The following is a 47,619-nucleotide window of genomic DNA, read 5'->3' on the forward strand; positions in this document are numbered from 1 at the left end:
TCGATGCCGGTGGTGTCGCAGTCCATCATCAGGCCGATGGTGCCGGTGGGGGCGAGCAGGCTGGCCTGGGCGTTGCGGTAGCCGTTCTTCTCGCCGACCTTCAGGCACTCCGACCACTGGCGCGACGCCTCGGCGTGGATCTTCGCGTCCATGGTGCCGACCGTGCGCAGGTTGTCGTTGGCCGCGGCGTGCTTGCGCATGACCCGCTTGTGCGGCTCGGCGTTGCGGGCGTAACCGTCGTACGCCCCGACCACCCCGGCCAGCTCGGCGCTGCGCCGGTAGGACACACCGGTCATCAGCGACGTGATCGCCCCGGCCACCGCGCGGCCGCCGTCGGAGTCGTAGGCGTGGCCCGTGGCCATGAGCAGCGCGCCCAGGTTGGCGTAGCCGATGCCGAGCTGGCGGTAGGCCCGCGTGGTCTCGCCGATGCGCTCGGTCGGGAAGTCGGCGAAGGTGATCGAGATGTCCATCGCGGTGATGATCAGCTCGGTCAGCTTGACGAAGTCGGCGACGTTGAAGGTGTTGTCGTCCTTCAGGAACTTCAGCAGGTTGATGCTGGCCAGGTTGCACGAGGAGTTGTCCAGGTGCACGTACTCGGAGCACGGGTTGCTGGCGGTGATCCGGCCGGTCTCCGGCGTGGTGTGCCAGTCGTTGATCGTGTCGTCGTACTGCACGCCCGGGTCGGCGCACTCCCAGGCGGCCTTGGCCATCTTGCGGAACAGGTCCTTGGCGTCGACCTTCTCGATGACCTCGCCGGTCAGGCGGGCCCGCAGGCCGAACTCGTCGCCCTTCTCCACGGCGCGCATGAACTCGTCGGAGACGCGCACCGAGTTGTTGGCGTTCTGGTACTGGACGGACACGATGTCCTTGCCGCCCAGGTCCATGTCGAAACCGGCGTCACGCAGGGCGCGGACCTTGTCCTCCTCGCGCGCCTTGGTCTCGATGAACTCCTCGATGTCGGGGTGGTCGACGTCGAGCACGACCATCTTGGCCGCCCGGCGCGTCGCGCCGCCCGACTTGATCGTGCCCGCGGAGGCGTCCGCGCCGCGCATGAAGCTGACCGGCCCGCTGGCCGTGCCGCCGCTGGAGAGCAGTTCCTTGGACGAACGGATGCGGGACAGGTTGACGCCCGACCCCGAACCGCCCTTGAAGATCACGCCCTCTTCCTTGTACCACTCCAGGATCGACTCCATCTGGTCGTCCACGGAGAGGATGAAACACGCGCTGACCTGCTGCGGCGACGCGGTGCCCACGTTGAACCAGACCGGCGAGTTGAACGCGAAGACCTGGTGGACCAGCGCGTGCTTGAGCTCGTGGTCGAAGATCTCGGCGTCCTCGTCGCTGGCGAAGTAGCCGTGCTCGACGCCCGTCCGGGTGTAGACGCCGACCACCCGGTCGACGAGCTGCTTCAGGCTCCACTCGCGCTGCGGCGTGCCCACGGCGCCGCGGAAGTACTTGGTCGTCACGATGTTGGCCGCGTTCACCGACCAGAACTCGGGGAACTCGACACCCCGCTGCTCGAAGTTGATCGAGCCGTCGCGCCAGTTCGTCATCACGACGTCACGGCGCTCCCACTGGACCTCGTCATACGGGTGCACGCCGGGCTTCGTGAAGATCCGCTTCATCCTCAGCCCCTTACGCGGCCGCTTACCCCCGCGCGCCACTGAACCGCTGGCCGTGTCCGTCATGACTCCCCCTTCTCCGCCTTCAACTGTGAGATCTCGGCCTCGAAGTCCGCCAGGCTCTCGAAACCGCGATAAACCGATGCGAATCGCAGGTAGGCCACCTCGTCCAGCTCCCGGAGCGGGCCGAGGATCGCCAGGCCCACCTCGTTCGACGGCAGCTCGGCCGCGCCCTTGGCCCGGATGGCCTCCTCTACCCGCTGCCCGAGCTGCGCCAGCGAGTCCTCACTGACCGGCCTGCCCTGACAGGCCCGCCGCACGCCCGCGACGACCTTGTCCCGCGAGAACGGCTCCGTCACCCCGCTACGCTTGCTCACCATCAGCAGGACGGTCTCCTGCGTGGTGAACCTGCGCCCGCACTCTGGACAGGTGCGGCGGCGCCTGATGGCCGCGCCGTCGTCCGTGGACCGGCTGTCGATGACCCTGGTGTCAGGGTGGCGACAGAACGGACAGTGCACGGCTTCGCCTCCTCGACCCGCCCGGCCCACCACACGCGTAAAACCCTCGCCGCGGTACGCTCGCGCACGCCCCACGGCTCGCCATGGTGCGGTCACGGAAACACAAGGTGTGGTGAACCGACATCGGTGTAACTACTAGATGTTGTGGTCCAACCGTAGAAGCGCGCGACCATGAACGCAAGTTGAGCAACACCGTGGAGCTGAAGTCGCTGATCAGCCCCTCAGTCACAAGAGCCTCGGGCGTGTCGCCCCGGTCGGCGCCCCGCACGCCTCACCGGGCCGGCCCCATGTCACCCGACGGCGACCAGCCCAAACAGGCCCCACAAAGGTACCGGAGCCCACAGCCTCCCCCCACCTCCCACCACCCCCGAAGCCCCCTCCACTACCCCCACAAATCGCACCGGAACCCCCACCCCCAACATTCGCTTGGGCCTCCCCCCCTTCCGCTGACCCGTCCGGCTCCCGGCCCCACTCCGTTCGGAGTCCCACCCCCGAAGCCCCGCCCCCTTCCCGGAGGGTCCCGCTTTCCTGAGCCCAACCCGTTGGGGGGTACTGGACGGGCCCCTTCCTCCGCCGCCCCCGCCCCTAGAGCCCCCGTGAGGCTGTGCCGCATCCAAGGGGCCCGCCTCCACGGGGCCACTTCCCTGACCCCACTCCCGAGCCCCCACGGGCTCTACTTCCTTGCACCCACCCCTTCTCCGCCACCCCCAGCGGACCGCCTCTTGCACCCGCCCCAGGAATCCCACTGCATTGAACGCAACCCGGCTCCCACCCCAGGGGCCCGCCTCCTTGCACCCGACCTGATGCGCCGCACCTAGAGGTCCCGCCGCCTTGAACCCGCCCCGGCCCCGCCCCCGAGAGTTCCGCCGCCATGGACCCGACCGGGTTCCCGCCCCAAGGGCCCGCTTCCTTGAACCCGGCCCGGGACCGCCGCATCCAGGGTCCTGCCTCTTTACCTGACCCGGCCGCCGGCTCCTTGAGCCCGGTCCGCTTCCCGCTCCTGGCCCCATTCCTCTGGACCCGTTCCCTTGAGGCCAGGCCACCTGCCACTTTTCGCTTCCCTGGGCCAGGCCAGCTGTGCCCGCGTCTTGGAGGAGGGCCATCAGCCTGGGGTCCATCCTCGGGGCGCCCGTTGGGGCCGTCCGCCGGGGGCTCTACCCGCTGCGCCCGGCGTCCGCGAACCCCGCAGTGTGTTCCCTCAGCCGGCCTTCGCCCATGGCAACGTCCGGCCAGGCATCTCAGCACCCACAGCCACGTGACCAGGCACCCCCAAGCCCGCACTGGAACCTCCGGGCACCCCGGCGCCCACAGCCGCATGGCCGGCCGCCCGCGTCCCGAGCCAGAAACCGCCCAGGGAGAGCAACACCATCGCCACCACCAGCACGATCCGCCCTCGCCGGGTCAGCCGCACCGGAGGAGCCGGAGCCTTGACGCCGGCGCCGCCCCCAGAAACCACCCCGGCACCCCGCCCCCGCCGCCGCAACGGACGACGATTCCGCACAAGCCCCGCCCCCTCACCGGCCGGAGCACTTTCCGCCCCCACAACACGTCCCAACATCTCCCGCCCCCCGCGAGCCTCGCCGTCACCAGAACCCCCGTTCCTCCGCGCCCCCTGACGCCGCGAGCCCCCCGGCCCGCTCATCACCTGCCCCCGCTCCCGTCCTGCGACCTCCCCCGAGCGCCGCCCCCGCGCCATGAACCGCTCCGCCGTCCGCCCCGGGCGCCGCCCCTGCCTGACCGGCCGCTCGACGGACTCTCCCGAGCTCAGCCCCGGCTCGCCCAGCCGCTCCACCAACCGTCCCGAGCGCCGCCCCTGCTTGCTCGACCGCTGGGCGGTCTCCTCCCGGCGTAGTCCCTGCTCGTCCAACCGCTCGCCCCTCTTCCGGCGTCGCCCCTGTGTTTCGGGTTGCTCGGTCGACTCGCCGGAGCGCCGCCTTCGCGCCTCGGGCCGGCCGGTGGACTCACCCGAGCGCCGCCTGCGAAGGTCAGGTCGGTCCGCGGCCTCCCCTGGACGCCGCCGTTCCCAGGGGCGGTCGGCTCGGGCTTCCGCCTGGCGCTCCTGCTGCCCTTCCTGGAGGATCGCCGAGTTCCGGCCCGCCTTTCGCGCCGCACGGCCCCCTCGTCCCCGCCTTCCCGGCGACTCCGCCGGACCTGGCCTTCCCCGCCGCTCCGCCTCGCCCAGGCTTTCTCGCCCCTCCGCCTCACCCTCCGGACGGTGTCCGCCCGCCTCGGGTGGCCGTCGGTGACGGGTGCCGGGCTCGGGCGGGCGGGCGCGGGGTTCGGTCACGTCCGTGCCGGGCGCGCCTTGCATAACCTCGGCTCGGCGGCGGGCGGTGGGCGTGTCGTCCGCGAGGGGCTGCCCACCGCTCTCCTGAGGCGGCGTCCGGTCGGCGTCCGTATCCGCGTCGGAACGCGGGGAGGGGACCAGCCACAGCCGGGGGCGGTCCGAGCCGCGGGCGGCTCCCCCGGAGCCGCCGGCGCGGCGCTGCCGAGTGTTCGAATCGGGAGCCGGTCGTTTTCCCGGATTTTCATGGCGGTCAGAGTCTGTACGCGGGCCGTCTCCCCGTCGGCCCCCGCCCCGGGTGGCGTCGGCGATGAGGGTGAGCCGATTGGCATCTTCGCTGGTCGGGTTGGTGTTCGGGGTCGTTCGCACGATTGACCTCCCGCCGTCTGGCCCGAGGAAACGGCCAAAATAAGATCAGCAAATCGAACACGGTGTCGATCGAACTCCCGTACGATGTTGTACACCACGCTGGCGACAATTTCGAGGAAGACTCGAACAATTGTTTGAAGATGATCTTCAACAGCGATACGGTCGCTGTGTGCGACATCAAGACCACGGACCGGGAGGTTCGCCGGTGAGGCGGGCCGCCGCCAGGCGAGGAGGAAGAGCATGAGCGAGCGGGAAGACGCTAACGGGGTCACAGACCTCGCGGTGCGCCGGCGCGACTCCCTGGGCCTGACACCCAGGCAGCGCAAGATCCTCGAAGTGATCCGCGATTCGGTGCAGCAGCGCGGCTACCCGCCCTCGATGCGCGAGATCGGCGAGGCCGTGCAGCTGACGAGCACGTCCAGCGTGTCGCACCAGTTGACCGCCCTGCAGCGCAAGGGATACCTGCGGCGCGACCCGCACCGGCCGCGCGCCCTGGAAGTGCGCCTGCCCGGCGAGCCCGTGCTGTGGGTCGACCCCGACGCCACCGACGACGAGGCTCCGGTGAGCCGGCCGACCGCCGCCTACGTCCCGCTCGTGGGCCGCATCGCCGCCGGTGGCCCGATCCTGGCCGAGGAGAGCGTGGAAGACGTCTTCGCCCTGCCCAAGCAGCTCGTCGGCGAGGGCACGCTCTTCCTGCTCCAGGTCGCGGGTGACTCGATGATCGAGGCCGCCATCGCCGACGGCGACTGGGTGGTCGTCCGTCAGCAGCCGGTCGCCGAGAGCGGTGACATCGTGGCCGCCATGATCGAGGGCGAGGCCACGGTCAAGACGTTCAAGCGCAAGGACGGACACGTGTGGCTGGTGCCTCACAACCCGAACTACGAGCCCATCCCCGGTGACGAGGCCAGCGTTCTGGGCAAGGTGGTGGCCGTCCTCCGCCGCCTCTAGTCCTCCGCCGGCCGGCCGCCCTCCCTGAGAGGCTGCGGTCGCCGTTCGATTTCTCGCGATCCGGCCTCCCTCGCACGGGGGCTGCGGTCGCTGGCGCCATGTGGCGATTCCTCGCAAGTCGCACGCACCGAACGCCGCCCTCCAACGTCGAGGCCCTTCCATCCCGGCCTCGCGTGGGGGGCGGCATCGGATCGCCTTTCCCCCGGGACGTTCCTCAGGGCCCCGGACCAGCGGCCCGGGCCGATGATCGTCCAGGGCGGCGGCCCCGAGACCCGGCCCCGCTCCTCAAGACGACGGGCGCCTCCACAGCGCCCGCCATCCGCAGGCGCCGGCAGCACGCCCACGCCCCCGCTCCGCCGCACCGCAAACTCCTAGACTGTGCCCGTGACCGACATGAATGCCCCAAAAGAGACCCCCGCCTCCAAAGAGATGAAGGACCTCAAAGAGACGCATGACGGTCTCAAATGGGCAATCACCGCCCCCGGTGTCATCCCCGCCTGGATCGCCGACATGGACCTGTCCACCGCCCCCGAGGTGATCGAGGCCCTGACCCGCCGCGCCGCCGGCGATCTCGGCTACCCGACCTGGCTGGACAAGCCGCAGGGCGGCCCCCTGGCCGAGGCGTTCGCCGAGCGCATGGCAGCCCGTCACGGCTGGCCGGCCGACCCGTCGCACGTCCACACGTTCAGCGACATCAACCAGGCCCTCCAGGTGCTGCTGCACCTCTGGACCAGGCCCGGGGACGGCGTCGCGCTGCACACCCCCGCCTACCACCCGTTCCTGACGACCCTCGGCGTGATGGAACGTCCGCTCGTCCCCATCCAGCTCGAACCGGACGGCGACGCGTGGCGGTTCGAGGTGCCCGACCTGTCCGGCTGCCGGGTGCTCCTGCTGGTCAACCCGCAGAACCCGACAGGCCGCGTGTTCACCCGCGCCGAGCTGGAAGGGCTGGCCGAGCACGTCGAACGCCACGACCTGCTGGTGCTGGCCGACGAGATCCACGCCGACCTCACCTACGAGCCCCACCGGCACATCCCCTTCGCCACGATCCTCCCCGAGCGCACGGTCACCCTCACCTCGGCGACGAAGGCGTTCAACCTGGGCGGCATCCGCTGCTCGGTCGCCCACATCGGGCACGCCGGGGTGCGCGCGGCCCTGGCGGCGCAGCCGCCGTTCCTCTTCGGGTCGACCCACGTGTTCGGGGTGGAGGCCACGGTGGCGGCCTGGCGGCACGGCGACGCCTGGCTGGACCGCACCCGGGCGCTGCTCGACCGCAACCGCCGGCTGATCGCCGAACGGCTGCCGGACCGGTTCGGGTACCGGCTGCCCCAGGCCACCTACCTGGCCTGGCTGCACACCGGGCGGCCGGGCATGGCCGAGGTCATCGAGCGGGAGGCCAGGGTGCGGCTCAACGACGGCGCGTCGTTCGGGCCGGGCGGCGCGGACTACGTACGGCTGAACTTCGCGACGACCGAACCGGTGCTCTCGGAGATCCTCACCAGGCTGAGCTGAGAGAACCGGTGCTCTCGGAGATCCTCATCAGGCTGAGCTGAGGGGCGGCCCCGGCGGGCCGCCCCTCAGGACGGTCAGGCCAGCGGCGGCAGGTCCGGCGCGGTGGCGGCCGGGCGCTCCTCCAAGGCGGCGAGCGCCAGCTCGACCGCCTTCGCCAGCTGCGGGTCGCGGCCCGCCACCCGGTCCTGCGGCGTGATCACGACCTCGACGTCGGGATCGACGCCGTGGTTCTCAACACCCCAGCCCGGCCCCTCCAGCCAGAACGCGTACCGCGGCTGGGTCACCACGGTCCCGTCGACCAGGGAGTAGCGCGAGTCGATGCCGATGACGCCGCCCCAGGTCCTGGTGCCGACCAGCGGGCCGAGGGCGCGGTTCTTGATCCCGGCGCTGACGATGTCTCCGTCGGACCCGGCGAACTCGTCGGCGACGGCCACGATGGGCCCGCGGGGCGAGTCCTCGGGGTAGCGCATCGGCTCGTAGCCGCGGGCCCGCGCCCAGCCGGTGACCTTGCGCGACAGCTTCTCCAGCACCAGCTCCGACAGGTGCCCGCCGCCGTTCTCACGCACGTCCACGACCAGCCCGTCGAAGGCCATCTCGGTACGCAGGTCGCGGTGGAACTGCGCCCACCCCGACGCCACCATGTCCGGGACGTGCAGGTAACCGAGCCGCCCGCCGGACGACTCGCGGACGAAGGCCCGCCGGCTCTCCACCCAGTCGTGGTAGCGCAGCTGGCTGTCGTCGGCGAGCGGGGTGACGACGACCCGGCGCGGCGAGCCGCCGGCCGCGGGCCGCACGGTCAGCTCCACGGGCTGGTCGGCGGTGCCGGACAGCAGCGCGAGCGGGCCGCGTACCGGATCGACCGGACGCCCGCCCACCGCCACGATCGCGTCGCCGGGACGGATCGCGACGCCGGGCGCGAGCAGCGGCGAGCGGGCCGCGTGGTCGGAGGTCTCGCCCGGCAGGATGCGCTCGACCCGCCAGGTCCCGTCCTCGTCCTTGGCCAGGTCGGCGCCGAGCAGGCCCTGGCGGCGGCGCGGATCGGTGACGCCGTCGTGGCCCCTGGCGTAGGCGTGCGAGGTGCCCAGCTCGCCCTGCACCTCCCACAGCAGGTCGATCAGCTCGGAGTGGCAGCCGAGGCGGTCGACCAGCGGCTCGTACCGGTCGAGCGTGGCCTGCCAGTCGACGCCGCCCATGTCCTCGCGCCAGAAGTGGTCGCGCATGAGCCGTCCGGCCTCGCGGTAGCCTTGGCGCCACTCGGCGACCGGGTCGATCTGGACGGTGATCCGGTCGAGGTCGATCGTGACGACCTCGTCGCCCTCGCCGGCCGCCCGCGTCTGCAGGCCGTTCTTGCCGTTGGTGACGAGCCTGGTGCCGTCGCCGCTGACCTCGAAGGCCCGCACCTCCTTGCCCAGCTCGGCCTTGGCGCGCTTCTTGAGGTCGTAACGTTCGAGCACGATCTCGGTCACCGGCTCGGTGCCGTCGCCGAGCTGGCCAGCCAGGGGGTGGCGGAGCCAGAGCAGCGCGTCCTTGGCGGTCCTGAGGTTGCCGTAGCGGCCCGCCGGCACGGGTACGGGCACCACGCGGGAGGCCAGCGCCTCCGGGTCCACCTCGGTACGCGGCGGCGCGTCGTCCTTCTTGTCGTCCTTGCCGGGCTTGTCGTCCTCGCCGTTGAACCCGCGCCCCTGCAACGAGGGGTCGAACGGCGACGGCGTGGCGGCCTGCAGCGGCACGATGTACGGCCGGCAGCCCGCCGGGAACGACAGGTCGAACACGTGCGCGTCGTACACCGGGTCGAACGTGCGCACCGACAGGAAGGCCAGGTGCTTGCCGTCCTTGGTGAACACCGGGTCGTAGTCGGAGAAGCGCAGCGGCGTCACGTCGATCACGGACGTGCCGTCCACGCGGCCCATCTTGATCTGCGACAGCGGCTCGTGGTCGGGGTGCACCCAGGCCAGCCAGCCGGAGTCCGGCGAGAAGGTGACCCCGCTGATGTCGCCCTGCGTGGTGCGGTCGAGCTCGCGCAGGTCGCCCGACTCCAGGTCCACGACGAGCAGCCGCCCGTCGTGCGTGGCCACGGCCGCGTGCTTGCCGTCGGGCGCGGCGGTCAGTTCGAGCACCCTGCCGAGCTGCCCGCCGGCCAGGCTCCTGATCTCGCCACCGGGGGTGCCGATCTCCAGGCCGTCCTCGCCGCCGGCGTCGGAGACCCACACGGCCCGTCCGTCGGCGCCGAGGGCGCGCGGCAGGCGGACCCGCACGCCGGGTTCCACCCTGAGCGCGCCCGCGGGTCCGTCGCGGTGGGTCACCCAGTGCGCGGTGCCGCGGATCTCGACCGCGCTGGCCCGTCCGGTCGTGTCCGGGGAGAAGCCGCCGACGCGCGTGGGCGCGGGCCGCCGGGCCCGTCCCGGCCGCGGGCCGCCGAGCTTCACCTCCAGCTTGTACGGCTCGGCGTCGAGGCTCTCCAGCAGCCACAGGTCACCCGCGTGGCTGTAGATCACCCGCTGACCGTCGCTGGTGGCGTGCCGGGCGTAGAACTCGTCGTGGCTGGTGTGCCGGCGCACGTCGGACCCGTCGGGAAGGGCCGAGTAGAGGTTCCCCACGCCGTCCGCGTCGGACAGGTAGACGATCCGGTCACCGACCCAGTTCACCGCCCAGTACTGGGCGGGGCTGTCGGCGAACAGCCTGGCGAACTCCCCGTCGCCGTCGGCGTCGACCCAGATCTTGGCCGCCGTGCCGCCCCGGTAGCGCTTCCACTGGGACGGCTCGCGCCAGACCGGCGACACCGTGGCCACCTTCGCGCCGCTGACGGCCGCCTCGCCGACCCAGCCGTACGGCAGCCGCTCGGCCGGTCCTCCGTCGAGCGGGACGGCGTACGCCCACAGCCGGGTACGTGACGCCTCCCCGGTGGAGCTGACCGCGAGCACGGCTCCGTCCGCGGTCCAGCCGCGGACGCCGGTCATGGCGTTGCCCCAGTGCGTCAGCCGGGTGCCTTCGGCGCCGTCGAGCTCGGCCGCGAACACCTCGGGAGCGCCCTCCTTGCCGCTCGTCCACGCGATGCGCGAGCCGTCGGGCGAGAACCGCGGGGAGGAGACCGGCACGCGGTCGGCGGTGAAGCGCCAGGCCCGGCCGCCGGCGACGGGAGCGAGCCAGACATCGTCGTCGGCGACGAAGGTGACCAGGTCACCGGACAGATGTGGATATCTCAGGTATGCGCCATATGTCACAGCTAGACACTAATGCGAGACACCAAACGAGCTAAAGATTTTCTCTCACAGCAGGGTCCACCCTCCGCGAACAGCCAAGACCGTCCGATGCCCCGGATGTGCGGTGAACGGCAGGGAAGGAGCCAATCGCCACAAATCACACACTGTGAGGAATCATGAGATGTTTCGTCCGCCCGCACCAGCTTCCGGGCCGCCTGGCCGCCGCTGCCATCATCCTCAACTCCGGCATCGGCAAGACCAAGGCCGACGAGCAGACGGCGGCCGGCCTGCACGGCATGGCCGCGGGCACGTACCCGTTCCTGCGCGGCCTGGACCCGGTGGCCTTCACCCGGCTGCTGTCGAAGGGCGAGCTCGCCCTCGGGGCCGCGCTCGTCCTGCCGTTCGTGCCGTCGCTGCTGGCCGGCGCGGGGTTGACCGCGTTCGCGGCGGGGCTGCTCGGGCTCTACGTCAGGACGCCGGGCATGCGCGAGGAGGGCAGCCTGCGCCCGACCCAGCAAGGCATCGGCCTGTCGAAGGACCTCTGGCTGCTGGCCATCGGCCTGGGGCTGGTGATCGAAGAGCTGCGCGGTGACGATTGATCTCCGGACGCCCGACCCTAATCCGGACAAACCTGGGTAGCCGGAGCACATGGTACAAATCGGCTACACCTTGATGTCCGAGCAGACCCCGGCCCGCGAACTCGTGGACTACGCCGCCACCGCCGAGCGCGTCGGCTTCGACTACGCGGTCATCTCCGACCACTACTTCCCGTGGATCGAGGAGATGGGCCACTCGCCGTACTGCTGGTCGGTGCTGGGCGCGGCGGCGCAGGTCACCGAGCGCCTGCCGCTCATGACGTACGTGACCTGCCCCATCATGCGTTACCACCCGGCCGTGGTGGCCCAGAAGGCGGCCACGATGGGGGTGCTGAGCGAGGGCAGGTTCACCCTGGGCCTGGGCGCCGGCGAGAACCTCAACGAGCACGTCGTCGGCGAGGGCTGGCCGCCGGTGGACACCAGGCACCGGATGTTCGCCGAGGCCGTGCAGATCATCAAGGAGCTGTTCAGCGGCGAGTACGTCACCTACCAGGGCGAGTTCTTCGACGTCGACTCCGCCAAGCTCTACGACCTGCCGGAGGAGCAGGTGCCCATCGGCATCGCCGCCTCCGGCGGCCGGTCGGCCGAGCTCGCCGCGGAGCTGGGCGACGTGCTGGTCATCAACGACCCGATGCCCGAGGTGGTGCAGCAGTTCCACGCGGCGGGCGGCCAGGGCAGGCCGGTCTACGGCCAGCTTCCCATCGCCTACGACACCGACCCCGAGGCCGCCAAGGAGCGGGCCCACCGGCTGTGGCGCTGGTCGGGCGTCGGCGGCTGGAAGGTCATGGCCGAGCTGCCCGGCCCGGTGAACTTCGCCGCCGCGGCCGGCTCGGTACGCCCCGAGGACGTCGCCGAGAGCGTGCCCTGCGGCGACGACGTGGACGCGGTCGTGCAGGGCGTCAAGAAGTTCGCCGACGCCGGGTACACGCACGTGGCGCTCGTGCAGATCGGGCACGACCAGCAGGAGCCGTTCTTCGACTGGGCGGAGAAGGAGCTCCTGCCGGCCCTGCGCCGGCTCTAGACGCCTACGGGACGATGTTGACCAGCTTGGGCGCGCGCACGATCACCTTGCGCGGCGCGCCCTGGAGGTAGGCGGCCACCTTGTCGGAGGCCAGGGCCAGGGCCCGCAGCTCGTCCTCGGAGATGTCGGGGGCGACCTCCAGCCGGTCGCGCACCTTGCCCGCCACCTGCACCACGCACGTGACCGACTCCTGCACCAGCAGCGCGGGGTCGGCGACCGGCCAGCCGGCGAAGGCGACCGGACCGGTGCGGCCCAGGCGCTCCCAGCCCTCCTCGGCGACGTAGGGCGCCACCAGCGACAGCATGACCGCCAGCGACTCGGCGGCCTCGCGCACCGCCGGGTCGGCCGCGCCGGGACCGGAGTCGATGGCCTTGCGGGCGGCCGAGGTCAGCTCCATCATGCGGGCCACCGCTACGTTGAAGCGCTGCGACTCGACCAGCTTGGTGACCTCGTCGATCGTGCGGTGGGTGACCTTGCGCAGCTCGGCGTCGCCGCCCTCGAACGGCACGCCGGGCTCGGCGGTCGGCTCCGACATCACGCGCAGCACGCGGGCCAGGAACTTCTGCGAGGCGGCCGGGGAGACGTCGGCCCAGTCGATGTCGTCCTCCGGCGGACCGGCGAAGATCATCGTCAGGCGTACGGCGTCGACGCCGTACGCGTCGATCTGCTGGCCCAGGTCGATGCCGTTGCCCAGGGACTTCGACATCGCCTTGCCGCCGTTGATCACCTGCCCCTGGTTCAGCATGCGCAGGAACGGCTCGGTGAAGTTCACCATGCCCATGTCGTGCAGGACCTTGGTGAAGAAGCGCGAGTACAGCAGGTGGAGCACGGCGTGCTCGATGCCGCCGACGTACTGGTCGATCGGGCCCCACTTGCGCACCTGCTCGGGGTCGAACGCCCCGTCGGTGTAGCCGGGCGAGGTGTAACGCAGGAAGTACCAGGACGAGTCGACGAACGTGTCCATCGTGTCGGTGTCGCGCTTGGCCGGGCCGCCGCACTTGGGGCACTCGACGTTGACCCACTCGGTGGCGCTGGCCAGCGGGGAGACGCCCTTGGGCGCCAGCGCCTCGCCACGCAGGTCGGGCAGCGTGACGGGCAGCTGCTCGTCGGGGACGGGCACCTCGCCGCAGTCGGCGCAGTGGATGATCGGGATCGGCGTGCCCCAGAAGCGCTGACGGGACAGCAGCCAGTCGCGCAGCCGGAAGTTGACCGCGCCGGTGCCCCGGCCCTCGGCCTCCAGGATCTCGATGATCTTGGCGATGGCCTCGGCCTTGACCAGCCCGTCGAGGGGGCCGGAGTTGACCAGCGTGCCCTCGCCGGGCGTGGCCTCGCCGGTCTCGCCGGGGTCGGCCAGGCCGGTGTGGACGACGACCTTGACCGGCAGCTCGAACTTCCTGGCGAAGTCGAGGTCGCGCTGGTCGTGGGCGGGCACGGCCATGATCGCGCCGTGGCCGTAGTCGGACAGCACGTAGTCGGCGGCCCAGACCGGGATGCGCTCGCCGCTCACCGGGTTGACCGCGTGGCGGCCCAGGAAGACGCCGGTCTTCTCCTTGTCGGTGGACAGGCGCTCGATGTCGCTCAGCTTGGCGACCTCGGCGCGGTAGGCCTCGAAGGCCGGGCGCTGCTCGTCGGTGACGATCTCGTCGGCCAGCGCGGCGTCGACCGCGACCACGAAGAACGTGGCGCCGTACAGGGTGTCGGGGCGCGTGGTGTAGACGTGGACCGGCTCGTCGCGGCCCTCGATCTCGAACAGCACGTCGGCGCCCTCGGAGCGGCCGATCCAGTTGCGCTGCATGGTCAGCAGCCGCTCGGGCCAGCCGTCGAGCTGCTCCATGTCGTCCAGCAGGCGCTGGGCGTAGTCAGTGATCTTGAAGTACCACTGCGTCAGCTCGCGGCGGATGACGTCGGCGCCGCAGCGCTCGCACTTTCCGTCGACGACCTGCTCGTTGGCCAGCACCGTCTGGTCGTTGGGGCACCAGTTGACCAGGCCGCCCTTGCGGTAGGCCAGGCCGCGCTCGAAGAAGCGGTTGAACAGCCACTGGTTCCAGCGGTAGTACTCGGGGTCGCTGGTGTGCAGGCGGCGCGACCAGTCGAAGGAGATGCCGTAGCGCCGGAAGGAGTTGGCCTGCGTCTCGATGTTGGCGTAGGTCCACTCGGCGGGGTGGGCGTTGCGCTTGATCGCGGCGTTCTCGGCGGGCAGGCCGAAGGAGTCCCAGCCGATCGGGTGCAGGACGTTGTAGCCCTGTTGCATCCAGTAGCGCGCGACGACGTCGCCGATGGCGAACACCTCGCCGTGGCCCATGTGGAGGTCGCCCGACGGGTAGGGGAACATGTCGAGCATGTAGCGCCGCTCCCGGGTGTCGGCCGCGTCCTCGCTCGCCCGGTAGGGCTCCTGTTCCTCCCATCGCTGCTGCCACTTGGCCTGCAGCGCCTGCGGGTCGTACTCACTCACGGCTACTGTCCTTCTGGCTTGACTCGGACCCATAAGAAAACCCCTCGTGCACGACGAGGGGTAGCCGCGACGGCGAGACCTCTCAGGGCCGTCGCGGCCCGCTAAGAAGCAGGGTCGCGGAACGCATGTGTCAAGCCTAGCGCACGTCTTCGACGGAATGCAGATACTCCGGCGACCGGCGCAGGCACAATAGACCCTTCAGGTCCAGCGAGACCTGATGGTGATGTATCCGTTGTGACCTCATATGTCCCTTTAGAATACTGTCGTCGCGTGGTGTACCCAGCTGAGCCAGATCGACCGGAGGGCGACCTGCCGCTGCAGGATCCGCCAACCGATCCGCACGGCTTCGCTCGTTTCGCTGCGAAACCAGCCGTATCTCCTGGAAAATCCCATGAGATCATGCCTGGTACGTCAAATCCGGATATAGCGGCACATCCGGACACAACCTCGGGAGGGCCGGCAGCAATGTCAACGGAGAATTCCGCGAGCTCCGGGGCGTCGCACCTGCCACCGTCCTGGCCGGAGGTCCGCAACGACGTGCCTTCCTCCTGGCCGTCCGGCGGGCAGGAGTCCTCCGGCGTGCCGATGTCGTGGCCGGAGGCCGCCCCGGCCCAGCCGTCCTGGCCCGAGGCCCCGCAGGCGCCCTCCTGGCCCGAGCCGCCGCGCCCCGACGCCTCCTGGCCCGACGTCCCGCGCAACGACTCACCGCGCAACGATCTCCCGCGCAACGATCTCCCGCGCAACGACTCTTCACGCAAAGACGGCCGCGCGCAGCAGCGGGGCGGCGACGCGTCGTGGCCGGAGCCGGCGCGGCCGTCCTGGCCCGACCCGCCCCGGCAGGAGCAGGGCTGGCCCGAGACCCCCCGCCAGGAGGTCCCCGTCTCCTGGCCGGAGCAGCAGCAGCAGCCGGTCCAGCCGCAGGACCCGGTGCCCGCCTGGTCGCAGCCGCCGACGCCGTCCCCCGGCGCGTGGTCCAACCTGTCCACGCCGGCGCCCTGGCCCAACAGCCCCGCCCCCGCCCCGTCGGCGTCCGCCGCCGAACCGCTGGACCGCACGGTCACGATGGGCCGCGCGCCCGGCCCGCTCGACGCCCCCGTCCAGCCCGCGCCGTCGCCGCTCGACGGGCCCGGCGCGCCGTCCGCCGTCCCGGCCGACGAGCACACCGTCATGTACGGCGGCCGGCAGGCCGACACCATGGTGGGCGACCCCTCGATGCCCCCGGGCCCGCTCGCGGCGGCCCACGTCGGCGCGCCCCCGGCCGGACCGGGCATGCCCGGCGACGGCCACCCCGACCAGCCGCGCCCCGGCTCGAACCTGAACCGCGACCCCTCCGACCCCGACCGCCGGTTCGTGACGGCCGGCCAGATCAGCGGCTCGCGCACCCCGCCCCCCGACCGTCAGCAGGAGCTCTGGAACAACGTCTTCGGCGACGAGTACCAGGGCGGCGACCACGACTCCCTGGACGACGAGCAGGGCAAGCCCATCTGGATCTACGCGCTCGGCGGCTCGGTCGTGATCGCCCTGGTCGCGGCGCTGCTGTGGGCCTTCCTCGCGGGCCCGTTGGCCGGCGAGGACACCCCGGAGGGCAAGACCGCCTCCTCCCCCGCGGCCTCGGCGGGCCCGACGAAGTCGGGCACGGGCAAGCGCTCCACCACGATCCCCGCCCTGCCCAAGTACCCGGGCAAGGCGTCCCCGGTGACCGGCCGGGTCGAGGACGCGGCGGCCGGCGTCTCCCTGCCCCGCCTGGGCGGCAGCTGGCAGCTCGACCAGCGGGCCACGGTCAAGTCCACGTTCGGCTACGACACCCGCCAGTACACGGAGGTCGCGCCCGACAAGTACGCCCAGGTCATGTCGGGCCCGCTGCCGGCGAACCTGTCCTCCCTGTACCAGGAGGACGACCTGGAGCCGGTCATCAGGCGCATGGTGCTGCAGGCGCGCAAGGACTTCTACCCCGACGGCAACAAGGTCAGGAAGATCGCGCAGCAGCCGATCAAGGTGGGCACCTCCACCGGCCGGCTCATCGCGTACGCCATGACCGCCGGCACGGAGAAGGCCACGATCGTCACGATGGCGGTCAACACCGGCGGCAGCGCGCCCGCCATCGTGTTCGTGTCGATCCCGGACGAGGGCAAGCAGCTGCTTCCGGACATCCGTACCGTGATGAACCAGCTCAAGCTGACCGCGCAGTCCTGAGCCCCGGGCGCCGCCGCGCCCGGCTCAGAACGTGCACTCCATGTGCTTGATCCCGTTGATGAACGAGGAGTGCAGGCGGTCGGGCCTGCCGCCCTCGATCTGCGGCACCCGGCGCAGCAGCTCGCGGAACATCACCGTGATCTCCCGCCGGGCCAGGTGGGCGCCGAGGCAGAAGTGCGGCCCCGGCCCGCCGAAACCGACGTGCGGGTTGGGGTGGCGGGTGATGTCGAAGCGGTACGGGTCGTCGAACACCCGCTCGTCCCGGTTCGCCGCCCAGTAGAACAGCACCACCTTCTCGCCGGCGCGGTAGAGGTGGCCGTTCATCTCGTGGTCGCGGGTGACCTTGCGGCGCATGAAGTTCACCGGCGAGGCCAGCCGGACGATCTCCTCCACGGCCCCGGGTGCGCGGCCCTCGACGTCCTGCAGCCACAGGGCGCGCTGGTCGGGGTTCTTGGTGAGCAGGCGCAGGCCGTAGGAGATGGCATTCCTGGTCGTCTCGTTGCCCGCGACCACCAGCAGGATGAAGAACGACCCCAGCTCCTGCATCGTCAGCCGCTCGCCGTCGATGTTGGCGTTGACCAGCGAGGACGTCAGGTCGTTGGTGGGGTTGGCGGTGCGGTGGGCGGCGAGGTCCTGGACGAGCTGCTGCAGCTCCATGCCGGCGGTGAGCAGGCGGGTGGCGAGCTGGTCGAGGTCGCCGCCGGTGTACTCGGGGTCGAAGCCGCCGAGGATGATGTTCGAGCGGTCGAAGACGAACCGGTAGTCGCGCTCGGGGATGCCCATCATGTCGCAGATGATCTTCAGCGGAAGGCGGGCGGCCACGTCGGTGACGAAGTCGCCGCCGGGGCCGGCGGCCACCAGGTCGTCGACGATGCGCACGGCGGCGGCGTCGACGTCCGACTCGAACTGTTTGATCATCTTGGGGGTGAACGCGCGGGAGACGATCCTGCGCAGCCGCGCGTGCCGGGGGTCGTCCATGTTGATCATGGAGCCGAAGTACTCGGTGAACTCGGCGGGCATGTCGGGGATGTTCGTCGCGCCGCCGTCGCCGGAGCAGAAGACCTCGGGGTTGCGGCTCGCCTCCAGGATGTCGGCGTGCCTGGCCAGCGCGTAGTAGCCGGGCCCCTTGGGCGCGACGGCCATCTCCATCTCCTCGAAGAAGGCCGGCGTCTCGCGGGCGCGCAACCGGTCGAACGCCGCCTCGCGCTCGCTCATGGGTCTGGCCCAGAAGTTCCGGTCCGAAAGGTCGAAGTCCAGGACGGTCATAGGGCCATCATTCGGAAAGCGACCACTTACGTCAATGGGTTCGACGTACACCGTACGTGGCTGCCGGAAAAACCGGTGGCTCGCGGGGACGGGGCTTTTGTAGGGTGCCGCGCATGACGTTCTTCTTCCTCCTCGGCTAGCGATCCGCCGGCGGGCCGTGGGCTGACCCACCGCCGGTGATGCGGGGCGGCCTGCCGCCGTCCCGGGTCGCTACGTGGGAGAAGAACAGTTGTTGCTCACCTTGGCGGTGGCCAGGGCGGTGCGTGGCACCGAACCCTTGGTCGCGGCGGAGATCAGGCGTGCCCGTCTCGGGGCCGTCGTCGGCGTCCGCCATCGGGAGGTGTGGTTCGAGGTCCGGCCCGGCGCCGGGCTCCTGGGATTGCGCACCGCGGACGACGTACTGCTGGCCGCGGCCGTGGTGGACGGGGTCGGCCACGGCCGCTCCGCGCTCGCCCGGCTGGCACGGGCGGCCCGCGGGATCGACCTCGGCGCGCCCGGCGGCCCCGACGTCGAGGTCTCGGCCTCGTTCGTGGGACGCCGCAACTACACCAGGCACGAGATCGAGGACGCCGTCGGAACCGAGCTGGCCCGGTCGTGGCGGCTGCGCTACCACTCCCGGCGGGACGGCGGCCGGCCACCCGCGGGGGCGACGGCGTGGCGGGTGACGATCGAGGGCGACCAGGCGGTCATCGCCCGGCGGGCCGGTGACCGGCCGCTGCACCGCAGGCCGTACAAGACGGCCTCGATCCCGGGCACGCTGCACCCGCCGCTGGCCGCCGCGATGGCCCAGCTCGCCGGGCTGGGCGCGGAGGGCTTCCGGGGCGTCGTGCTCGATCCCTGCTGCGGGGCGGGCACCACGCTCATCGAGGCGCACGCGCTCGCGCCGCGCGCCGGGCTCGCCAGGTTCGCCGGGTTCGACCGCGACCCGGCCGCCGTCGCCGCGGCCGCCGCGAACGCGCGGGCCGCCCTGCCCCCGGACGATCCGGACCCGTTCCGCTGGGGGCTCGCCGACGCCGGACGGCTTCCCGTGGCGGACGGAAGCGTGCGGCGGGTGCTGGTGAACCCGCCCTGGGGACGCCAGGTGCCGCCGCGCGGCCTGCTCGGGCCCGGTCTGGAAGCGTTGTGGCGGGAGGTGCGGCGGGTGCTGGAACCCGGCGGCCTGGCCGTGGCGCTGCTCCACGACGATCCCGGCGCCGGCGGGACACCGGGTGGCGCGCCGGCCGGGTTCGCGGTCGAGCAGGCGGTCCGGGTGAGCCTGTCAGGGCGCCACCCGGTGATCGCCGTACTCAGCAGGCGGGGCCGAGCCGGTCGAGGCGCCACCCGGTGATCGCGGCGGGCAGAAAGAAGGGCCGAGCCGGTCCCCACCCGGTGATCGCCGCGGTCAGGAGGCGGGGCCGAGCCAGTCGAGGATGAGGCGGTTGACCTCCGCGGGCCGTTCCAGGTGCAGGAAGTGGCCCGCGTCCGCCACCAGCTCGGCGCGCGACCCCGGCGGCAGGCTGCCGGCCGCGTCCTTGGCCATCTCCGCCCCCATGCAGCCGTCCCGCTCGCCGTGCAGGTACAGGACCGGGCCCGCGGTGGCGGGATCGACGTCCGGGTAGCGGCCCGAGGGGGGCGTGGTGCCGAGCGCGGCGCGGTAGTAGCCGATGGCCGCCGCCATGTTGGCGGGCTCGCCCAGGCTGCGCCGGACGAACGCCAGGTCCTCGGCCGGATCGTGGCCGGGCGACCAGTCCCGCCACAGCCGGTCGAGGAAGGCCGGGTCGGCGGCGGCCGGCTCGGCCAGCACGGTCTGGAACAGGAAGATGTAGAACGACCTCTTGAGCTGCTCGTACGCCAGCAACCCCGGGAGCTGCGCGCCCGGCGGCGGCACCGCGAGCGCGACGGCCCGGCGGAACCGCCCGGCCAGGGCGTAGGCGGGGAAGGCCCCCCAGTCGTGCCCGACGATCACCGCGTTCTCGTCGCCGCCGAGTTCCTCGTGCAGCGCACGCACGTCGGCGACCAGGGCCGCCTCCTCGTACGCGCCGTCGGCCGGGATCTCGGTGGGCGCGTAGCCGCGGCTGAACGGCGCGACCGCGCGGTAGCCACGTCGGGCCAGCTCGGGCATCAGGTGCCGCCAGGTGTGCGCGGTGTCGGGGAACCCGTGCAGGCACAACGCCAGCGGCCCCTCCCCCACGGTCAGATACGCGAACTCCACACCGTTGGCATGGATCGTTCTGATCTCCATGACTGCGAAACCTAGCATTCGGCTCCTTCCAGGAGTACCACTGCACAAGGGGCCTCTCATCGTGAGGAGCAGGCATGCGACGCGGATGGGTTCTCGCTCTCGCCTCACTGACCATCGTGCTCGTGGTGGTGGACCTGACCGCCGTGACGATCGCGCTGCCCGACATCCGCGCCTCTCTGGGGGCGAGCCTGGCCGAGGTGCAGTGGGTGGTGGACGCGTACGCGCTGACGCTGGCCGCCGTCCTGCTGCCCGCCGGGGTGCTGGCCGACCGGTACGGCCGCCGCCGGATGCTGGCCGTGGGCGTGACGGTCTTCACGGTTGCCTCGCTGGCCTGCGCGCTGGCCCCCACGGCCGCCCTGCTGGACGTGGCCAGGGGCGTCCAGGGCCTGGGCGCGTCCGCGCTGTACGGCACCACGACCCCGCTGATCGCCTCGGCCTACCCGGAGGGCCCGGCGCGGGGCCGGGCGCTCGGGATCTTCAGCGCGGTCTCCGGCCTGGCGATGACGCTGGGCCCGGTGGTGGGCGGCGTGCTGACGGCGACGTTCGGCTGGCGGGCCATCTTCCTGATCAACCTGCCGATCGGCGTGTTCATCCTGGTGGCGCTGCGGCAGCGGGTGCCGGAGTCGCGCGGCCGGGGTCACCTGGACCCGCTGGGCGTCATGCTGGTCGCCGCGGCGCTGTTCGCGATCATCCCGGCACTCATCCATGACGTGCCGCTGCTGCTGGTGGCCGGGCTGGCGCTGCTGGCGGCGTTCGTGCTCGCCGAGCGGCGGACGGCGACCCCGATGATCGACTTCGGGCTGTTCCGGAACCGGGTGTTCGCGGTCGGCTCGGCCACGACGCTGCTCATGCTGGCCGCGCTGCTGGGCGGCTTCACCTATCTCACCCTGTACGTGCAGGGCCCCCTGGAGGCGAGCCCGGTCGAGGCCGGGGTGCGTTTCCTGGCCTTCAGCGTGGCCGCGGTCATCGGCCCGATCGCGGTCGGCCGGGTGCTGCACCGCTGGCCCATGGGCGTGCTGATCGCCGCCGGCCCGGCGCTGATCACCGTGGCGCTGCTGGTGATGGCGATCCCGGCGGCCGGCCGGTGGACGCCGATCATGATCGGGCTGTTCCTCGGCGGCCTGGGGCTCGGCGCGGGCAACGTGGTGGCCAACCAGGTCGGCCTGACCGCGCCGATGGATCAGGTGGGCATGGCCACCGGGACGGTGAACACGCTCAAGCAGGTCGGCACGGCGGTGGGCGTGGCGGTGCTGGCGGCGCCGTACCGGTCGGGTGTGTCCACGATGTTGCTGGTGGCGGCGGGGCTGGCGCTGGCGGGCGCGCTGCTGCCGCTGACCCTGGCGGGCAGGCGGGTCAGCCGGTCTCCGGCCAGTCCCAGCCCAGCTGGAGAAACAGGCCCAGCCGGTCGCTGACCGCGCGGATCTCGCTGATCCGGCCCTCGCGCAGGGTGACCAGGAAGATCGCCTCGACCTCGAAGCTGCGCCCGGTGGGCACGGGCATGCGCGGGTGGGTGCCGGAGTGCGTGCCGGACATGCGGATCCTGGCGACCAGCTTGTGCCCCTCGGCGACGACCTCCTCGACCTCGATGTGGAACGGGTCGAACGCGTCGAGCTGCATCCGGATGCCCTCGAAGGCGGCGCCGGGCTCGTCCGGCTCGCCGAAGATGATCTTGTTGTGGTCGACGACGTCGGGAGCCAGGTAGGCGCCCAGGTCGTCGAGGCGGCGTTCGTTGACGGCGGCGAAGAAGTCGGCGATCACGGTCAACCCTCTCTCTTACGGTGTAAGACGGCAGTATCTTACGGTGTATGAGAGAGCGGATGTCAAGGGAGCGGGTGCTGGAGGCGGCGCTCGAACTCCTCGACCGCGAGGGCGCGGCCGGGCTGTCCATGCGCAAGCTGGGCAAGGAGCTGGGCGTGGAGGCGATGACGCTCTACTACTACGTGCCGAACAAGGACGCGGTCCTCGACGGGCTGGTCGAGCTGGTGCTCTCGCGCGTCACGATCGAGCCCTCCGGCGACTGGCGGGTGTGGATGCGGGCGTTCGCCGAGTCGATCAGGGCCGAGCTGCTGCGGCATCCCGCGCTCATGCCGGTGGTCGCGATCCGGCCGGTGGCCACGCCTGGAGCCCTGGGCATGGTCGAACGCGCCGCCGCCGCGCTGACCCGGGCGGGCTTCACGGCCAGGGAGGCGATGCAGCTGATCAACGCGGTGTCGACGTTCGTGATCGGGCACACGCTGGCCGAGGCCGGACCGGACAGCCCGCAGCAGCCCGACCTGGACCTGGCGGACTATCCGGTGCTGGCGCGGGCGGTCGCCGACGGCCTCGGCACGCCCGAGGACCACCGGGAGCGCTTCGAGCTGGCCGTGGCGGCCCTGCTCAGCGGACTTGCTCCGCGAACCCCCGAAGCAGGCACTCCAGCCCGAACTCGAACTGGTCGCCGAAGCTGAGGTCGTCGGCCTCGACCACCCGCCGGTTGAACTCCGGATAGGCGCCGGTGGCCATCACCTCGCGGATGTAGGGGCCGACCGCGGCCCGCCACTCCTGCTCCGACAGCCCCGTACGGCGCAGTGCCTCCCGCTCGGCCAGCTCCTTGGCCACCGCGCCGAGCACGTAGTCGCCGATCACCCCGATCACGGCGGCGGCCCGGGTGATGTCGGAGGTCAGCGGCCGGGCCGCGGACAGCGCGTGCTCCACCCGCCGCAGCGAGTTGGGCCCGAGCGCCGGCCTGCTCGTCATCAGCGCGGCCAGCCACGGATGGCGCAACACGCCCGCGCGCTGGTCGCGGGCCACCCCCGCCAGGTCGGCCCGCCAGTCTCCGGTCGGCGGGCCGGGCTCGCCCTCGCCCCACACCGCGTCGACCATGAGGTCGAGCAGCTCGTCGCGATTCTCCAGGTAGCGGTAGAGCGAGGTGGTGCCCGACTTGACCTCGCTCGCCACCCGGCGCATGGACACCGCGTCGAGGCCCTCGGCGTCGGCCACCGCGATCGCGGCCCGCACGATCGCCTCGACGCTCAGGGCCTGACGCTTCGGCGCGTACGGCTCGCGACTCCACACCAGTGACATCCGGCTCCCCCCTCTGGCCTTCATCGTACGCCTGTGGCTACAGTGTTCCCATGACGGAAACAGTGTTCCCACAAAAGGTCGACGTCCTGATCGTCGGCGGCGGCAGCGTCGGGTTGAGCGCGGCCGTGTTCCTCGCCCGCCACGGCGTGCCCGCCCTGGTCGTCGAGCGCGAGCCCGGCCCGCGGGCGCACCCCCGCGCCACCGGCGTCGGCCCGCGGACGGTCGAGCTGCTCCGCGAGGCGGGCCTTGAGCGCGCGGTGGACGAGGTGGCCATCGACATGACGAACGCGACCCTCGGCAAGATCACCGTCGACACGCTGGCCGGCGCCGACCTCGCCGCGCTCGCGGCCGGCCTGCCCGCCCGGACGCGGACGTTCGACACGACGGCCTACAGCCCGGCCCGGCTGCGCGGCATATGCCCGCAGAACCGGCTGGACCGGGTGCTGCTCGACGCCGCCCGCGAGCGCGGCGCGCACGTCGCGTACGACACCGAGCTGCTCTCCCTGGCGCAGGACGCCGGCGGCGTGACGGCGGTCGTGTCCGGCCCGGACGGGACCCGCACCCTGCGCGCCCGCTACGTGATCGCCGCGGACGGCGTGCGCAGCGGGGTGCGCGCGGCGCTCGGCATCGGCGTGACCGGCCCCGGCGCGCTCGGCCCCGAGCTGCACAACGTCATGTTCCACGCCGACCTGAGCCACCTGACCGACGGGTACGGCTTCGCGCTCGCCGAGATCACCACGCCCGACGCGCCCGGCATGCTCATGGCGATCGACGGCGAGACCGAATGGGTCTTCCACACCGCCCAGGAGCCGAGCCCCGACCTGATCAGGACCGCGATCGGCGACCCCGGCCTGAAGGTCGAGATCGTCAGCGTGCTCGGCTGGCGGGCCCGCGGCCAGGTCGCCGACCGGTTCCGCGCAGGGCGCGTCCTCCTGGCCGGCGACGCGGCGCACGCCGTGCCGCCGGCGGGCGCGTTCGGGCTGAACACGGGGGTCGCCGACGCCCACAACCTGGCCTGGAAGCTGGCCCGCGTGCTGACCGGCCGGTCGGCGCCCGCGCTGCTGGACACCTACCACGACGAACGGCGGCCGGTCGCGCTGCTGGCGCTGGAGCAGTCGCAGCTGCGTATGCGGGACCTGCGGATGCACTTCGGCTCCGGCCCCGAGGCCGCCCGGCTCAGGGCGGAGGCGGGCGGCGTGAACGCCCCGATCGTGCACGTGGGCTACCGCTACGGCGGCGCCTCGGCGGTCGAGGGCCTGCCCTCCACCGAGGACGTGACGCTCTGCCTCGACGGCTCGCCCGGCTCGCGGCTGCCGCACGTGTGGATCGGCGAGCGGTCCAGCCTCGACCTGGTCGGGCCCGATTTCAGCGTGTTCACCGGCACACCGGTGCCCGACCCGGGCGTCCCGGTGCACGTGGTCGAGGGCTGGCCGTACGGGACCGTGCTGGTGCGGCCGGACGGGTTCGTGGCCTGGCGCGGCGCGGACGACGCCCTGGCCGAGGCGGTCAGAACGTGTACGGCAGGTGCTTGATGCCGTTGATGAAGTTCGACAGCAGGAAGTCGGGCTCGCCGGCCGTCCTGATGCCGGGCAGGCGGGTGAACAGCTCGCGGAACATCACGCTCATCTCCCGGCGCGCCAGGTGGGCGCCCAGGCAGTAGTGGGGCCCCGGGCCGCCGAAGCCGACGTGCGGGTTGGGGTCGCGGGTGATGTCGAAGACGTCCGGGTCGGTGAAGACGGACTCGTCGCGGTTGGCCGAGTTGTAGAAGAGCAGCACCTTGTCGCCCTTCTTGTACGGCACGCCGTTCATCTCGTGGTCCCGGGTCAGCGTGCGCCGGAACTGGATCACCGGGGTCGCGTGGCGCACGATCTCGTCGCACGCCCGGCCGACCCGCGCGTCGAAGTCGGCCAGCAGCAGTTCCCGCTGTTCGGGATGGTCGGTGAACAGCTTCAGCCCGTAGGCGATGGCGTTGCGGGTGGTCTCGCTGCCGGCCACCACCAGCAGGATGAAGAACGACCCCAGCTCCTGCGGGCTGAGCCGCTCCTCGCCGCCCACGAGCAGGCTGACCAGGTCGCCGGTCGGGCGTTTGCGGCGCTCGTCGCCGAGGCGGGCGGCCATCCTGTTCAGCGAGTAGCCGGCGCGCAGCAGCTTGGCCAGGCCGCGGGCGACGTTGACGCGGCTGAAGTTAGGGTCGATGCCGGTGTACTCGGGGTCGGCGTTGCCGAGGATGACGTTGGTCCGCCGCAACACCGTGTCATGAAATTTCGGCGGGATCCCCATCATGTCGCAGATGACCCGTACGGGGAGCCGGGCGGCGACCTGCGCCACGAAGTCGCCCGGCCCCTGCTCGATCGCCTCGTCCACGATCTCGGCGGCGGCCCTGGCCAGGTCCTCCTCCATCTTCGACAGGATGCGCGGGGTGAAGGCCCTGGAGACGATCCTGCGCAGGCGGGCGTGGCGCGGGTCGTCCATGTTGATCATCGAGCCGAAGTAGACGCTGAGCCAGCGCGGCATGTCGGGGATGCTGTTGGAGCACGGCTCGCTGCTGAAGACGGCCGCGTTCCTGCTGGCCTCGGTGACGTCGGCGTGGCGCACGAGGGCGTGGTAGCCGGGCCCGCCGCCGATCAACGGCACGGTCTGCTCCGGCACGAAGAGGGGCCGTTCGAGCCGGCGCAGGCGGCGGAAGGTCTCCAAGCGGTCCGCCTGCGGCAGTCCCCAGAACGGTATCTGCGAGATGTCCAGATCCGCGGAGAGCGTCATACCGTACAAGCCTTGGGCAAGTGCTCACTTACGTCAAGGTCCGCCGCGTCGCGGCGCCCGGCTACCGGTTCCCCAGGATCAGCTCGGAGCCCTTCTCGCCGATCATGATCGCGGGGGCGTGCGTGTGGCCGCGGTTGAGTGTCGGCATGACGGACACGTCCACCACCCTGAGCCCTTCGAGGCCGCGCACCCGGAGCGACGGGTCCACGACCGACCCCTCGTCGGTGCCCATCCGGCAGGTGCCGACCGGGTGGTAGAGGGTCTCGCCGCGTTCGCGCACCCACTGGGCCAGCTCCTCGTCGCTCTCCGGCCCCCAGTACGGCGCCATCGGGCCGCCCGCGTAGCGCTTCATCGCGCTCGTCGCGAACACCTGCTTGGCCGTCCTGAGCCCGGCGACCAGGCGTTTGACGTCGGCCTCCGCGCTCAGGTAGCCGGGGTCGATCAGCACGTCCCGGCCGCTCAGCCCGACCCGGCCGCGGCTCTCCGGCTGCAGCAGGACGACGCCGACGGTCAGGCCGTGGCCGGTCGGCGGGGTGAGCCCGTGGTCGACGAACGGGCCGGGGGCGAAGACGAGCTCGATGTCGGGGGCGGGCTCCTCGGCCGAGGTCCTGACGAAGGCGACCGCCTCGCCGACGTTCGTGGTGAGCATGCCCGAGCGCAGCACGATGTAGCGCAGCAGGTTCACCAGGGACTCGGCCTTGGTCAGCGTCACCGGCTCCTTGCACTCGACGTACACGCCGGAGGCGAGGTGGTCCTGGAGGTTCTTGCCGACCTCGGGCAGCTCCCGCACGACCGGCACCCCCGCGTCGCGCAGCTCCTCGGCCGCGCCCACCCCGGAACGCATCAGCAGGTACGGCGAGCCGATCGCCCCCGCCGACAGGACGACCTCCTTCGCCGCCCTGACCAGGGTGCCGCCGCTGTGCTCGATGCCGACGGCGCGGGAGCCCTCGAACACCACGCGGTCCACGGTCGCGCCGGTGAGCACGGTGAGGTTGGGCCTGGCGACGGCCGGGCGCAGGTAGGCATCGGCCGCGCTCCACCTGCGGCCGCGGTTCTGGGTCACGGGGGTGGGGCAGTAGCCCTCGTTGGAGCGGCCGTTCAGCTCCGCCAGCCGGGTCAGGCCCAGCTCCTCGCAGGCCCGCAGGAAGGCCGCCGTGGTGACGTTGGGGCTGCGCAGCTCGGAGACGTAGAGCGGGCCGGAGGTGCCGTAGACGCCGCCGTGGTTGCTGCCGACGCGCTGCTCGGCCCTGGTGAAGTAGGGCAGGACCTCCTCGTACGTCCAGCCGGGCACGGCCCACTGGTCGTAGTCCTCCTGGCAGCCGCGCACCCACATCTGCGCGTTGAGCGAGGACGAGCCGCCGATCACCCGCCCGCGCGGCCAGTAGAGCTCGCGGCCGGACATCTCGCCCTGCTTGGCCGTCGTGAAGTTCCAGTCGTAGTCGGTCTTGAACAGCTTGGCGAAGCCGGCGGGCATGCGGATCTCCAGCTTGTCGTCATGCCCGCCCGCCTCGACCAGCGCCACCGACACCGACGGGTCCGCCGACAGCCGGTTGGCCAGCACGCACCCGGCGGACCCCGCTCCGACGATCACGTAGTCGTACTGCATGAGCACTCCAGGGGGCTAAGTAACCTGTCACTTGCTTACTCCAGGTGAGCTGGCGCGTCCATATGCATCTGTAACCTCTGTTACCTACCGGTCGGTATGTGGGGCTGCCAAGATGGCGGCAAGCGCGTACAGAGGAGGAAGGCGTTCATGCTCAACTTGTCGGTCGTCCTGGAGGACAGCGCCAGAAACAACCCCGACGGCACGGCGATCGTCTTCGGCGACATGCGCCTGCCGTACGGCATGATCGACACTGTCGCCCGCCAGGTGGCGAACCTGCTGGTGTCGCGGGGCATCGGCAAGGGTGACAAGGTGGCGCTGGCCTGTCCCAACCTGCCGTACTTCCCGTTCGTCTACTTCGGCATCCTCAAGGCCGGCGCGACCGTGGTGCCGCTCAACGTGCTGCTGCAGGGCCGGGAGATCGCCTACCACCTCGACGACAGCGACGCCAAGGCGCTGTTCTGCTTCGAGGGCTCGCCGGAGCTGCCGCTGGGCGAGCGCGGCAAGGCGGGCTTCGAGGCCGCGGACGGCTGCGAGCACTTCTTCGTGCTGCCCGCCACCGCGCTGGCCACCGAGTCCCCGTACGGCGAGACGGTGTGGGCGGCGCTCAACGGCGTGCCGGCCGACTTCGAGACGGTGCAGACCGACCCCGAGGACACCGCCGTGATCCTCTACACCTCGGGCACCACGGGCCAGCCCAAGGGCGCCGAGCTCAGCCACCAGAGCATGCTGATGAACGCCCTGATCAGCGACCGGATGTTCCCCCGCAGCGAGGGCGGCGACACCTACCTCGCGGTGCTGCCGCTGTTCCACTCCTTCGGCCAGACGACCGTCATGAACACCGCCTTCATGCGCGGCGCGACGGTCGTGCTGATGCCGCGCTTCGAGCCGGGCGAGGCCCTGGAGCTCATGAGCAAGGAGAACGTGACGACCTTCGCCGGCGTCCCGACGATGTACTGGGGCATGCTGACGAAGATCCACGCCGAGGGCGCCGAGGTGCCGCGCAGCCTGAAGGTGGCCGTGGCCGGCGGCGCGTCCTCGCCGGTGGAGGTGCTGAAGGACTTCGAGCAGACCTTCGGCATCGGCATCCTGGAGGGGTACGGCCTGTCGGAGACCTCCCCCGTGGCCAGCTTCAACCAGCTCGGACGGCCCACCAAGCCCGGCACGATCGGCACGCCCATCTGGGGCGTGGAGATGAAGCTGATCGACGGCGACTGGAAGACGGTCGAGGGCGAGGGCCCCGGCGAGATCGCCATCCGCGGCCACAACGTCATGAAGGGCTACTACGGCCGCCCGGAGGCGACGGCCGAGGTGCTCAAGGACGGCTGGTTCCGCACCGGCGACATCGCCACCCGCGACGCCGACGGCTACTACGCCATCATCGACCGGGCCAAGGACATGATCATCCGTGGCGGCTTCAACGTCTATCCGCGCGAGCTGGAGGAGGTGCTCATGACCCACGAGGCGGTGTCGCTGGCAGCGGTCGTGGGCGTCCCGCACGAGTCGCACGGCGAGGAGGTCAAGGCGTACGTCATCCGCACGCCCGGCTCGTCGGTCACCGAGGACGAGCTGATCGCGTGGGCCAGGGAGAACATGGCGGCCTACAAGTACCCGAGGATCGTCGAGTTCCGCGACGCCCTGCCGATGACGGCGACGGGCAAGATCCTCAAGCGCGAGCTCCGCTGACCGGCCGCGGCGCGGGCCCCGGCCCGCGCCTTCCGGCCGCGCCGACCACCGAGCCGGTCGCCAAGGCGCGGCCGCTCGTGCTGTTCGACCTGGACAACACGCTGATCGACCGGCTGGCCGCGTTCCGGCTGTGGGCGGCCGAGTTCGCCGAGGCGCGCGGGCTGGGCGCCGACGCCGTGGACTGGCTGGTACGGCTGGACGCCGACGGGTCCGTGCCGATGGACGTCTTCTTCGCCCGCGTACGCGAGCGCTTCACGCTTGCCGAGCCCGTCGAGGAGTTGTGGCGGGCCTACCGGGCCAGGCTGCCGTACCTGGTGGAGTGTCGTGCCGAGGTGCTGGAGGGGCTCGACCGGCTGCGGGCGGCGGGGTGGGCGGTCGGGATCGTGACGAACGGGATGACCGACAACCAGACGGGCAAGATCCGGCGTACCGGGCTGGCCGAGCGGGTGGACGGGTGGGCGATCTCCGGCGCGGAGGGCGTGCGGAAACCCGGCGCGCGGCTGTTCCGGATCGCCGCCGACCGGTGCGGAGCCGTGCCGGGGGGCGGGTGGATGGTGGGCGACGACCCGGACAAGGACATCGCGGGCGGACGCGCGGCCGGATTGCGGACGATCTGGATCGACCGCGGGACGGGCGCGGCGGCTCCCCCGGCCGACCTGGCGGTGGACGACGTGCTCGCGGCCATGGAGCTGTTAATCGGGATGCCGGGCGGCGAGGGCGGCCGCTAATGTGGCCGGATGCGTGACAGGCCCGCGGATCTGGACGAATCGCTCCTGGTGCCCGCCCTGGAGGCGTGGGGCATCAAGGCCGTCGGGCTGGCGTACGCGCCGGTGGGCTTCGGCGACCACCACTGGATCGCGACCGGCGCCGACGGACGACGCTGGTTCCTCACCGCCGCCACCCTCCCCCGCGAAGCGGCCGGTGGCCTGGACGGGGTGGCGCGCGTGGCGTTCGGGGAGCTGGGGCGGGCGCTGGAGACGGCGGCGGCGCTGTCCGCGACCCTGAAGTTCGTGGTCGCGCCCGTGCCGGACCTCGACGGCGGCGCGCTGCTCCGCCCGCTCGCCGCCCGCTACGCGGTGAGCGTCTTCCCGTTCGTCGACGGCGTCACCGGCGGCTTCGACGACGAGCCGGCCGAACACGACCGCGCCCAGGTCATCGACCTGCTGGCCGAGCTGCACGCCACGGCCCCGCCCCCGTCGACCCCGTCCCGCCCGCTGCAGCCGGCCGGACGGGCGGCGCTGGAGCGGGCTCTCGCCGAGACCGGCCGCCCGTGGACCGGCGGCCCGTACGCCGAGCCCGCCAGGGCCCTGCTCGCCCGCCACGCCGGAACCCTGCACGCCCGGCTGCGCGACTTCGACCGCGGCTGCCGCGACCTCGGCCCTCCCGTCGTCACCCACGGCGAACCGCACCCCGGCAACCTGCTCCGGCACGAGGGCCGCTGCCTGCTGGTCGACTGGGACACCGTCGGCCTGGCCGTACCGGAACGGGACCTGTGGCTGGTCGCCAGGACCCCCGACGACCTGGCCAGGTACGCGGCCGCCACCGGCCGTACGCCCGACCCCGCCGCCCTGGCCCTCTACCGGCTGCGCTGGAGCCTCGACGACGTGGCCGGGTACGTCGCCCTGTTCCGCGCCCCGCACGGCCACACCCGCGACGCCGAGCTGAGCCGGCACTTCCTCAGCCGCACGATCGACGACCTGGCCGCCGGCGGAACCTCCGCCTTCTGAGCGTTCCCCGTGGTCAGGCGCCGAGCAGTTCGGCGAGCACCGCGGCCTCGCTGATCTCGGGCTGCTTGGTGGCGGTGAGCAGGGTCAGCGGGCCCTTCCCGGCGAGCTCGCGCAGGTGCGCCACCGCCTCGGCCCGCTCCGGCTCGGCCAGCTCGTCCCGGTAGCGGTGGCCGAACTCCGCGAACCGGTCGGGCTCGTGCCGGTACCAGGTACGCAGCTCGGTGGAGGGGGCGACCTGTTTGCACCATTCGTCGAGGTGGGCGTCGGCCTTGGCCAGCCCGCGCGGCCACAGCCGGTCGACCAGCACCCGGGCGCCGTCGTCCGGCGCGGGCTCCTCGTAGACCCGGCGCACCCGAACCTTGTTCCCAGCCGTCACCGTCCGTCCCTCCCTCGACCGTGACACCACGCTACGCCGGGCGATGCCAAGCGCCGTTCAGGGACCCGGCCGGGGGACGTCTAGGATCCGGGATGTGGACGAGCCGATCCCCGACGCGCTGCTGCCCGTGCTGCGCGACCTGCGCGCCACCTGCGGGGTGCGCCCGGACCTGCGGGAGGAGAGGCCGCTGTGGGGCGGCGAGCGGCTGCTCATGCTGTTCGCGCCCGACGGCAGCGGCGTGGGCCTGCGCCTCGACGCCGGCGGCGACCCGGCCGAGCAGGTGGCCGACCTGGCCGACCAGGCGCAGGAGTGGGCGGTCGAGGCGCTGTGGGGGCAGGGGCTGCCCGCGGTGTGGCCGGAGTGCCCCGAGCATCCCGGCACCCACCCGCTGGCCGCGACGGTGGTGGACGGCGTCGCGACGTGGTCGTGCCCGCACACCCGCACGCCCGTCGCCGCCGTGGGCCACCTCTGACCCCGGACAAACCGCGAGCGTGGCAGATGTCCCGCCAGGCGAGCGCGTTCGTCAGGGGGTTTCGGCGCCCCAGTCCCAGAGTGCCTGGAGCACCGGGCCGAGGCGGCGGCCGCGCGGGGTGAGCGCGTAGTGGACCCGCGGCGGCCAGCCGGATTCCCGGCGGCGGTCGAGCACGCCCGCCCCCGTCAGGTGGGCCAGCCGCTCGGACAGCACCTTGTCCGACAGCGCGGGCAGGGCCCGGCGCAGCTCGCTGAAGGTGCGCTCGCCGTGCAGGAGCTCACGGACCACCAGGGTCGTCCAGCGGCCGTGCAGGGCCGCGAGGGTGATCTCCACCGGACAGGACGGGCTCGGCGCGGCGACCTCGGCGCGAGGATCGTCCGGCAGGCCCGGGTGACCAACCGTTTGGGAAGTCACGAGAGCGCCTCCTAACGTGTGCCGCGTCCACCTGAGACCTGATTGCGAGAGGACGTGCGACGATGACGAGGCTACTGGCCGAACGCCCCGAGGACGTGCCCGCGGTGTTCGCCGAGCGGTTCAACACGGGCGACCCGGCGGCCCTGGCGGAGGTGTACGAGAGCGGGGCCGTGTTCGTCCCCGAGCCGGGCACCGGCCTGACCGGCGCGGCGGCCCGCGCCGCCAACGAACGGTTCCAGGCGCTCGGGCTGCCGATCACGGTCCGGCCGCGGCACGTCTACGCGACCGGCGACCTGGCACTGCTGATCGTCGACTGGATCATCGACGGCACCGGCCACGACGGGCAGCCGGTGCACATCGAGGGCACCGCCACCGACGTCGCCCGCCGCGGCCAGGACGGCCGCTGGCGGTACGTCATCGACAACCCCTTCGGAGTTGCGGGGTGAACCGTGGGGAGAGGGCGACGGGCCCTCTCCCGCCCGTCACGGCCAGCTGACCGCCGGACGCAGCTGCACGCCGGACCGGCCGTCGTCGTCGAGCTTGACGCCCAGCACCTGGTGCAGCTGGACCTTGTTGCGCTCGAAGCCCACGATGCAGCCCGCCATGTACAGGGCCCACACCCTGGCCGTGCCCATCCCGACCTCCTGGACGGCCTCGTCCCAGTTGGCGTCGAGGTTGTCGCACCAGTGGCGCAGGGTCTTGGCGTAGTGCTCGCGCAGGTTCTCCTCGTGGCGGATCTCGAAGCCGATGTCCTCCATCTGCCTGACCAGCCAGCCCACGGACTCCAGCTCGCCGTCGGGGAAGACGTAGCGGTTGATGAAGCCGCCCTTGTTGAACGTCTTCTCCTTGCCCGTCGGACGGGTGATGCAGTGGTTGAGCAGCCGGCCGCCGGGCTTGAGCTTGCCGTACAGGAACTCGAAGTACGACGGCACGTTGTCCTTGCCGATGTGCTCGGTCAGGCCGATGGAGCTGACCGCGTCGAAGCCGGTCTCCCGCACGTCGCGGTAGTCCATGAAGCGCACCTCGGCGAGGTCCTGGAGGCCCGCGTCGGCGATCGCCTTCTGGGCCCACTCGGCCTGCTGGCGACTCAGCGTCACGCCCAGCGCCTTGACGCCGTAGTGCTTGGCGGCGTGGATGACCATGCCGCCCCAGCCGCAGCCGACGTCGAGCAGGCGCATGCCCGGCTTGAGGTCGAGCTTCCTGGCCACCAGGTCGAACTTCGTGTACTGGGCCTCCTCCAGCGTCGCGCCCTCCTCGGGGTAGGTCGCGCACGTGTAGGCCATGGACGGCCCCAGCACCCACCGGTAGAACCGGTTGGACACGTCGTAGTGGTGGTGGATCGCCTCGGCGTCACGCTGCTTGGCGTGCCGCGAGCCGAGCCGGGCCAGGGCGCTCTGGCGCACCTCCTGCGGGGGCGGCGGCACCCGCATGAGCAGCGGCTTGACGCCCAGCGACCGTACGGCGGCGAGCTTCTCGCCCGCGGTCAGGTCGTTGGTGGTGATGTTCCACATGCGGTCGAGCAGGGTGTACAGGTCGCCGTGCACGTCGATGTGGCCGGAGATGTACGCCCTGGCCAGGCCCAGTTCCCCGGGGGCCTGCGCCAGGTAGGCCACCGCGATGGGCGACTTGACCTCAAGACCGAGGTCAGCTCCGTCGGGACCGGCCTTGCTGCCGTCGTAGGCCATGAACGAGATGTTCGCTTCAGAGCCGACGATCTTCTCAAAGATGCTTGCGAGAGCCATGCTCACCTTCCCCGTACACACTTTTCGTACAGGTCCAGCAGGCGACCGTTCGGGTCGTATTCCCGCTTGACCGGCCAATAAGCATCACCGTTGTACAGCTCCCAGAACTGCTCACGGGCGTAGAAGGAGGTCGAGTAGAGCGACTTGTGGCCGTCCAGCTCGTGTACCGAGTCCTCGATGAGCCTGTTGTAGTAGCCGTCGAACTGGCCGCGCGGCAGCGGGACCATGCCCCAGAAGCCGAAGTTGACGTAGAGCTTGCCCGGCTCCAGCGGGTACAGCGGCCACTGGGAGCTCGCCCGCAGCGGGCACATCCAGACGGGGGTCATGCCCACCTTGTCGTGGAAGAACTCCAGGAACTGCGCACCGCGCTCGATCGGCACCTCGACGTCCTGGATGACCGACTCCTGGACGGGCTGGTCGCGCCAGCGGTCGACGCGGGCGGTCAGGCCGGTCCGCCGGTCGAGGGCGACGAGCCTGCGGTAGACGTCGGAGCGCATCCAGCGGCGCGGCATCAGCGAGCGGACCACCGGCTGCTGCACGCCGAACGCCCGCGAGCACCAGAACCAGTCGGTGTCCCAGCGCCACAGGTAGTCGTGGATGCTCAGCCAGTCGCGGCTGCGCTGCCTGATCGACTGGTAGTAGATGCGCATGCCGGTGTAGTCGGAGACGTAGGGCGCGCGGTCGGCGAAGCGGCCCAGCGTGATGTACATCTCCTCCGGGTCGAAGAAGACGCCGTCCACGAAGTCGACCTGCTCGCCGTCGTGCACCATGCTGTCGCAGATCTCCTGCATGGCCAGCATGCACTTGGCCGCGTCAGTGAACCTGATGTGCGTCAGGTGCACGTACGGCTGGACCTTGCGGAGCTTGATCCGGATGCGCAGGGCGTAGCCGAGCGTCCCGTAGGAGTTGGGGAAGGCGCGGAACAGATCCTGGTGCTCGTTGTCGTCGCGGGCCACGATGATGCGGCCGTCGCCGGTGAGGATCTCCAGTTCCTCCACCGACTCGTGCGGGAGGCCGTCCCTGAAGCTGGTCGACTCGATGCCGAGGCCGGTCACGGCGCCGCCGAGCGTGATCGTCTTGAGCTGCGGCACCACGTACGGCATGAGCCCGTGGGGCAACGTGGCCTCGACAAGGTGCTCGTACGTGGTCATGCCCTGGACCTCGGCCGTCATCGTCGCCGGGTCGACGCTGATGACCTCGTCGAGGTCTCTGGCCGACAGCTTGGCCGTCCTGCCTCCGTCACGGAACCTGAACAGGTTGGACGTGGACTTGGCCAACCGGGGAGCGGCGTCGCCGGGGATCTCGGCGTAGGACTGCCGGATCTGCTCTACTGCCCGTTGGTGTGTCGACATCGTCGTCGTCACGGAAGCACCCCCTTGAGCTGGTAGAGATCGTCCGTAAGACCGTATCTCCCGCAGCCCGGCTCGAACAGACCGGGGTCGTTAAAGACACGAAAACTGTTCATCGTGCCAGGTGAAACGCCTATGTGGCAGGCAAATGCGGAAATCTCCTGCGAACCAGGGGTGAGACCCCATTGAGCACGGCATGCACTTCTCGTCCCTCCAGTGCCGCCGTGAGGTTGTCCAGCGTGGCCGTGAGCAGGCGCGTCGTCGCCTCGGGCGTCACCCCGGCGGCGTGCGGCGACAGCAGCACGTCCGGCAGATCGCGCAGCGGATCGCCGGCGGGCAGCGGCTCGGTGTCGAACACGTCGAGCGCGGCCCCGCCGAGGTGCCCGTCGCGCAGCGCGGCGACCAGCGCCGCCTGGTCGACGACGCCGCCCCTGGCCGCGTTGACCAGCAGCGCACCCCGCTTCATGCGGCGCGGGTCGATCAGCCCGCGGGTCTCCTCCGACAGCGCGATCACCACGACCAGCACGTCGCTGCCGGTCACCAGCGTCTCCAGGTCGGCGCGGCCGGGCGCCTGCCGCGGGGACCTGGTCCAGTAGGAGACCTCGCAGCCCAGGGCGCCGAACAGGCGCACGCAGTTCTCGCCGATCGGTCCGTACCCGACGACGCCGACCCGGCGGCCGCTCAGCTCGCGCGGGCGCAGGCCCTGCTGCGGCCACTCCCCCGCGCGTACGGCGGCGTCGGCGGCCCCCAGCCGGCGCGACAGGGACAGCGTGGCGGCCAGGCACCACTCCGACACCGCGACGGCGCTGACGCCAGGCGTGTTGGCCAGCGGCACCCCGGCCTCGGCCAGGGCGGCCAGGTCGTGGCCGTCGACGCCCACGGAGGGCTGCTGCACGAAGGCCAGCGCGGGCGCGTGCTTGACCGCCTCGGCGTCGAGCACGAGCGTGGAGGTCCAGTCGCCGAGCACGATCTCGGCCTCGGGCAGCGCGGCCAGCAGCCCGGCCCGGTCACGGGTGGCGGGCACGCGGACCGTCACCCGGTCGCCGAGCGGGGCGAGCAGACCGCGCGTCGCCTCCTCGGGGAGCGGCGGCAGGGCGAGCAGGTTCCAGGGGCTCATGCCTTCACAGTAAAGCTGTCGATCACCTGTCGCATCAGTCCCCTGTTGCGCAGCCACTGGTCCTGGGCGACCGTCCAGGACAGGATGTAGGCCGTCTCGCCGGACACCACCGCGCGGCGCACCTCGTGGTAGGTCATGCCCGGCCTGATCCAGTGCGTGCCGGCGGCGCTGGCGGCGGTCCAGGAGAACTCCCACTCGACCGCCTTGACGCCCCGGTGGTCGACCACGCGGCGGCCGCGGCTGATCACCTCCTGGCCCTCCTGCCGCAGCGTCTCCTCCGAGTCGCGCAGGATCTGGTTGGCGTCGAGGCTGGAGAACAGGGCCTGGACGCCGAGGTGGGCGTTGCCGTCGCGGCGCGTCCACTCGGTGGAGGATTCGCGCAGCGCGCCCCGCCAGCCGATCGGGCGCAGGATCGACCAGCCGTCCCGCGAGGTCCACGCGCGTACGGCCGGGCGCACCCGCCGCACGGTCGGCGTGGGGGTCGCCGACGGCGTCCGGCTCGTCGTGGGCTGCTGCGAGGGGGACGGGCTCAGCGGGCTGGCCGCGGCGGCCGGCTGGGCGGTGCGCGGGGCGCCCTCGGCGGGCGTGGCGAGCTTGAAGTAGGCGACCGCGCCGCCCGCCACGACCACCACGGCGGCGGCGGCCACGGCCAGCACGGCCCGCCCGCGCCCGCTGCCCGGCTTCTTCTCCGGCAGGTCGGTGTAGGCGGGCTTGGCCGCCACCTCGATGGCCGCGAGCAGCCGGTCGGCCTCCTCGGCGTCCACCCGGTCGGCGGGCTCCTTGCGCAGCAGGCCCTTCAGGATCGGATGCATGACCGGCGGGATGCGCCGGTAGTCGGGCTCCTCGTTGAGCAGCGCGTTGATCGTCGCCATGGCCTCGCCGCGGTCGAACGGCGAGCGGCCGACCATCGCGGCGAACAGCGTCGCGCCGAGCGACCACAGGTCGGAGGGCGGTCCGGCCTCGTCCGCGCGCACCCGTTCGGGGGCCAGGAAGCTGGGCGAGCCGGTCACCATGCCCGTACTGGTCAGCGAGGCGTCGCCCTCGACCGTGGCGATGCCGAAGTCCATCAGCACCACGCGGCCGTCGTCGGCGAGCAGGATGTTGGCGGGCTTGACGTCTCTGTGCAGGATCCCGGCCTCGTGGGCGGCCTTGAGCGCCGACAGCACCTGGCGGCCCACGTCGGCCGCCTGCCGTACGGGCAGGGCCCCTGAGGTGGCCACGACCTCTTCGAGCGAGGGGTGCGCGACCAGCTCCATGACGATCCAGGGCCGGCCGCCCTCCTCGACCACGTCGTAGACCGCGACCACGGACGGGTGGTTGAGCTTGGCCGCCGTACGGGCCTCGCGGGCGGTGCGCATGAGGTGGCGCTCCTGCTCGCCCGGCGACAGCCCCTCGGGCAGCAGCACTTCCTTGATGGCCACCTGCCGGTTGAGCAGCGTGTCGTAGCCCTCCCAGACGACGCCCATACCCCCGCGGCCCAGTTCGCGCAGTAACTGGTAGCGCCTGGCGACAAGCCCGTTGCTCTCCGAAACCATGTCCTACCCCTGTAGCGGCGCGAGCGCCTGCTGCAGACAGCCGCTTGACACCGGCGATCTGTAGACCACCCGAACAGTGGGCAAGTTTCCCATACCTCCCACGAGTTCGCGGGAAGGACGCAAAAGGCCGCTTGCCACGACTTGCCGAATGTTGTTCTACTGAGGCAGGTTCGGAGCCGTGAAGCCGAGCGTTTGCCTGCGCAACTGTCGAGGAGATGTCCATGTCGAAGCGTAGTGGCGGCCCGCTGGCCGGAGTGCGCGTGCTGGAGCTCGCGGGGCTGGCCCCGGGGCCGTTCGCCGGGATGATGCTGGCCGACCACGGCGCGGAGGTGCTGCGGGTCGACCGGGTGAAGGCCGTCTCCGACAGACCCCGTACGGACGTCATGGACCGCGGGAAGCAGACGATCGGCCTGGACCTGAAGTCGCCCGAGGGCGTGGCCGCCTTCAAGGAGCTGGCCCGCAACGCCGACGTGGTGATCGAGGTCTTCCGTCCCGGCGTCGCCGAACGGCTCGGCATCGGCCCCGCCGACCTGCACGCTGTGAACGAGCGGCTGATCTACGGCCGGATGACGGGCTGGGGCCAGGACGGCCCGCTCGCGCCCACCGCCGGCCACGACATCGACTACATCGCGATCTCCGGCGTGCTGTCGATGCTCGGCCGCGAGGACGGCAAGCCGACCCCGCCGATCAACATCCTCGGCGACTTCGCCGGCGGCGGCCTCATGCTCGCCTACGGCGTGCTGCTGGCCCTGTTCGAACGCGAGCGCACCGGCAAGGGCCGGGTGATCGACGCCGCCATGGTGGACGGCGCCGCCCTGCTGTTCTCGATGTTCTACCAGGCCGCGCAGAGCGGTTTCTGGGGCCCGCGCGGCACCAACCTGCTCGACACCGGCGCCCCCCAGTACGACACCTACGAGACCGCCGACGGCGGCTTCCTGGCCGTCGGCTCGCTCGAACCGCAGTTCTGGGACGCCATGGTGAGCCTGATGGGCCTGACCGGCCTGCCCGACCGGAACGACAGGACGCAGTGGCCCGCGCTCAAGGCCCGGCTGGCCGAGGAGTTCGCCAAGCGCACCCGCGCCGAATGGGAGGCCCTGTTCGAGGGCTCGGACGCCTGCGTCTCGCCCGTCCTTTCCATGGCCGAGGCCGCGCGGCACCCGCACAACGTCGCCCGGGGCACGTTCGCCGAGGTCGGCGGCGTGACCCACCCGGTGCCCGCGCCGCGCCTGCTCGGCGTGCCGGCCCCGGACCTGTCGCCCGCCACCCGCCTCGCGGACCTGTCCGCGTGGGGGTTGCCGACGGCGGAGGCGGACAAATTGCGGGAGCAGGGCGTGCTGGCCTGAGCCTTCGTCAGGGGCGGGACGGCGTCGCCGGCCGCGCGTGGGCGGCGTAGTCCTTGAGGCGGATCGAGTCGTGCAGGCGCACCCCCTTGCTGCTGATCTTGGTCGCGGCCCTGGTCAGGGCGACCGGCACGTGGTTGACCAGCCGGACGCCCTGGGCCAGCGCCCACACGTCGAAGCGGCTCCCCGGGACGATCCCCCTGGCCGCGCGGCGGGCGAAGGCGCGGCTGCGGCGCACGTACTCGCCGATCTCGGCCTCGTAGGCGGGGTAGGCCGTGCGGTGGTCGCCGCCGTGCGCGGCCAGCTCGCCCGCCAGCACGTACGCCCCCACGACCGCCAGGCTCGTGCTGCCGCCCACGGCCGGCCCCGGGCAGTAACCGGCGTCGCCGGCCAGCGTCACCCGGCCGCGTGACCAGGAGTCGAGCCTGAGCTGGGTGATGGAGTCGAAGTAGAAGGCGGACGTGCGGTCCACCTCGTCCAGGATCCTGGGGACCTGCCAGCCGAGGCCGCCGAACCGCTCGCGCAGCAGTTCCTTCTGCCGGGCCACGTCCCGGTAGTGGTAGTCGAGCGGCTCCGGCGTCCTGAACAGGAATCCGGCCCGCGCGTCGTCCATGTGCGCGGCGCTGTAGACGGCGGCCATGTAGCCCTCGCCCGCCATGGCCTCCATCCGGCCGTCGAGGCCCAGGAAGTCGGGGACGGAGGCGACGGCGAGGTACGCGCCGATCCAGGTGGCGAAGCGCCCCTCGGGGCCGAAGGTCAGGCGGCGCACGTTGGAGTGCAGCCCGTCGGCGCCGATCACCAGGTCGAAGCGGTCCTGCCGGCCGCTGTCGAAGCGCACCTCGCCGTCCTTGGAGATCGAGGCGATGGAGTCGCCGAAGACGTAGGCGGCGTCGTGCCGGGTGGCCTCGTAGAGGACCTCGCTCAGGTCGTCGCGCATGATCTCGATGTGCCGGTCGGAGACGGCGGCGAGGATGCGGCGCAGCTCCAGCCGCACGGGCCGCGCCCGGCCCTCGCGGTGGACGGTGAGCCAGTCGGTGCCCGTCTTCTTCGCCGTGACCGGCTCCAGGAGGCCCATCTTCTCGACGATGTCCATGGCGGGCCGGAACAGGTCCACCGCGTGGCCGCCCGACTTCCTGAGCGCCGGGGCGCGTTCGACGACCGTGACCTCAAAGCCGTACCTGGTCAGCCAGTACGCCAGCACCGGCCCGGTGACGCTGGCGCCCGAGACGAGGACCTTCATGGCCCCCTCCTTACTTAACGGTTGGTAAGTCCACGCTAGCACGCGTCCTTACTTAACGGTAGGTAAGGGATAAACTTCAGGCATGCCCAGTGACACCAAGTCCCGCATCCAGGCGGTGGCCCGCGAGCTGTTCGCCGAGCAGGGCGTGCAGAACACCAGCCTGCGCCAGATCTCCGACCGGCTGGGCATCACCAAGCCCGCGCTCTACTACCACTTCGCCTCGCGCGACGACCTGGTGCGCAGCATCGTGCAACCGCTGGTGGAGGACTTCGAGCGCTTCACCGCCAGGCAGCGGCCCGGCGACCCGCGCGCGCTGCTCGACGACTACTTCGAGCTCATGTGGCGCCACCGCGACGTGACGGGGATGATGGTGCGCGACATCTCGATCCTGGCCTACCTCGACCTGGGTCAGCGCATGTTCGAATGGCGGCGCGAGCTGATCACCCTGCTGCTCGGCCCCGACCTCACGCAGGCCCAGCAGATCCGCGCCACACTGGCGCTCGGCGGCATGGCCGACTGCACGGTCGAGTACGCCGGCCTCCCCCTGGAGGAGGTCAAGCCGACGGCCGTCGCGGCGGCGGCCGAGGCGCTCGGCCTGTGACCCCCGGGCCTAGACGGCCACGTAGAGGTCGGCGCCCTCGAAGTGATGGACCTCCAGGTCCGTGGTGAAGGCACGGGAGGGCTGGCCACCCGACTCGGTGTGCCGCCACACCTGCTGCCACGCCTCGATCAGCGCCTGCGGCAGCTGCCCGCGGGCCTCCAGCCTGATCGACTTGGCGGCCGGCACGCGCACCGCCACCATGCCCTCGGGCAGGCGCGGCACCGTGCGCACGCCGATGCCGACGATCTGCGTGTAGGCGCCGGTGTGGTCGCTCTCGTAGTCGGTCAGCACCGCGTAGAGGTTCTCGTCGATGCGGCCCGGCACGTGCGCGAAGGCCCCCGGTGCGCCCGCCCGCTGCCACAGCGCGGGCAGCGCGGCCCGGGCCGGATCCGCCTCGTCGGCGTTCGTCGTGCGTACGGCGAAGCCCACGACGGTCAGCTCGGCCCGTTCGACGATGTCCACGACCTACCTCCCCCAAATGTGTCCCCGGCCGATCATAAGCCCCGGAGAACGGGGGAAACCCCTTGTTAGACCTGTCACCCCATAAGATGGATGAACGTGAAGTTTCTCAACGACCAAGAGCCTCGTTACGATTTGACTTACAGCGACGTGTTCATGGTGCCGTCGCGCTCCTCGGTCGGATCGCGGCTCGCGGTCGACCTCTCCACGAACGACGGCACAGGCACCACGATCCCCGTCGTCGTCGCCAACATGACCGCGGTCGCCGGCCGCCGCATGGCCGAGACCGTGGCCCGCCGCGGCGGGATCACCGTGATCCCCCAGGACATCCCCCTCGACGTCGTCGCCGACGTGGTCGACTGGGTCAAGAAGCGCGACCTGGTCCACGACACGCCGCTCACCCTCACACCGCACGACACCGTGGGCGAGGCGCTGCAACTGCTGCCCAAACGCGCCCACAACGCGGTCATCGTCGTCGACTGGGACAACCGGCCCGTCGGCGTCGTGACCGAGGCCGACTGCCAGGGCGTGGACATGTACACGCAGCTGTCGGAGGTCATGTCGAGCGAGCTGCTCACGCTGCCCGCCGGGCTCGACCCGCGCGGCGCCTTCGACCGCCTGCACGAGGGCCGCCACCGCCTCGCCCCCATCGTGGACGACGAGGGCCGGCTGGTCGGCATCCTCACCCGTACGGGCGCACTGCGGGCCACGCTCTACCAGCCCGCGCTCGACGCCCAGGGCCGCCTGCGCATCGCCGCGGCCGTCGGCGTGAACGGCGACGTCGCCGCCAAGGCCAAGGAGCTGCTGGAGGCCGGGGCCGACTGCCTGGTCGTGGACACCGCCCACGGCCACCAGGAGAAGATGATCGCCGCCCTGCGCGCCGTCCGGGCGCTCGACCCCGGCGTGCCGGTCGCGGCGGGCAACGTGGTGACCGCCGAGGGCGTGCGCGACCTGGTCGAGGCGGGGGCCGACATCCTCAAGGTCGGCGTGGGGCCGGGCGCCATGTGCACCACGCGGATGATGACCGGCGTCGGGCGTCCGCAGTTCTCGGCGGTGCTCGAATGCTCGGCCGAGGCCCGCCGGCTCGGCAGGCACGTCTGGGCGGACGGCGGCGTCCGGCACCCCCGTGACGTGGCCCTGGCGCTGGCGGCCGGGGCGTCCAACGTGATGATCGGCTCGTGGTTCGCCGGCACGTACGAGTCCCCCGGCGACGCCCGCACCGACGCCGACGGGCGCAAGTACAAGGAGAACTTCGGCATGGCCTCCTCCCGGGCCGTACGGCTCAGGACGGCCGAGGACTCCGCCTACGACCGGGCCAGGAAGGCGCTGTTCGAGGAGGGCATCTCGACCTCGCGCATGTACCTTGACCCCAAGCGGCCCAGCGTGGAGGACCAGATCGACGGGATCGTCGCGGGCCTGCGGTCGTCGTGCACGTACGCGGGCGCGGCGAACCTGGAGGAGTTCCACCAGCAGGCCGTCGTCGGCATCCAGAGCTCCTCCGGCTACGCGGAGGGCATGCCGCTCCACCAGAGCTGGTGACCTCCCGGCGCCGGTGCCCCCGGCGACGCGCCCGCCGAGCGGCCCGGCGCCGGGAGAAGAGGCGGCCATGAACGACGGCCGTACCCCGACGGCATAGAGTCGTCGGGTCATTGTCACCGTCAACAGGAGCACATTCGTGGCACTCGAGAAGCCCGAGATCGACTTCCCCGAGGGCAACCCGCCCGCCGACCTGGAGATCGTCGACCTCGTCGAAGGCACTGGCCCCGAGGCCAAGCCGGGCCACAACGTCAGCGTCCACTACGTGGGTGTCTCGTTCTCGTCCGGGGAGGAGTTCGACGCGTCGTGGAACCGCGGCCAGGCGTTCGAGTTCCCGCTCGGGGGCGGCCGCGTCATCGCGGGCTGGGACCGCGGGGTCGCCGGGATGAAGGTCGGCGGCCGTCGCAAGCTCGTCATCCCGCCGCACCTCGGTTACGGCGACCGTGGCGCGCCGCCGCGCATCAAGGGCGGCGAGACGCTGATCTTCGTGGTCGACCTGCTCGGCGTCAGCTAGACCGGGAACGGGCGGGCCGCCGACGGCGGCCCGCCCGGCTACCCCTGCTTTGGAAAACCCGGGACATATCGGGTGGGGAAATGTCGGCGTGGTGAGGCACGATAGCGGTGTGCTTCTGATCGACGTGGTCCGGACCTCCGACGCGGTGACGCGCACCTCCGCACGGCTGGGCAAGGTCGGGCATCTGGCCGAGCTGCTCGCCCGGGTCGGCCCGGACGAGGCGGAGATCGCCATCGCCTACCTGTCGGGCGACCTGCCGCAACGCCAGATCGGCGTGGGCTGGCGCTCGCTGGAGGACGTCCCCCAGCCCAAACTCGCCGCCACCGCCACCCTCACAGCCGTCGACGCGCTGCTGACCCGGATCAAGGCCGTCTCCGGCCCCGGCTCGCAGGCGGCGCGCAGGGCGCTGGTCGCCGAGCTGTTCGCCGGGCTGACCAGCCAGGAGCAGCAGTTCATGCGCAGGCTGCTCAACGGCGAGCTGCGCCAGGGCGCCCTCGACGGCGTGATGATCGAGGCGCTGGCCAAGGCGTCCGGCGCGCCGTCGGCCGACGTGCGGCGGGCGCTCACCCTGCGCGGCTGGCTGCCCGCCGTGGGCGCGGCGGCGCTGACGGGCGGCGTGGCGGCGCTGCACGCGTTCAAGCTGGAGGTGGGGCGGCCGGTCTCCCCCATGCTCGCCGGCAGCGCGCCCAACGTGGCCGCCGCGCTGGAGAAGGCCGGCTCGCCCGCGTCCCTGGAGTGGAAGCTCGACGGCGTACGCGTGCAGGCCCACCGCTCGGGCACGCAGGTGCGGGTCTTCACCCGCACCCTCGACGACATCACCGCGCAGGTGCCCGAGCTGGTCGAGGCGGTGCTCGGGCTCGACTCCGCCGACCTGGTGCTCGACGGCGAGGTCCTCGCGCTGCGGCCGGACGGGCGTCCCCACCCGTTCCAGGTGACCGCGAGCCGCGTCTCCAGCAAGACCGACGTCGCCAGGCTGCGCGAGCAGACCCCGCTCAGCGTGTTCTTCTTCGACGCGCTGCGCGCCGACGGCGCCGACCTGCTAGACCTGCCGTACTCGCAGCGCCAGGAGGCCCTGGCCCGCGCCGTCCCGCCCGGCCTGCTGACGCCGCGGCTGATCACCGCCGACGTGGCCGAGGCGGAGAAGTTCTTCACCGACGTGGTCAAGGCGGGCCACGAGGGCCTGGTGGTGAAGTCCCTGTCCTCCCCGTACGCGGCCGGCCGACGCGGCGCGGGCTGGATCAAGGTCAAGCCCCGGCACACACTTGACCTGGTGGTCCTGGCGGCCGAGTGGGGCCACGGCCGGCGCGAGGGCAAGCTGTCCAACCTCCACCTGGGCGCGCGCGATCCCGAGGGCGGGTTCGTCATGCTCGGCAAGACGTTCAAGGGGCTCACCGACGAGCTGCTGGCCTGGCAGACCGAACGCTTCCTCGAACTCGCCGACGGCCCCACCGACGAATGGGCGGTCAAGCTGCGGCCCGAACTGGTCGTGGAGATCGCCTTCGACGGCGTGCAGCGTTCGCCGCGCTACCCCGGGGGGATGGCGCTGCGCTTCGCCCGGGTGCTGCGCTACCGCCCGGACAAACGCCCCGAGGACGCCGACACCGTAGCCACCGTCCGCTCCCTCATGCTCTGACCCCCGCGCTTTGCCGGGCTGTACGTCCGGAACGGCGACGGCACGTAGAGGTAGGCGAGGGCTTTGCCCGGCGTTGCCGTCGAATCCCCCCGCTGCTCCCTCTCCCGAACGGACAGTACGTCCGGGAGAGATGAAATGCTGCCCCGCCTTACCACCGCAGCCCCCGCACACCCTCCCGCGAACAGACTGCACGCCCCAGACGCAGGCGGAGCGGCACGCCAAGGCGGTGAGCAGGGATTGCCCACCTTGCCACCGCATCCCTGCACCCGCCGCCGGACTGCCCAGTGGGTAGGCAGAGCAGCACGCAAAGGCCGGCGAGCAGGGATTCCCCTCCTTGCCACCACATCCCCCCGCACACCCTCTCCGGACGGACTGCACACGCGAGGAGCAGGCAGAGCGGCGACTGAAGAGCGGTGAGGAGGGGCTGGCGGTCTTGTCACCGGGGCCCTCTGTTCATGGCGCGGGCGGATTCCCTCGGTCATGACCCGAGGCTGAGTTGAGCCATTCGCGCCCTGAGTTCGCGTGGGGCCGTTCGCGGCCTTAGGTCAGGTTGGGCCGTTCGCGGTCTGAGGTCGGAATGGCCTGAGGTGTGGTGTTAGACGAGTTCTGCCGTTCTCCAGAAACCCCAAGATCCTCGGCGTACGCTCGGCGTTCTGGGCCTCTTGCGCCCTTAAGTGAGATATGTCACTGTATGTCGCATTAAGTTGTCTTTACCTGCTGTTTGTCGCATATGTTCGTCCTCGCCCGCCGGATCCCCCTCCCTTGCGGGCGGACAGGCCGTCACACGCCTCTCACCCCCCTTGACCTGGCCTTTCCCTTTCCTGTCCCCTAGCTAGGACCGTGGTTTACCTTGGGCCAGCACTCCCACAAATCGTCCCCCAACGACCGCAAGCTCTCACCGGGCAAGCGCCGCTGGACCGCCATCGCCGCTGGGGCCGCCGTAGTGGCCGCCGCATCGACCACCGCCTGGGCCGCCGTCGGCAACGACGCTCCCAGCACCACCGCCGCCAAGGACGCCGCCACGGCGACCACGTCCACCGGCACCCCCAACCCGCCGGTCGCGGCCAACGTCTCCCAGGCCAGGACCACCACCCCGGCTCCCACGGCTTCGAGCCCCAGCGCCTCGACCTCCACCGCTTCGGGGCCGAGCGCGAAGGGCGTCCCGAACTCCCCGCACGGCACCCCCGCGCCGAAGGCCCCCGCCGCCGCCCGGCCCGACGCCACCGAAACGTCGGCCTCCGACACAGCCACGTCCGAGACGGCGGCATCCGACACGACAGCGTCCGACACGGCGAAGAAGACGGCCAAGACCGTCAAACCGGTCAAGCTCCGGGCCACGAAGCCGAAGGTCCGCGTCCTGTCCTCCGGGACGTGTGGCGCCTCGTACTACGGCGAGCCCCAGATGACGGCCAGTGGCGAACGCTTCAACCCCTCCGCCATGACCGCCGCCCACAAGACCCTCCCGCTGGGCAGCCGCGTCCGCGTCACCAACCCGCGTAACGGCTCGTCGGTCACCGTACGCATCAACGACCGCGGCCCGTACGTGGGCGGTCGGTGCCTCGACCTCTCCACGGCCGCGTTCGACGCGATCGGCAGCCTGGGCGCGGGCGTGATGACCGTCCGCTACGAAGTCCTGGCCCGCTGACCGACTCCGGTCTCTCCTCGGCCCCGCCCCCGCTCGTTCGTCACCCGGGGGGGCGGGCCGGACCCTCCTCAGCACGCCCCCACGAACCCCCACAAATGCCCCGCCCCTGACCCCCGATAGCCCGAAGACGTCCCCCGATATCCTCGGACGTCCCCCGGCAGCCCTTGAGCCGCTCCCCCGGATGTTTCGTGGATCGCGGTCCCGATACCGCGGTTCCGATGTCTCGGGCCCCCGGCCCGAATCCCCCGGCCCCTGATATCCCGGGGGCGCCCCCAAGCCCCCGAAGGTCCCCCGACTGCCCCGGACGTCCCCCAACGTCTCTCGGGCCCGATATCGCGGCGCCTGCCCCGGATCCCCCGGACGTCCCCCGACATCCCTCGGGCCCGATATCGCCGGGCCTGCCCCGGATCCCTCGGTCTCCCCCATTCCCGGACGTCCCCCGACGTCCTTCGGGCCCAATCGGAGTTCCCGGCCCCGACATCTCTTGGTCCTGATCCAGATCCTCGGAGGGGTCACGTCCACGGACGTGGTGTATGAGTCGATCTTCGCGTGATCCTATTTCTGCAGGTTAAGCGGTAAGTGTCTGCGGGAGTGGGTTCTGGGCC

At 71.7% G+C, this 47,619-nt stretch carries 38 protein-coding genes (1 of these 38 only partly in view); 20 read left to right on the plus strand and 18 right to left on the minus strand.

Translation table 11 applies throughout. The features are described from left to right. On the minus strand, nt 1–1,688 hold the 5' portion of the coding sequence (locus ABZ459_RS04535; protein WP_357965747.1) for a vitamin B12-dependent ribonucleotide reductase. The gene continues 1,132 nt to the left of window position 1, outside the view; the window shows 1,688 of its 2,820 coding nt (coding positions 1–1,688); it begins with the start codon at nt 1,686–1,688; the stop codon falls past the left edge of the window. Beyond that, nucleotides 1,685–2,140, minus strand: coding sequence for a transcriptional regulator NrdR (nrdR, locus tag ABZ459_RS04540; protein WP_103955744.1), 456 nt, complete (start codon nt 2,138–2,140; stop codon nt 1,685–1,687). The genes ABZ459_RS04535 and nrdR overlap by 4 nt, the downstream gene beginning before the upstream one ends. Before the next feature lie 2,893 nt (nt 2,141–5,033). Between nrdR and lexA the strand changes: the two genes are divergently transcribed. Beyond that, nucleotides 5,034–5,741, plus strand: a complete 708-nt coding sequence (gene lexA / locus ABZ459_RS04545) for a transcriptional repressor LexA (protein ID WP_352325993.1) — start codon at nt 5,034–5,036, stop codon at nt 5,739–5,741. A gap of 393 nt (nt 5,742–6,134) precedes the next feature. Continuing rightward, nucleotides 6,135–7,253, plus strand: a complete 1,119-nt coding sequence (locus tag ABZ459_RS04550) for an aminotransferase class I/II-fold pyridoxal phosphate-dependent enzyme (protein ID WP_357965876.1) — start codon at nt 6,135–6,137, stop codon at nt 7,251–7,253. Nucleotides 7,254–7,327: 74 nt separating this feature from the next. Here the strand turns inward: ABZ459_RS04550 and ABZ459_RS04555 are convergent, their stop codons facing one another. Further along, nucleotides 7,328–10,474 carry a PDZ domain-containing protein gene (locus ABZ459_RS04555; protein ID WP_357965750.1) on the minus strand — a complete coding sequence of 1,049 codons (3,147 nt, stop codon included), beginning with the start codon at nt 10,472–10,474 and terminating at the stop codon, nt 7,328–7,330. 155 nt (nt 10,475–10,629) lie between these two features. On the opposite strand from ABZ459_RS04555, the gene ABZ459_RS04560 reads away from it, so the two are divergent. Together ABZ459_RS04560 and ABZ459_RS04565 are read left to right on the plus strand one after the other, a co-directional pair. Beyond that, nucleotides 10,630–11,052 (plus strand): hypothetical protein, encoded by a 423-nt coding sequence (locus ABZ459_RS04560; protein ID WP_357965752.1) that lies wholly within the window; start codon nt 10,630–10,632, stop codon nt 11,050–11,052. A 49-nt stretch (nt 11,053–11,101) separates the two neighbouring features. Continuing rightward, entirely contained in the window at nt 11,102–12,070 is a 969-nt protein-coding gene (locus ABZ459_RS04565; protein ID WP_357965755.1) for a TIGR03557 family F420-dependent LLM class oxidoreductase, read from the plus strand. A 4-nt stretch (nt 12,071–12,074) separates the two neighbouring features. On the opposite strand, the gene leuS is transcribed toward ABZ459_RS04565, so the two are convergent. Beyond that, nucleotides 12,075–14,555, minus strand: a complete 2,481-nt coding sequence (leuS, locus tag ABZ459_RS04570) for a leucine--tRNA ligase (RefSeq protein ID WP_357965758.1) — start codon at nt 14,553–14,555, stop codon at nt 12,075–12,077. 504 nt (nt 14,556–15,059) lie between these two features. Here leuS and ABZ459_RS04575 point away from each other — a divergent pair. Further along, nucleotides 15,060–16,715 (plus strand): hypothetical protein, encoded by a 1,656-nt coding sequence (locus ABZ459_RS04575; protein WP_357965760.1) that lies wholly within the window; start codon nt 15,060–15,062, stop codon nt 16,713–16,715. Between the two features lie 24 nt (nt 16,716–16,739). Here ABZ459_RS04575 and ABZ459_RS04580 read toward each other — a convergent pair whose 3' ends face one another. After that, entirely contained in the window at nt 16,740–17,981 is a 1,242-nt protein-coding gene (locus ABZ459_RS04580) for a cytochrome P450 (RefSeq protein ID WP_357965763.1), read from the minus strand. Between the two features lie 229 nt (nt 17,982–18,210). On the opposite strand from ABZ459_RS04580, the gene ABZ459_RS04585 reads away from it, so the two are divergent. Then, nucleotides 18,211–19,308: a methyltransferase domain-containing protein gene (locus ABZ459_RS04585; RefSeq protein WP_357965766.1), complete on the plus strand. Its 1,098-nt coding sequence runs from the start codon at nt 18,211–18,213 to the stop codon at nt 19,306–19,308. A 54-nt stretch (nt 19,309–19,362) separates the two neighbouring features. Here ABZ459_RS04585 and ABZ459_RS04590 read toward each other — a convergent pair whose 3' ends face one another. After that, entirely contained in the window at nt 19,363–20,202 is an 840-nt protein-coding gene (locus ABZ459_RS04590) for an alpha/beta hydrolase (protein ID WP_357965769.1), read from the minus strand. Nucleotides 20,203–20,276: 74 nt separating this feature from the next. Between ABZ459_RS04590 and ABZ459_RS04595 the strand changes: the two genes are divergently transcribed. Further along, nucleotides 20,277–21,614 (plus strand): MFS transporter, encoded by a 1,338-nt coding sequence (locus ABZ459_RS04595; RefSeq protein ID WP_357965771.1) that lies wholly within the window; start codon nt 20,277–20,279, stop codon nt 21,612–21,614. Here ABZ459_RS04595 and ABZ459_RS04600 read toward each other — a convergent pair. Further along, entirely contained in the window at nt 21,556–21,960 is a 405-nt protein-coding gene (locus tag ABZ459_RS04600; protein ID WP_357965879.1) for an ester cyclase, read from the minus strand. The genes ABZ459_RS04595 and ABZ459_RS04600 overlap by 59 nt on opposite strands. A 47-nt stretch (nt 21,961–22,007) precedes the next feature. Between ABZ459_RS04600 and ABZ459_RS04605 the strand changes: the two genes are divergently transcribed. After that, the gene (locus ABZ459_RS04605) at nt 22,008–22,649 is read left to right on the plus strand and encodes a TetR/AcrR family transcriptional regulator C-terminal domain-containing protein (protein WP_357965773.1); all 642 of its coding nucleotides are present in this window, start codon (nt 22,008–22,010) and stop codon (nt 22,647–22,649) included. Here the strand turns inward: ABZ459_RS04605 and ABZ459_RS04610 are convergent. Then, a complete protein-coding gene (locus ABZ459_RS04610) occupies nt 22,579–23,265 on the minus strand; it encodes a TetR/AcrR family transcriptional regulator C-terminal domain-containing protein (protein WP_357965775.1) in 687 nt (228 codons plus the stop codon). The two genes, ABZ459_RS04605 and ABZ459_RS04610, sit on opposite strands and share 71 nt — an antisense overlap. 50 nt (nt 23,266–23,315) lie before the next feature. On the opposite strand from ABZ459_RS04610, the gene ABZ459_RS04615 reads away from it, so the two are divergent. After that, nucleotides 23,316–24,797 (plus strand): FAD-dependent oxidoreductase, encoded by a 1,482-nt coding sequence (locus ABZ459_RS04615; protein ID WP_357965778.1) that lies wholly within the window; start codon nt 23,316–23,318, stop codon nt 24,795–24,797. On the opposite strand, the gene ABZ459_RS04620 is transcribed toward ABZ459_RS04615, so the two are convergent. Both ABZ459_RS04620 and ABZ459_RS04625 read right to left on the minus strand, forming a co-directional pair. After that, the gene (locus tag ABZ459_RS04620) at nt 24,772–26,025 is read right to left on the minus strand and encodes a cytochrome P450 (RefSeq protein WP_357965780.1); all 1,254 of its coding nucleotides are present in this window, start codon (nt 26,023–26,025) and stop codon (nt 24,772–24,774) included. The two genes, ABZ459_RS04615 and ABZ459_RS04620, sit on opposite strands and share 26 nt — an antisense overlap. 61 nt (nt 26,026–26,086) lie before the next feature. Next, the gene (locus tag ABZ459_RS04625) at nt 26,087–27,631 is read right to left on the minus strand and encodes a GMC family oxidoreductase N-terminal domain-containing protein (RefSeq protein ID WP_357965783.1); all 1,545 of its coding nucleotides are present in this window, start codon (nt 27,629–27,631) and stop codon (nt 26,087–26,089) included. Between the two features lie 147 nt (nt 27,632–27,778). Between ABZ459_RS04625 and ABZ459_RS04630 the strand changes: the two genes are divergently transcribed. The 3 genes from ABZ459_RS04630 to ABZ459_RS04640 all read left to right on the plus strand — a co-directional run bounded on the left by ABZ459_RS04630 (nt 27,779) and on the right by ABZ459_RS04640 (nt 31,041). Then, on the plus strand, nt 27,779–29,314 hold the full coding sequence (locus ABZ459_RS04630) for a long-chain fatty acid--CoA ligase (protein WP_357965786.1): 1,536 nt from the start codon (nt 27,779–27,781) through the stop codon (nt 29,312–29,314). Between the two features lie 77 nt (nt 29,315–29,391). Continuing rightward, nucleotides 29,392–30,042 carry an HAD-IA family hydrolase gene (locus ABZ459_RS04635; protein WP_357965788.1) on the plus strand — a complete coding sequence of 217 codons (651 nt, stop codon included), beginning with the start codon at nt 29,392–29,394 and terminating at the stop codon, nt 30,040–30,042. Between the two features lie 9 nt (nt 30,043–30,051). Then, nucleotides 30,052–31,041 carry an aminoglycoside phosphotransferase family protein gene (locus ABZ459_RS04640; RefSeq protein ID WP_357965791.1) on the plus strand — a complete coding sequence of 330 codons (990 nt, stop codon included), beginning with the start codon at nt 30,052–30,054 and terminating at the stop codon, nt 31,039–31,041. Nucleotides 31,042–31,054: 13 nt separating this feature from the next. Here ABZ459_RS04640 and ABZ459_RS04645 read toward each other — a convergent pair whose 3' ends face one another. Next, nucleotides 31,055–31,417 (minus strand): DUF488 family protein, encoded by a 363-nt coding sequence (locus tag ABZ459_RS04645; RefSeq protein WP_357965794.1) that lies wholly within the window; start codon nt 31,415–31,417, stop codon nt 31,055–31,057. 94 nt (nt 31,418–31,511) lie between these two features. On the opposite strand from ABZ459_RS04645, the gene ABZ459_RS04650 reads away from it, so the two are divergent. Continuing rightward, entirely contained in the window at nt 31,512–31,889 is a 378-nt protein-coding gene (locus ABZ459_RS04650) for a hypothetical protein (RefSeq protein ID WP_357965797.1), read from the plus strand. Nucleotides 31,890–31,940: 51 nt separating this feature from the next. Here ABZ459_RS04650 and ABZ459_RS04655 read toward each other — a convergent pair whose 3' ends face one another. After that, nucleotides 31,941–32,303, minus strand: a complete 363-nt coding sequence (locus ABZ459_RS04655) for a helix-turn-helix domain-containing protein (protein ID WP_357965800.1) — start codon at nt 32,301–32,303, stop codon at nt 31,941–31,943. Between the two features lie 62 nt (nt 32,304–32,365). Between ABZ459_RS04655 and ABZ459_RS04660 the strand changes: the two genes are divergently transcribed. Continuing rightward, nucleotides 32,366–32,749, plus strand: a complete 384-nt coding sequence (locus tag ABZ459_RS04660) for a DUF4440 domain-containing protein (RefSeq protein WP_357965802.1) — start codon at nt 32,366–32,368, stop codon at nt 32,747–32,749. 36 nt (nt 32,750–32,785) lie between these two features. On the opposite strand, the gene ABZ459_RS04665 is transcribed toward ABZ459_RS04660, so the two are convergent. The 4 genes from ABZ459_RS04665 to ABZ459_RS04680 form a co-directional block, all read right to left on the minus strand. After that, entirely contained in the window at nt 32,786–34,045 is a 1,260-nt protein-coding gene (locus ABZ459_RS04665; RefSeq protein WP_357965804.1) for a cyclopropane-fatty-acyl-phospholipid synthase family protein, read from the minus strand. Nucleotides 34,046–34,047: 2 nt separating this feature from the next. Further along, nucleotides 34,048–35,397, minus strand: a complete 1,350-nt coding sequence (locus ABZ459_RS04670) for an FAD-binding oxidoreductase (RefSeq protein WP_357965882.1) — start codon at nt 35,395–35,397, stop codon at nt 34,048–34,050. Nucleotides 35,398–35,527: 130 nt separating this feature from the next. Beyond that, on the minus strand, nt 35,528–36,511 hold the full coding sequence (locus ABZ459_RS04675) for a 2-hydroxyacid dehydrogenase (protein WP_357965806.1): 984 nt from the start codon (nt 36,509–36,511) through the stop codon (nt 35,528–35,530). After that, nucleotides 36,508–38,046 (minus strand): protein kinase, encoded by a 1,539-nt coding sequence (locus ABZ459_RS04680; protein WP_357965809.1) that lies wholly within the window; start codon nt 38,044–38,046, stop codon nt 36,508–36,510. The genes ABZ459_RS04675 and ABZ459_RS04680 overlap by 4 nt, the downstream gene beginning before the upstream one ends. Before the next feature lie 221 nt (nt 38,047–38,267). On the opposite strand from ABZ459_RS04680, the gene ABZ459_RS04685 reads away from it, so the two are divergent. After that, a complete protein-coding gene (locus tag ABZ459_RS04685) occupies nt 38,268–39,389 on the plus strand; it encodes a CaiB/BaiF CoA-transferase family protein (RefSeq protein ID WP_357965811.1) in 1,122 nt (373 codons plus the stop codon). A 7-nt stretch (nt 39,390–39,396) separates the two neighbouring features. Here the strand turns inward: ABZ459_RS04685 and ABZ459_RS04690 are convergent, their stop codons facing one another. Then, nucleotides 39,397–40,626, minus strand: coding sequence for an FAD-dependent monooxygenase (locus ABZ459_RS04690; protein ID WP_357965814.1), 1,230 nt, complete (start codon nt 40,624–40,626; stop codon nt 39,397–39,399). Between the two features lie 82 nt (nt 40,627–40,708). Between ABZ459_RS04690 and ABZ459_RS04695 the strand changes: the two genes are divergently transcribed. Continuing rightward, a complete protein-coding gene (locus ABZ459_RS04695; RefSeq protein WP_357965817.1) occupies nt 40,709–41,227 on the plus strand; it encodes a helix-turn-helix domain-containing protein in 519 nt (172 codons plus the stop codon). Nucleotides 41,228–41,236: 9 nt separating this feature from the next. On the opposite strand, the gene ABZ459_RS04700 is transcribed toward ABZ459_RS04695, so the two are convergent. Beyond that, nucleotides 41,237–41,689, minus strand: coding sequence for an effector binding domain-containing protein (locus ABZ459_RS04700; RefSeq protein ID WP_357965819.1), 453 nt, complete (start codon nt 41,687–41,689; stop codon nt 41,237–41,239). 96 nt (nt 41,690–41,785) lie between these two features. Here ABZ459_RS04700 and ABZ459_RS04705 point away from each other — a divergent pair, with 96 nt between their 5' ends. From ABZ459_RS04705 to ABZ459_RS04720, 4 genes are all read left to right on the plus strand, one after another. Further along, nucleotides 41,786–43,225 carry a GuaB1 family IMP dehydrogenase-related protein gene (locus tag ABZ459_RS04705; RefSeq protein ID WP_357965821.1) on the plus strand — a complete coding sequence of 480 codons (1,440 nt, stop codon included), beginning with the start codon at nt 41,786–41,788 and terminating at the stop codon, nt 43,223–43,225. 136 nt (nt 43,226–43,361) lie between these two features. Continuing rightward, complete coding sequence (locus tag ABZ459_RS04710) at nt 43,362–43,736, plus strand: FKBP-type peptidyl-prolyl cis-trans isomerase (protein WP_352357863.1); 375 nt, start codon at nt 43,362–43,364, stop codon at nt 43,734–43,736. Between the two features lie 109 nt (nt 43,737–43,845). Beyond that, nucleotides 43,846–45,369 carry an ATP-dependent DNA ligase gene (locus ABZ459_RS04715; RefSeq protein ID WP_357965824.1) on the plus strand — a complete coding sequence of 508 codons (1,524 nt, stop codon included), beginning with the start codon at nt 43,846–43,848 and terminating at the stop codon, nt 45,367–45,369. An 850-nt stretch (nt 45,370–46,219) separates the two neighbouring features. After that, the gene (locus tag ABZ459_RS04720; RefSeq protein WP_357965827.1) at nt 46,220–47,014 is read left to right on the plus strand and encodes a septal ring lytic transglycosylase RlpA family protein; all 795 of its coding nucleotides are present in this window, start codon (nt 46,220–46,222) and stop codon (nt 47,012–47,014) included. Nucleotides 47,015–47,619 lie beyond the last annotated feature (605 nt).

This window comes from Nonomuraea sp. NPDC005692 (assembly GCF_040631115.1).
In the GTDB taxonomy this organism is placed as follows: Bacteria; Actinomycetota; Actinomycetes; order Streptosporangiales; family Streptosporangiaceae; genus Nonomuraea.

Coding starts and splice junctions, on each gene's coding strand:
- lexA (WP_352325993.1), top strand. CDS start 5,034: ATGAGCGAGCGGGAAGACGCTAACGGGGTCACAGACCTCGCGGTGCGC.
- ABZ459_RS04550 (WP_357965876.1), top strand. CDS start 6,135: ATGAATGCCCCAAAAGAGACCCCCGCCTCCAAAGAGATGAAGGACCTC.
- ABZ459_RS04560 (WP_357965752.1), top strand. CDS start 10,630: ATGAGATGTTTCGTCCGCCCGCACCAGCTTCCGGGCCGCCTGGCCGCC.
- ABZ459_RS04565 (WP_357965755.1), top strand. CDS start 11,102: ATGGTACAAATCGGCTACACCTTGATGTCCGAGCAGACCCCGGCCCGC.
- leuS (WP_357965758.1), bottom strand. CDS start 14,555: ATGGGTCCGAGTCAAGCCAGAAGGACAGTAGCCGTGAGTGAGTACGAC.
- ABZ459_RS04580 (WP_357965763.1), bottom strand. CDS start 17,981: ATGACCGTCCTGGACTTCGACCTTTCGGACCGGAACTTCTGGGCCAGA.
- ABZ459_RS04590 (WP_357965769.1), bottom strand. CDS start 20,202: ATGGAGATCAGAACGATCCATGCCAACGGTGTGGAGTTCGCGTATCTG.
- ABZ459_RS04595 (WP_357965771.1), top strand. CDS start 20,277: ATGCGACGCGGATGGGTTCTCGCTCTCGCCTCACTGACCATCGTGCTC.
- ABZ459_RS04605 (WP_357965773.1), top strand. CDS start 22,008: ATGAGAGAGCGGATGTCAAGGGAGCGGGTGCTGGAGGCGGCGCTCGAA.
- ABZ459_RS04610 (WP_357965775.1), bottom strand. CDS start 23,265: ATGTCACTGGTGTGGAGTCGCGAGCCGTACGCGCCGAAGCGTCAGGCC.
- ABZ459_RS04615 (WP_357965778.1), top strand. CDS start 23,316: ATGACGGAAACAGTGTTCCCACAAAAGGTCGACGTCCTGATCGTCGGC.
- ABZ459_RS04620 (WP_357965780.1), bottom strand. CDS start 26,025: ATGACGCTCTCCGCGGATCTGGACATCTCGCAGATACCGTTCTGGGGA.
- ABZ459_RS04625 (WP_357965783.1), bottom strand. CDS start 27,631: ATGCAGTACGACTACGTGATCGTCGGAGCGGGGTCCGCCGGGTGCGTG.
- ABZ459_RS04630 (WP_357965786.1), top strand. CDS start 27,779: ATGCTCAACTTGTCGGTCGTCCTGGAGGACAGCGCCAGAAACAACCCC.
- ABZ459_RS04640 (WP_357965791.1), top strand. CDS start 30,052: ATGCGTGACAGGCCCGCGGATCTGGACGAATCGCTCCTGGTGCCCGCC.
- ABZ459_RS04660 (WP_357965802.1), top strand. CDS start 32,366: ATGACGAGGCTACTGGCCGAACGCCCCGAGGACGTGCCCGCGGTGTTC.
- ABZ459_RS04665 (WP_357965804.1), bottom strand. CDS start 34,045: ATGGCTCTCGCAAGCATCTTTGAGAAGATCGTCGGCTCTGAAGCGAAC.
- ABZ459_RS04670 (WP_357965882.1), bottom strand. CDS start 35,397: ATGTCGACACACCAACGGGCAGTAGAGCAGATCCGGCAGTCCTACGCC.
- ABZ459_RS04675 (WP_357965806.1), bottom strand. CDS start 36,511: ATGAGCCCCTGGAACCTGCTCGCCCTGCCGCCGCTCCCCGAGGAGGCG.
- ABZ459_RS04680 (WP_357965809.1), bottom strand. CDS start 38,046: ATGGTTTCGGAGAGCAACGGGCTTGTCGCCAGGCGCTACCAGTTACTG.
- ABZ459_RS04685 (WP_357965811.1), top strand. CDS start 38,268: ATGTCGAAGCGTAGTGGCGGCCCGCTGGCCGGAGTGCGCGTGCTGGAG.
- ABZ459_RS04690 (WP_357965814.1), bottom strand. CDS start 40,626: ATGAAGGTCCTCGTCTCGGGCGCCAGCGTCACCGGGCCGGTGCTGGCG.
- ABZ459_RS04695 (WP_357965817.1), top strand. CDS start 40,709: ATGCCCAGTGACACCAAGTCCCGCATCCAGGCGGTGGCCCGCGAGCTG.